Origin of the sequence: Staphylococcus sp. MI 10-1553 (assembly GCF_010365305.1) — a bacterium.
GTDB lineage: Bacteria > Bacillota > Bacilli > Staphylococcales > Staphylococcaceae > Staphylococcus.
Genome location: NZ_CP048279.1, coordinates 2,249,183 through 2,306,853 on the forward strand (window position 1 = coordinate 2,249,183; position 57,671 = coordinate 2,306,853).

At 36.2% G+C, this 57,671-nt stretch carries 59 protein-coding genes, 1 other RNA gene, 4 pseudogenes and 1 riboswitch (2 of these 65 running past the window's edge); of the genes and pseudogenes, 13 read left to right on the forward strand and 51 right to left on the reverse strand.

Going from position 1 to position 57,671, the window contains the following annotated elements; all coding sequences use genetic code 11:
- The 5 genes from GZH82_RS10585 to GZH82_RS10605 all read right to left on the reverse strand — a co-directional run.
- Nucleotides 1–833: the 5' portion of a Na+/H+ antiporter family protein gene (locus tag GZH82_RS10585; protein ID WP_162682450.1), read on the reverse strand. 481 nt of this gene lie to the left of the window's left edge; 833 of the gene's 1,314 nt are visible here — the first part of the coding sequence; the start codon lies at nucleotides 831–833; the stop codon falls past the left edge of the window.
- A gap of 138 nt (nucleotides 834–971) precedes the next feature.
- A complete protein-coding gene (locus GZH82_RS10590; RefSeq protein ID WP_162682451.1) occupies nucleotides 972–2,459 on the reverse strand; it encodes a leucyl aminopeptidase family protein in 1,488 nt (495 codons plus the stop codon).
- Nucleotides 2,460–2,724: 265 nt separating this feature from the next.
- Complete coding sequence (locus tag GZH82_RS10595) at nucleotides 2,725–3,927, reverse strand: NAD(P)/FAD-dependent oxidoreductase (RefSeq protein WP_162682452.1); 1,203 nt, start codon at nucleotides 3,925–3,927, stop codon at nucleotides 2,725–2,727.
- Between the two features lie 444 nt (nucleotides 3,928–4,371).
- On the reverse strand, nucleotides 4,372–4,731 hold the full coding sequence (locus GZH82_RS10600; protein WP_014614425.1) for a HesB/IscA family protein: 360 nt from the start codon (nucleotides 4,729–4,731) through the stop codon (nucleotides 4,372–4,374).
- A 12-nt stretch (nucleotides 4,732–4,743) separates the two neighbouring features.
- The gene (locus tag GZH82_RS10605) at nucleotides 4,744–4,980 is read right to left on the reverse strand and encodes a YuzB family protein (protein ID WP_019166985.1); all 237 of its coding nucleotides are present in this window, start codon (nucleotides 4,978–4,980) and stop codon (nucleotides 4,744–4,746) included.
- Between the two features lie 290 nt (nucleotides 4,981–5,270).
- Here GZH82_RS10605 and GZH82_RS10610 point away from each other — a divergent pair, with 290 nt between their 5' ends.
- Nucleotides 5,271–6,335 carry an NAD(P)/FAD-dependent oxidoreductase gene (locus GZH82_RS10610; RefSeq protein WP_162682453.1) on the forward strand — a complete coding sequence of 355 codons (1,065 nt, stop codon included), beginning with the start codon at nucleotides 5,271–5,273 and terminating at the stop codon, nucleotides 6,333–6,335.
- 373 nt (nucleotides 6,336–6,708) lie between these two features.
- On the opposite strand, the gene GZH82_RS10615 is transcribed toward GZH82_RS10610, so the two are convergent.
- Nucleotides 6,709–7,038: a YuzD family protein gene (locus GZH82_RS10615; protein ID WP_162682454.1), complete on the reverse strand. Its 330-nt coding sequence runs from the start codon at nucleotides 7,036–7,038 to the stop codon at nucleotides 6,709–6,711.
- Nucleotides 7,039–7,141: 103 nt separating this feature from the next.
- On the opposite strand from GZH82_RS10615, the gene GZH82_RS10620 reads away from it, so the two are divergent.
- Nucleotides 7,142–7,384, forward strand: a complete 243-nt coding sequence (locus tag GZH82_RS10620; RefSeq protein WP_014614429.1) for a NifU family protein — start codon at nucleotides 7,142–7,144, stop codon at nucleotides 7,382–7,384.
- A gap of 89 nt (nucleotides 7,385–7,473) precedes the next feature.
- Here GZH82_RS10620 and GZH82_RS10625 read toward each other — a convergent pair whose 3' ends face one another.
- Genes GZH82_RS10625 through GZH82_RS10635 form a run of 3 tightly spaced genes read right to left on the reverse strand, consistent with a single transcriptional unit; the run spans nucleotide 7,474 to nucleotide 9,666 of the window.
- Nucleotides 7,474–8,439, reverse strand: coding sequence for a 2-hydroxyacid dehydrogenase (locus GZH82_RS10625; RefSeq protein ID WP_162682455.1), 966 nt, complete (start codon nucleotides 8,437–8,439; stop codon nucleotides 7,474–7,476).
- A 6-nt stretch (nucleotides 8,440–8,445) separates the two neighbouring features.
- Nucleotides 8,446–9,231 carry a TIGR01457 family HAD-type hydrolase gene (locus GZH82_RS10630; RefSeq protein WP_162682456.1) on the reverse strand — a complete coding sequence of 262 codons (786 nt, stop codon included), beginning with the start codon at nucleotides 9,229–9,231 and terminating at the stop codon, nucleotides 8,446–8,448.
- 3 nt (nucleotides 9,232–9,234) lie between these two features.
- A complete protein-coding gene (locus tag GZH82_RS10635; RefSeq protein WP_203232807.1) occupies nucleotides 9,235–9,666 on the reverse strand; it encodes a DUF86 domain-containing protein in 432 nt (143 codons plus the stop codon).
- 100 nt (nucleotides 9,667–9,766) lie between these two features.
- On the opposite strand from GZH82_RS10635, the gene GZH82_RS10640 reads away from it, so the two are divergent.
- Nucleotides 9,767–10,033, forward strand: coding sequence for a DUF3055 domain-containing protein (locus GZH82_RS10640; RefSeq protein WP_162682458.1), 267 nt, complete (start codon nucleotides 9,767–9,769; stop codon nucleotides 10,031–10,033).
- Between the two features lie 607 nt (nucleotides 10,034–10,640).
- Here the strand turns inward: GZH82_RS10640 and GZH82_RS10645 are convergent.
- From GZH82_RS10645 to GZH82_RS10665, 5 genes are all read right to left on the reverse strand, one after another.
- Nucleotides 10,641–11,006, reverse strand: coding sequence for a YutD family protein (locus GZH82_RS10645; protein WP_014614434.1), 366 nt, complete (start codon nucleotides 11,004–11,006; stop codon nucleotides 10,641–10,643).
- Between the two features lie 18 nt (nucleotides 11,007–11,024).
- Nucleotides 11,025–11,942, reverse strand: a complete 918-nt coding sequence (gene lipA / locus GZH82_RS10650) for a lipoyl synthase (protein WP_014614435.1) — start codon at nucleotides 11,940–11,942, stop codon at nucleotides 11,025–11,027.
- A gap of 76 nt (nucleotides 11,943–12,018) precedes the next feature.
- A complete protein-coding gene (locus tag GZH82_RS10655; protein ID WP_162682459.1) occupies nucleotides 12,019–13,347 on the reverse strand; it encodes a bifunctional metallophosphatase/5'-nucleotidase in 1,329 nt (442 codons plus the stop codon).
- Nucleotides 13,348–13,363: 16 nt separating this feature from the next.
- Nucleotides 13,364–14,182: a sulfite exporter TauE/SafE family protein gene (locus GZH82_RS10660; RefSeq protein ID WP_203232885.1), complete on the reverse strand. Its 819-nt coding sequence runs from the start codon at nucleotides 14,180–14,182 to the stop codon at nucleotides 13,364–13,366.
- Between the two features lie 20 nt (nucleotides 14,183–14,202).
- Nucleotides 14,203–15,051 carry a DUF72 domain-containing protein gene (locus GZH82_RS10665; RefSeq protein WP_162683049.1) on the reverse strand — a complete coding sequence of 283 codons (849 nt, stop codon included), beginning with the start codon at nucleotides 15,049–15,051 and terminating at the stop codon, nucleotides 14,203–14,205.
- A 180-nt stretch (nucleotides 15,052–15,231) separates the two neighbouring features.
- Here GZH82_RS10665 and GZH82_RS10670 point away from each other — a divergent pair, with 180 nt between their 5' ends.
- Nucleotides 15,232–15,927: an alpha/beta hydrolase family protein gene (locus GZH82_RS10670; RefSeq protein ID WP_162682461.1), complete on the forward strand. Its 696-nt coding sequence runs from the start codon at nucleotides 15,232–15,234 to the stop codon at nucleotides 15,925–15,927.
- A 17-nt stretch (nucleotides 15,928–15,944) separates the two neighbouring features.
- Here the strand turns inward: GZH82_RS10670 and GZH82_RS10675 are convergent.
- The 3 genes and pseudogenes from GZH82_RS10675 to GZH82_RS10685 form a co-directional block, all read right to left on the reverse strand.
- Nucleotides 15,945–17,016: pseudogene (locus GZH82_RS10675) on the reverse strand (NAD(P)H-dependent flavin oxidoreductase).
- A 49-nt stretch (nucleotides 17,017–17,065) separates the two neighbouring features.
- The gene (locus GZH82_RS10680) at nucleotides 17,066–18,064 is read right to left on the reverse strand and encodes a CNNM domain-containing protein (protein ID WP_162682462.1); all 999 of its coding nucleotides are present in this window, start codon (nucleotides 18,062–18,064) and stop codon (nucleotides 17,066–17,068) included.
- Nucleotides 18,065–18,564: 500 nt separating this feature from the next.
- On the reverse strand, nucleotides 18,565–19,251 hold the full coding sequence (locus tag GZH82_RS10685; protein WP_162682463.1) for a CPBP family intramembrane glutamic endopeptidase: 687 nt from the start codon (nucleotides 19,249–19,251) through the stop codon (nucleotides 18,565–18,567).
- A gap of 514 nt (nucleotides 19,252–19,765) precedes the next feature.
- On the opposite strand from GZH82_RS10685, the gene GZH82_RS14690 reads away from it, so the two are divergent.
- The 3 genes from GZH82_RS14690 to GZH82_RS14455 all read left to right on the forward strand — a co-directional run bounded on the left by GZH82_RS14690 (nucleotide 19,766) and on the right by GZH82_RS14455 (nucleotide 20,446).
- A complete protein-coding gene (locus tag GZH82_RS14690) occupies nucleotides 19,766–19,900 on the forward strand; it encodes a transposase (RefSeq protein WP_473964384.1) in 135 nt (44 codons plus the stop codon).
- A gap of 271 nt (nucleotides 19,901–20,171) precedes the next feature.
- Nucleotides 20,172–20,243, forward strand: coding sequence for a hypothetical protein (locus GZH82_RS14450; protein ID WP_275401882.1), 72 nt, complete (start codon nucleotides 20,172–20,174; stop codon nucleotides 20,241–20,243).
- Between the two features lie 83 nt (nucleotides 20,244–20,326).
- Nucleotides 20,327–20,446, forward strand: a complete 120-nt coding sequence (locus GZH82_RS14455) for an ATP-binding protein (RefSeq protein ID WP_275401856.1) — start codon at nucleotides 20,327–20,329, stop codon at nucleotides 20,444–20,446.
- A 187-nt stretch (nucleotides 20,447–20,633) separates the two neighbouring features.
- Here the strand turns inward: GZH82_RS14455 and galU are convergent.
- The 7 genes and pseudogenes from galU to sufC form a co-directional block, all read right to left on the reverse strand.
- A pseudogene (galU, locus tag GZH82_RS10700) lies at nucleotides 20,634–21,463 on the reverse strand (UTP--glucose-1-phosphate uridylyltransferase GalU).
- 31 nt (nucleotides 21,464–21,494) lie between these two features.
- On the reverse strand, nucleotides 21,495–22,988 hold the full coding sequence (locus tag GZH82_RS10705) for a glycosyltransferase (RefSeq protein ID WP_162682464.1): 1,494 nt from the start codon (nucleotides 22,986–22,988) through the stop codon (nucleotides 21,495–21,497).
- A 450-nt stretch (nucleotides 22,989–23,438) separates the two neighbouring features.
- On the reverse strand, nucleotides 23,439–24,836 hold the full coding sequence (gene sufB / locus GZH82_RS10710) for a Fe-S cluster assembly protein SufB (protein ID WP_162682465.1): 1,398 nt from the start codon (nucleotides 24,834–24,836) through the stop codon (nucleotides 23,439–23,441).
- 96 nt (nucleotides 24,837–24,932) lie between these two features.
- On the reverse strand, nucleotides 24,933–25,382 hold the full coding sequence (gene sufU / locus GZH82_RS10715) for a Fe-S cluster assembly sulfur transfer protein SufU (RefSeq protein ID WP_019166867.1): 450 nt from the start codon (nucleotides 25,380–25,382) through the stop codon (nucleotides 24,933–24,935).
- Complete coding sequence (locus GZH82_RS10720) at nucleotides 25,372–26,613, reverse strand: cysteine desulfurase (RefSeq protein WP_162682466.1); 1,242 nt, start codon at nucleotides 26,611–26,613, stop codon at nucleotides 25,372–25,374. Before GZH82_RS10720 ends, sufU begins: the two co-directional genes overlap by 11 nt.
- Nucleotides 26,614–26,641: 28 nt before the next feature.
- Nucleotides 26,642–27,949, reverse strand: coding sequence for a Fe-S cluster assembly protein SufD (gene sufD, locus GZH82_RS10725; protein WP_162682467.1), 1,308 nt, complete (start codon nucleotides 27,947–27,949; stop codon nucleotides 26,642–26,644).
- A gap of 21 nt (nucleotides 27,950–27,970) precedes the next feature.
- Entirely contained in the window at nucleotides 27,971–28,741 is a 771-nt protein-coding gene (gene sufC, locus GZH82_RS10730) for a Fe-S cluster assembly ATPase SufC (RefSeq protein ID WP_162682468.1), read from the reverse strand.
- A gap of 297 nt (nucleotides 28,742–29,038) precedes the next feature.
- Here sufC and popT point away from each other — a divergent pair, with 297 nt between their 5' ends.
- Entirely contained in the window at nucleotides 29,039–29,899 is an 861-nt protein-coding gene (gene popT, locus GZH82_RS10735) for a polyprenyl-phosphate transporter PopT (protein WP_162682469.1), read from the forward strand.
- Nucleotides 29,900–30,126: 227 nt separating this feature from the next.
- On the opposite strand, the gene GZH82_RS10740 is transcribed toward popT, so the two are convergent.
- The 9 genes from GZH82_RS10740 to GZH82_RS10780 form a co-directional block, all read right to left on the reverse strand.
- On the reverse strand, nucleotides 30,127–30,339 hold the full coding sequence (locus GZH82_RS10740; protein WP_162682470.1) for a hypothetical protein: 213 nt from the start codon (nucleotides 30,337–30,339) through the stop codon (nucleotides 30,127–30,129).
- A gap of 654 nt (nucleotides 30,340–30,993) precedes the next feature.
- Nucleotides 30,994–31,812: a MetQ/NlpA family ABC transporter substrate-binding protein gene (locus tag GZH82_RS10745; RefSeq protein ID WP_162683051.1), complete on the reverse strand. Its 819-nt coding sequence runs from the start codon at nucleotides 31,810–31,812 to the stop codon at nucleotides 30,994–30,996.
- Nucleotides 31,813–31,952: 140 nt separating this feature from the next.
- Complete coding sequence (locus GZH82_RS10750) at nucleotides 31,953–32,774, reverse strand: MetQ/NlpA family ABC transporter substrate-binding protein (RefSeq protein ID WP_162682471.1); 822 nt, start codon at nucleotides 32,772–32,774, stop codon at nucleotides 31,953–31,955.
- Between the two features lie 25 nt (nucleotides 32,775–32,799).
- Nucleotides 32,800–33,495, reverse strand: a complete 696-nt coding sequence (locus tag GZH82_RS10755) for a methionine ABC transporter permease (protein WP_162682472.1) — start codon at nucleotides 33,493–33,495, stop codon at nucleotides 32,800–32,802.
- Nucleotides 33,488–34,516, reverse strand: a complete 1,029-nt coding sequence (locus GZH82_RS10760) for a methionine ABC transporter ATP-binding protein (protein ID WP_162682473.1) — start codon at nucleotides 34,514–34,516, stop codon at nucleotides 33,488–33,490. Before GZH82_RS10760 ends, GZH82_RS10755 begins: the two co-directional genes overlap by 8 nt.
- 98 nt (nucleotides 34,517–34,614) lie before the next feature.
- Nucleotides 34,615–34,722, reverse strand: a riboswitch (SAM riboswitch).
- 37 nt (nucleotides 34,723–34,759) lie between these two features.
- Nucleotides 34,760–35,080 (reverse strand): thioredoxin family protein, encoded by a 321-nt coding sequence (locus GZH82_RS10765; RefSeq protein WP_162682474.1) that lies wholly within the window; start codon nucleotides 35,078–35,080, stop codon nucleotides 34,760–34,762.
- Entirely contained in the window at nucleotides 35,043–35,438 is a 396-nt protein-coding gene (locus GZH82_RS10770; RefSeq protein WP_162682475.1) for a toprim domain-containing protein, read from the reverse strand. The genes GZH82_RS10765 and GZH82_RS10770 overlap by 38 nt, the downstream gene beginning before the upstream one ends.
- Before the next feature lie 78 nt (nucleotides 35,439–35,516).
- The gene (gene gcvH / locus GZH82_RS10775) at nucleotides 35,517–35,897 is read right to left on the reverse strand and encodes a glycine cleavage system protein GcvH (protein WP_162682476.1); all 381 of its coding nucleotides are present in this window, start codon (nucleotides 35,895–35,897) and stop codon (nucleotides 35,517–35,519) included.
- A 73-nt stretch (nucleotides 35,898–35,970) separates the two neighbouring features.
- Nucleotides 35,971–36,327 carry an arsenate reductase family protein gene (locus GZH82_RS10780; protein ID WP_203232886.1) on the reverse strand — a complete coding sequence of 119 codons (357 nt, stop codon included), beginning with the start codon at nucleotides 36,325–36,327 and terminating at the stop codon, nucleotides 35,971–35,973.
- Between the two features lie 284 nt (nucleotides 36,328–36,611).
- Here GZH82_RS10780 and GZH82_RS10785 point away from each other — a divergent pair, with 284 nt between their 5' ends.
- Nucleotides 36,612–36,932, forward strand: a complete 321-nt coding sequence (locus GZH82_RS10785; RefSeq protein ID WP_162682478.1) for a thioredoxin family protein — start codon at nucleotides 36,612–36,614, stop codon at nucleotides 36,930–36,932.
- Nucleotides 36,933–37,063: 131 nt separating this feature from the next.
- On the opposite strand, the gene GZH82_RS10790 is transcribed toward GZH82_RS10785, so the two are convergent.
- The 3 genes from GZH82_RS10790 to GZH82_RS10800 are packed head-to-tail and all read right to left on the reverse strand — an operon-like array spanning nucleotide 37,064 to nucleotide 39,415.
- A complete protein-coding gene (locus GZH82_RS10790; protein ID WP_162682479.1) occupies nucleotides 37,064–37,609 on the reverse strand; it encodes a nitroreductase family protein in 546 nt (181 codons plus the stop codon).
- Nucleotides 37,610–37,663: 54 nt separating this feature from the next.
- On the reverse strand, nucleotides 37,664–38,389 hold the full coding sequence (gene aroD / locus GZH82_RS10795) for a type I 3-dehydroquinate dehydratase (RefSeq protein WP_162682480.1): 726 nt from the start codon (nucleotides 38,387–38,389) through the stop codon (nucleotides 37,664–37,666).
- A 21-nt stretch (nucleotides 38,390–38,410) separates the two neighbouring features.
- Entirely contained in the window at nucleotides 38,411–39,415 is a 1,005-nt protein-coding gene (locus GZH82_RS10800; protein ID WP_162682481.1) for a D-2-hydroxyacid dehydrogenase, read from the reverse strand.
- A 147-nt stretch (nucleotides 39,416–39,562) separates the two neighbouring features.
- Between GZH82_RS10800 and GZH82_RS10805 the strand changes: the two genes are divergently transcribed.
- The 3 genes from GZH82_RS10805 (at nucleotide 39,563) to GZH82_RS10815 (ending at nucleotide 41,283) form a co-directional block, all read left to right on the forward strand.
- Nucleotides 39,563–39,982: an Ohr family peroxiredoxin gene (locus tag GZH82_RS10805; RefSeq protein ID WP_162682482.1), complete on the forward strand. Its 420-nt coding sequence runs from the start codon at nucleotides 39,563–39,565 to the stop codon at nucleotides 39,980–39,982.
- 430 nt (nucleotides 39,983–40,412) lie between these two features.
- Nucleotides 40,413–40,901 carry a GNAT family N-acetyltransferase gene (locus tag GZH82_RS10810; RefSeq protein ID WP_162682483.1) on the forward strand — a complete coding sequence of 163 codons (489 nt, stop codon included), beginning with the start codon at nucleotides 40,413–40,415 and terminating at the stop codon, nucleotides 40,899–40,901.
- A gap of 10 nt (nucleotides 40,902–40,911) precedes the next feature.
- Nucleotides 40,912–41,283 carry a DUF1722 domain-containing protein gene (locus GZH82_RS10815; RefSeq protein WP_162682484.1) on the forward strand — a complete coding sequence of 124 codons (372 nt, stop codon included), beginning with the start codon at nucleotides 40,912–40,914 and terminating at the stop codon, nucleotides 41,281–41,283.
- Nucleotides 41,284–41,339: 56 nt separating this feature from the next.
- Here the strand turns inward: GZH82_RS10815 and GZH82_RS10820 are convergent, their stop codons facing one another.
- On the reverse strand, nucleotides 41,340–42,563 hold the full coding sequence (locus GZH82_RS10820; protein WP_162682485.1) for a serine hydrolase domain-containing protein: 1,224 nt from the start codon (nucleotides 42,561–42,563) through the stop codon (nucleotides 41,340–41,342).
- 825 nt (nucleotides 42,564–43,388) lie between these two features.
- On the opposite strand from GZH82_RS10820, the pseudogene GZH82_RS10825 reads away from it, so the two are divergent.
- A pseudogene (locus tag GZH82_RS10825) lies at nucleotides 43,389–44,164 on the forward strand (DUF1828 domain-containing protein).
- A 149-nt stretch (nucleotides 44,165–44,313) separates the two neighbouring features.
- Here GZH82_RS10825 and GZH82_RS10830 read toward each other — a convergent pair.
- The 14 genes and pseudogenes from GZH82_RS10830 to GZH82_RS10895 form a co-directional block, all read right to left on the reverse strand.
- On the reverse strand, nucleotides 44,314–44,643 hold the full coding sequence (locus GZH82_RS10830; protein ID WP_203232808.1) for a nuclear transport factor 2 family protein: 330 nt from the start codon (nucleotides 44,641–44,643) through the stop codon (nucleotides 44,314–44,316).
- 67 nt (nucleotides 44,644–44,710) lie between these two features.
- A pseudogene (fosB, locus tag GZH82_RS10835) lies at nucleotides 44,711–45,135 on the reverse strand (metallothiol transferase FosB).
- Nucleotides 45,136–45,479: 344 nt separating this feature from the next.
- A complete protein-coding gene (locus GZH82_RS10840; protein ID WP_162682486.1) occupies nucleotides 45,480–46,277 on the reverse strand; it encodes an exotoxin in 798 nt (265 codons plus the stop codon).
- A 528-nt stretch (nucleotides 46,278–46,805) separates the two neighbouring features.
- Nucleotides 46,806–47,165, reverse strand: a transfer-messenger RNA (tmRNA) gene (gene ssrA / locus GZH82_RS10845).
- A 73-nt stretch (nucleotides 47,166–47,238) separates the two neighbouring features.
- Nucleotides 47,239–47,703, reverse strand: a complete 465-nt coding sequence (gene smpB, locus GZH82_RS10850; protein WP_162682487.1) for an SsrA-binding protein SmpB — start codon at nucleotides 47,701–47,703, stop codon at nucleotides 47,239–47,241.
- A gap of 10 nt (nucleotides 47,704–47,713) precedes the next feature.
- Nucleotides 47,714–50,077, reverse strand: a complete 2,364-nt coding sequence (gene rnr / locus GZH82_RS10855; RefSeq protein ID WP_162682488.1) for a ribonuclease R — start codon at nucleotides 50,075–50,077, stop codon at nucleotides 47,714–47,716.
- A gap of 54 nt (nucleotides 50,078–50,131) precedes the next feature.
- Nucleotides 50,132–50,872: an alpha/beta hydrolase gene (locus GZH82_RS10860; protein ID WP_162682489.1), complete on the reverse strand. Its 741-nt coding sequence runs from the start codon at nucleotides 50,870–50,872 to the stop codon at nucleotides 50,132–50,134.
- 98 nt (nucleotides 50,873–50,970) lie between these two features.
- Complete coding sequence (gene secG / locus GZH82_RS10865; RefSeq protein WP_014614477.1) at nucleotides 50,971–51,204, reverse strand: preprotein translocase subunit SecG; 234 nt, start codon at nucleotides 51,202–51,204, stop codon at nucleotides 50,971–50,973.
- Between the two features lie 68 nt (nucleotides 51,205–51,272).
- Complete coding sequence (locus GZH82_RS10870; protein ID WP_162682490.1) at nucleotides 51,273–51,740, reverse strand: hypothetical protein; 468 nt, start codon at nucleotides 51,738–51,740, stop codon at nucleotides 51,273–51,275.
- A gap of 307 nt (nucleotides 51,741–52,047) precedes the next feature.
- Nucleotides 52,048–53,250, reverse strand: coding sequence for an MFS transporter (locus GZH82_RS10875; protein WP_162682491.1), 1,203 nt, complete (start codon nucleotides 53,248–53,250; stop codon nucleotides 52,048–52,050).
- A gap of 227 nt (nucleotides 53,251–53,477) precedes the next feature.
- Complete coding sequence (gene eno / locus GZH82_RS10880; RefSeq protein WP_162682492.1) at nucleotides 53,478–54,782, reverse strand: surface-displayed alpha-enolase; 1,305 nt, start codon at nucleotides 54,780–54,782, stop codon at nucleotides 53,478–53,480.
- A gap of 127 nt (nucleotides 54,783–54,909) precedes the next feature.
- Nucleotides 54,910–56,427 carry a 2,3-bisphosphoglycerate-independent phosphoglycerate mutase gene (gene gpmI, locus GZH82_RS10885; RefSeq protein ID WP_162682493.1) on the reverse strand — a complete coding sequence of 506 codons (1,518 nt, stop codon included), beginning with the start codon at nucleotides 56,425–56,427 and terminating at the stop codon, nucleotides 54,910–54,912.
- Between the two features lie 2 nt (nucleotides 56,428–56,429).
- Complete coding sequence (gene tpiA, locus GZH82_RS10890) at nucleotides 56,430–57,191, reverse strand: triose-phosphate isomerase (protein WP_162682494.1); 762 nt, start codon at nucleotides 57,189–57,191, stop codon at nucleotides 56,430–56,432.
- Nucleotides 57,192–57,235: 44 nt separating this feature from the next.
- Nucleotides 57,236–57,671: the final stretch of a phosphoglycerate kinase gene (locus GZH82_RS10895; protein WP_162682495.1), read on the reverse strand. 755 nt of this gene lie beyond the right edge of the window; only the last 436 of its 1,191 coding nucleotides appear in the window; the start codon falls outside the window, past its right edge; it ends in the stop codon at nucleotides 57,236–57,238.

Consider the following 57,671-nt stretch of genomic DNA (forward strand, 5'->3'; position numbering starts at 1 on the left):
TTGCGCCAAGAATAAATACCAGAAATGAAAAAGACGAGCACCCCTGCCAATGCACCGAAAATCATTGAATCTGAGAACATTTGAACGAGAAATGTAGCCAAAATCGCGACAATCGTAACAATAATGACAGAAGGTTTTAAGTCCACAGCTACTTCTTCTTCTTGAGCTGCTGTTTCCCGATACATTCTCGGTTTACGATAATAAAACATTGCGATAATGAGTCCGATGATATAACCCGATGCTGGAATGAGCATTGCTTTCCAAATCATATTAAATGCAATCGGATGATGTGCCTTTTCAAATCCTTTTTGAATAATCTCATGGAAAATGTGACCGAAGCCAAATGGTAATAAGACATACGGAAAACATAGACCGAAACCAATAATCATCGCAATCAAGCGGCGATCAATTTTCAATTCATTAAATAAACTTAATAAAGGTGGAATCACTATTGGAATAAAAGCGATATGCACTGGAATCACGTTTTGACTCATGATGCTCAGTAATAGTAAGCTCACAATAATGAGTACTTTCACTTTAATTCTTGAAACTTTTGTCTCTTCTGCACGAATAGATAAAATCACTTTACGTACGAGATAATCTGTAATCCCACTGTATGAAATGAGTGCAGCAAAGCCACCTAGTAAAGCATAACTGAGCGCAACTTCTGCCCCATCAACAATATTTTCTGTAAAAGTTGTAATCGTTTTATCAAATGGCAGACCTGCAATCCATCCGCCGATCAGTGCACTAATAAATAAACTAATGACAACGTTGAGCCGACATAAACAGAGCACTATCATGATGACGACCGCTATTAACACAGCATTCATTTTCTCTATCTCCTTTAATTCATTATCGAGCTAAAGCATATGGGTATAATAGTAACAGTTGTCACGCCATTCGTCAATGATGACCACGTCAAAAATGAAGCGGGAGTGGCACAAATTCATGGCGCACTCCCAATTCTTTTACTGATTTATACCATATTGATTTTTCAACCATGTCACAATTGTAGAAATCATAAAGCCTGTTGGACCTTTTGGACCTTTATGTGTCGCTTTATTGATTGTCGCTGGTCCTGCAATATCGAAATGAAGATGCGGTGTTTGGCCACTGAAATGCGTAATAAATGCCGCCGCAAATAAAGCCTTACCGTGCGCATTGACATGGTTCGTTAAATCCGCCACATCAGATGCTTTAATATTTTTACGTTCTGTATCTGTAATCGGTAGTTCAAAGACAGGTTCTTCATAAATTTGAGAAGTTTGAAAGATTTGATTCAACACTTCTGGCTGTACACGATGTTGGAATACAGCTGCTTTATCTTCACCTAATGCAACAACTGCTGCTCCTGTCAGTGTTGCGAAGTCCATGATCACCTCAGGCTTGTATTGGTTCGCGTAAAACGTCGCATCAGCCAACACTAAACGTCCTTCTGCATCGGTATTCGGCACTTCTACTGTTTCACCACTGAGCGCTGTAAATACATCATCCGGCTTCATCGCATTATTCGCAATCATATTTTCTGCTGCCGCAATGACCGCTACAATATTAACTTTAAGTTTCAATGCTCGGATCGCTTCAACCATACCAATGACGTTGGCCGCACCACTCATATCAAATTTCATTGACGGCATGCCATTTTTAGATTTGATTGAATAACCACCTGAATCATACGTAATTCCTTTACCGACTAATGCAATCACTTGGTCTTCATGCTCTGAATCCCCTTGATATTCTAATGTAATCATGCGCGGAGGATGCACAGACCCTTTACCGACAGCTTGGACTAATCCGAATCCTTCTTGTTCAATCGCATATTCGTCTTTAATATGGACTTTAACTGATGTATCTTTAAAATACTGTTCAACCGTTTCAGCCAAATAAGCAGGCGTCATAATATTTGGCGGTGTATTACTTAAATCACGCGCACGGTTAATTGCTCGACCTAACTTTTGTCCCGCTTCAATTGACGCTGTATAGTCTGACACTTGGTCACAATCCAATACCATTTTAAGATGGAACGGTGCTTTTTTGTCAAATTTATAATCATCAAATTGATAAATCGCTTGTTCACTTTGAAGACCCATCAAATTAAATATCGTTTCTGATTCAAGTGATTTGGCTAAAAACGTATTCACTTTTAAATTAATTTTAGCAATCGCACCTTGTTGTAAATATTGGAATAATTTGCCCCATATTTTCAAATAATCTTGTGCTTTCAATTGATTTAGATTACCGAGACCTACCGTAATTAAACGATGCATTTGGCCTTCTATTGTAACTGCAGTGGACGCGATATCACCTACTTTTGAACTGATGATATCATGTGCTTTTAATTCCGTTAAGGCTTCTATAAACGCCGTATCCTGTTTCACGACATCGAAATATTGATTTAAATGTTTTGGAACACCCGCAATGATCGCAGCTGCTGTTTCTGTTTGCTGTGAAGACATAGCTTTCACTCCTTTTCAATATGTAAAAAAGGAGTGGAAGAGCAACCTAAATATGACATTTAGATCCCTTTTTCCACTCCCTGCAGTTATCATATACATTTTGTTGCACTGTATATGTGTACCGTATGCTTAAAATCTTTTTCTCTAATCAAGCATTGGACAGATGAAAATCATGTCGTTTCATCGTCAATGCATTATTTCAAAACCTTACTGAGTGAGACTACGGATTTTAATATTGTCGAATCAAAGCAGGGTCGATTGATGCTTAAAATTTACCTTTTTTGTAAGCTAAACCTAAACCACCAATTTTAAAGATGGCACGTGTATCAATCACACGTTTCATGAATGCTGCTTTTTTACCAATAATTTCACGGCCATAAACGATACCGACACCGTCATGACGACCTAATGAACATACTGTACCACGATCGATATATTTGAAGTTTTCTGTTGGTGCACCTTTTAAGATGTTCACAATGTTAGAAGCTGTTTTTTCACCTTGTTGCATTGCGATTTGTGCTGTTGTTGGTAATGGACGGTCGCCACCTTCAGGAATGAATGCAGATACGTCACCAATTACGAAGATGTCATCGTAACCCTCGATTGTTAAATCTTGTTTCGTTACAATACGTCCACGTTTAACACCTTCGAATGATTTTTCCATTAATTGGCTACCACGAACACCTGCAGCCCAAATCACTGTGTTCGCTTCTAATTGTTGCGCTTCGTCATTAATTTTAACAACGAAACCTTTTTCATTTGCTGCAACGATAGGTGTGCCGACTTTGAACTCTACACCACGTTGTTCTAAATAGCTAACTGCATGGCTGACAAGCTCATCAGAGAACATTGGTAACATTTTTGGCGCAGCTTCTACACAAGTCACTTTTACTTTGCTTTGTTCTACACCATATTTGTTAGCAAGTTCAGGAATACGGTCTGTTAATTCACCTAAAAATTCAATTCCAGTGAATCCTGCTCCGCCTACAAGAATCGCTAAGTCTTTGTCGTCTTTTGTTTTTGATGCAGCATAATTTGCAAATTTATCTTCAAGATGGCGAGAAATTTGACGCGCAGTATTGACATTTTCGATTTGGAAAGCATGTTCTTTCATACCTTCAATACCAAATGTTTCTGACTCAAAGCCTAAAGCAACAACTAAAATGTCATATTCGAAAATACCACGTGTTGTTTCAACTTTTTTCGCATTGCGGTCGATTTTTGTCACTTCCGCACGAACGAAATCAACATGTTTTTTCAACACGTTTTCGATTGGATATAAAACATCCTCATAACTCAATGTACCTGCTGAAGCTTCATGTAACCAAGTTGCTTCATAGTGATAGTCATTTTTGTTGATTAAAGTAATCTGTGCGTCTTGTTCTGATAATTTTTTTTGAAGTTTTGTAACAGTTTGTAAGCCCGCATAACCAGCACCTAAAACAAGTACTTTTTTACGTTCTGCCATTTGCATTCACCTATTCTTTCGTAAATATAATCAATTTCCAATAATACTGTATACCCTCTCAATTTTCACAGTACACAAAATTGTAAAATGTTGTCATTAATAAGTGTATAGTTTTTTATTATTGAATTCAAGTTAATACCCTATAAGTTTTCAACAGATTTTCATTATTTTTGTCGCTCGCTTTTTCAATCCTTCTTACTTTTCTATTTTTTAATGGATTGTGACGAGTCAAATTATCATAAGTGCGCTTGACTCATGCTATGACACCTACTTGACCTCGTTTGAATGCATCCCTGTCATACGAAGAAAACCGAGACGATTCGACATGACGAAAAGTCTCGGATATTCAATATAACTGTGTGGTTGATCTCATATGTTACATTTCAGTCTTTTTAAGCGTGACAAAAACCGTATTAAAAAGGATATCGTCCTCCATTCACCCCATTAACAACTTTCTGGTGAACCTGCTGCCTGCGCTGTTCTGAATGAGCTACCACAACCACATGAGGCAATCGCGTTCGGATTATCGATTTGGAAACCGCCACCCATAAGAGATTGTTTGAAGTCAATTGTTGTGCCATTTAAAATCGGCGCGTCTTCTTTATCTACAAGTACTTTTAAACCGAAAAATTCAAGTACTTCATCGTTTTCACCTGGTTCAGCTTCAGCAGTCATGCCGTACGTTAAACCTGTACAACCCCCACCGTTTACTTTCACTTTTAAATAACCATCTGCCATATCATTTTGTTTCAACATATCTTTCACTTCATATGCTGCTGCTTCTGTCAAATTGACTACCGCCATGTTTTAGCCTCCTTAAAAAATCCACGTTTCTTCTATATGCTTATAAATATTTTGCAATAAATCGTCTGGCGTATCACCTTCGACTATATCTCCATTCACAAGTGCGTAAAGCCCCGACGAACAAATTCCACAGTTTTGAAGGCAACCATAATCTAGAACGTCCACTCCCGGATCATTTTCTAAAGTTTGGTAAACAACTTCTGAACCTCTCGCCATATTAGAAATACAAAACTCGACAATCGGATTCATTTTACACCCTCTTCTATGTTTTAATGTTATCAGTATAACAAATTTTAGAACGGACATCTATGTGACGGCTCATGTTAACGCTTTATCATGCGCGTGGGTTTGATTGAAAAAATTGGTTTATGAAAAATTTTGAAAGCATGTGTTTTCCTTTGTTTGTGTGGCTTTCGAAAAAGGGATATAATTAAGTTCAGAGCTATTATCAATAACATGAACGGTACCTATTTCGTTTTGTGGGGAGTCCATTGCTGAAATAGATATCGGAATATACATCACTAAAGAGGGGTATCAAAATGAAGAATTTAGTATTGCTGGGCGGCGGTTATGGTAACATGCGCATTATGTCTAAAATTTTACCAGACGCGCTTCCAAATGATTATAATATAACGTTAATCGATCGGATGCCTTACCATGGGCTTAAAACAGAATTTTATGCATTAGCTGCTGGCTCTAAATCTGATAAAGAGGTACGTGTTAATTTCCCACAACATGACAGAACCCACACAGTATACGGAGAAATTACAGATATCGATTTAGACAATCAAATCATTTCTGTAGGTCAAACAAAAGTCGATTACGATGAATTAGTGATCGGTCTAGGCTGCGAAGATAAATACCACAATGTCCCGGGTGCTAAAGAACATACGTACAGCATTCAAACTTTACATGACGCTCGTAAAACTTACCACGATATTTCTGATCTTCCTACTCATGCAACAGTCGGTATTGTCGGTGCTGGTTTAAGCGGTATCGAACTTGCGAGTGCATTACGTGAAAGCCGCAGCGATTTGAAAATCTACTTATACGATCGCGGTGAGCGTATTTTAAATCAATTCCCTGAAAAATTAAGTAATTATGTTAAAAAATGGTTCGATCAACACGATGTCACAGTCGTGCCTAATTCTGATATCGTCAAAGTTGAACCAGGTATACTTTATAATAAAGAAACAAAAAATGAACACGACCTCATCGTCTGGACTGCAGGTATTCAACCTGTCGAAATCGTGCGTAATCTTCCAGTCGACTTAAGTCGTAGTCATCGCGTCATGGTGAACCAATATCACCAAATCCCAACGTATCCTAATGTATATGTTGTCGGGGACTGTGCGAACTTGCCACATGCACCGAGCGCACAACTCGCTGAAGAACAAGCAGACCAAATCGCGATGGTGTTAACTACATTGTGGAAAGGTAAAAGTTTACCTGAAAAAATGCCTGAAATTAAAATTCAAGGCTTCTTAGGTTCTCTAGGTGAAAAGAAAGGTTTCGCTTATTTGATGGACACAACAGTCACAGGACGTTTGGCTTCCATCTTGAAATCAGGCGTGCTTTGGTTGTATAAACATCACAACGGATAGAATTTGAGTTATCACTTTTCATTTATACTATATTTTTATAAATGCCAATATGAGCTTGCGTTCCCAGAGGTTGACCCTCGGGAGCCTCGCCCATTTTGGCATTTTTATATTGAGGATACTAAAGTCATATATCCAATGTTTTGAAAATAAAAAAACAAAAATGCTTATTTTTTACTCTAAATTAAGTTGCGTTTATTCATTATTTAAATAGCTCTGATTCTCATAAAACGATTTGGTGTTGGGACGACTTGAAAATCTAATCTTAACTATTTTTCGGTCACTCTATACATATGAATAAAGTCACAAAAAGTTTAATTTACATTAAAAACGGTAAGTGCTGATTCACACTCACCGCAATTGATCTAGACTTCCCCTATTCTGCTGATACTTCAAAGTTGTGCTCAATAAAACGTTTAATCGGCTTCAATTGAACATAACCATCTGCCACATATTCATCATTCATCGTCACAAGCGGATAAAACAATTCATCCTCTTGTATTTGTCCAATAAACTGCATATCATGGTCCGACAAATTATCTTGTGACCCCATAATATCAATATACGTATATTCAAAATCGATGTTTGGATATTTTCGTGGTAATAATGTTTTCAACCAATCATACGTGTTTTCCGAACTGGGCGCATTCACGCAACTTGCACAAACGACTTCTGCACCATAAACAACTACGCTTACCTTTTCCATAGCCATCCCCCTAACTGATTCGATAGATTTTTTGTACTGATTCTATTATAATAAAAAGATAAGGATAAAATGAACCATTTAAATTTGAAAGGAGGCATTACACATGCCAACTGAAAATGCTACAATGTACGATCAAGTTGCAGAAGTCATTGAGAAATTACGCCCGTTCTTATTACGTGACGGCGGTGACTGTGAACTTGTCGACGTGGAAGATGGTATTGTAAAACTTCAATTACTCGGTGCTTGTGGGACATGTCCAAGTAGTACAATTACTTTAAAAGCTGGTATTGAGCGTGCATTAGTAGAAGAAGTACCAGGTGTTGTCGAGGTCGAACAAGTATTCTAACAACATGTTGAATTCAATGTTGTATTTCATATGAGATGATAAAAGAGCTGGGATATTCGGTTTCCCGGCTCTTTTTTTATGTTGAAATGCTAATCTGCTTTAACTTGATTGCGTGGCTTTTGACCTTCTAAAACATCTTTAATATTTAATAAACACGTTTGAATCATTTGGTCGCGTGTAAGTACAGTCGCACTACCGATATGTGGTGTGACAATCACATTCGGATATTGAAGTAACGGATGATCTGTACGAATCGGTTCATCGCGTACGACATCTAAGCCACAGCCTGCAATTTCTCCTGTTTCAATCGCTTCAACGAGATCTTCTTCCACAACTAAATCACCACGACCGATATTAATGAAAATCGCGTCATTGCGCATGTTTTGGAATACTTCTTTATTGAATTTATTTTGCGTCTCAGGTGTAGACGGTGCTGTACAAATGACAAAATCACTTTCTTTAATCAATTTATCAAAAGATGTGTAAAACGCACCTAATTCTTGTTCAGCTTGAATATTTCGCGAACGGTTGTGGTATAAAATATCAGCGTGGAATCCTTTTAAACGACGCACAAAGGCACGACCAATCTCACCCATTCCAAAAATACCGACTTTCGAATGGTAAATATCTTTGCCGGCTAACAAATAAGGGCCCCAACTTTCCCATTTACCGTCTTGTACATATTTTTCTGCTTCTACGATACGTCGAGACGTTGCCATCATAAGCGCAAAGCCTAATTCAGCTGTTGTCTCAGTAAGCACATGTGGTGTGTTTGAAATTTCGACTTCATGTTGCGCTGCTGCATGTAAATCAATATTGTCGTAACCTACAGCCATATTGGCGACGACTTTCAAATTCGGTGCCGCTTCAAACAAAGTGGCATCGATTTTTTCACTCAACGTTACAAGTATCGCTGTTTTATCTTGGACTGCTGCTAAAAATTTCTCGCGTGGCATAGGTGTTAGTTCATGATCCCACATTTCAACTTCGCCTAAAGTTTCAAGACGTTCTACAAATTTTTGTGGAATACGTCGTGTTACTAAAATTTTTTCCATCTCTCATCACTCGCCTTTGATTAATTGTTCACGTAACTCATTCAAATCTTTCACACTATAAGTTGGTGGTACATCACGTTGCATTACTTCTTCTTTCGACGTCACACCTGTTTGAACATGAATCGTATCGATGCCAAAGTTAATACCTGCCATAATATCCGTATCATACAAATCACCAATCATCGCCACTTCATCCTTATTCAATTGCAACACTTCTAACGACTTTTCCATAATTGGTGTTTCAGGTTTACCAATAAAAATCGGCTGTTGCTTCGATGACACAGTGACGACGCTTGTTAAAGAACCGTTGCCTGGTAAAAAGCCTTGTTCTTTAGGAATCGATGGGTCCGGATTTGTAGAAATAAATGTGGCACCGTTTTGAACTGCTAACGTTGCTGTCGTTAATTTTTCATAAGTAATCGCTTCGTCCAATCCTACAACGACGTAATCGACATCGATATCATTTTTAAGTTGTAAGCCCGCCTCTTCTAATGCTGTCGCCAATCCAGAGCCCCCAATCATAAATACTGTGGCACCTGGCTTTTCGCTATCAATATAATCTGCTGTTGCCATAGCTGACGTAATGACTTCTTGTGGTTTTGCGTCAATGGCCATCGTCGTTAATTTTTCCACTACATCGACGGGTGCTTTCGTCGAATTATTCGTGACGTATAAATGTGGAATTTGATTTTCATTTAAGTAATCAATAAATTCAGATGCACCCTCAATTTTTTGATTACCTTTATACATCGTTCCATCCAAGTCGATTAAATAGCCTTTATATGCTTTCATTGCTTATTGCGCTCCTTTTCCAAATGCTGTTACAGGGACATTTTCATTTTCTAAAAACTGTAAAACTTCTTCAATAAACTGCTCATAAAATGGGACTGTTTGATCAAATAATGGGATTAACTGCGCTGGGTCTAATGTATCGTAATAGTGCACGAACTGACGACGCACATCAATCGTGTTGTGTAAAGCGTGCTGGGTCTCTTTAGAAATAGCACCCTCGAGTTCTAAAATATCAATCACATCTTTATAATTGCCTGGGTCTCTCAAAATAAAGGCATCGATAATCATGTTGCCGATATCGACTGAGGACTCAATCAACATTTGCGCGACACGTTCAAATGCGTAATGATTCGATTTTACCGCCTCATAATCTTCAGTAAGTTGTTTTAAATATTTTAATTTCGTTTCTAATTGCGTTTTATCAACAAAATACACTTTATGGTCACCCCTATTCCTCTCTATCATATCATAATTTTGCAAGCAACTTCATTTATCGCTATACTTGCCTTAACATGATTTTAAAGGAGTTACACACATGATAGATATGTTTTTATATGATGATATCGAACCTTCTCAAATTCGTTTTGTTGGCTTTGTTGGTGAACATAGCCGTTATGATTTAGTGTTGATTCAAACGGATCGTCATTATGGTAAGACGTTAGTGTTGAATACGCAGACGAATAAGTTTGGGATTATTGGGACGGATGATTTAGAGGAAGAAGGTTATATTGCTTATATTTTAGGTGTGAGTGAAACAGAAGGCGATGAGATTACGGCTTATTTGCATGAAGTGATTCAGTAGAGGGTTGATAAGCATTACGAATACTTACTTTTCCTTGGTTCATCCGATTGCCGAACCGTACTGTGCTTTCCCAGGGACTGCCCTCGCAAGGCTGACTAGACTTCTCAAAAGCACAAGCATTGAGAAGTCAGACAGCTACTGCGCTAAGCAGTAGCCACTATCAAAATTAAAAGATATTATTTGGTTTTCAACTTTATCCCTCGGGAGTCTTGCACGGTGTTGGGCAATCTTGGAACAGGAAAGATAATGGCACACCACAAAAGGTGATTATATTTGTGATGATAGTACGAAATATAATCAAACCTTAGATGATATCAACCATTTCTATCAATTTTTCGACCAACTAAAATAAGGAAAAACGAAAAAATCATGCTTCTGTAACGCTATTTGTCGGTTTTCCAGAGCATAAATTAATGACGCCCTACTTGTTATGTTTAAAAATATATCATTCCTTATGACTTCAACACTTCTCTCTTATGCCATACTTTCTTGCTTCAGAATTCACTTTAACACTCAATGATTAAAATCCCAATTAAAAACAGCATGCACACAATGAAGTTATCTAAACTTTACTATGCACACGCTGCTCATTTATCATTCAATTGATTTAATCTTGTATTGTCGGTTGTATTTTGACATCCTTCAATTTATCTGTTGCATCAATAGGCGCATCATGTCCTAATTGTTGTTCGACTTCTGCTTTTGAAAGTCGACGTACGACAAAGTAGGCACATCCAAAATTACAATATTCATAGAGATAATCTTGTATCGTTGAAAAGCGTTTGTTAAAATCTGCTTTTTTATAGGAATCATGATAAAAGCCCTTTAATCTCAATTGATCGTAACCATAATCCCCAACGACAAAGTCATATTTATCTAGAATTTCAGAATATCTCGCAATAAAATCATCTTCATTGAATCCATCTTTATATGACGTTAATAATTCAAAATAATGGTTTCCTACTTTAATCATACGTTCATCACCTGGTTCTTATAATTTAAGTTGTTCTTCACCAAGTCGATGTTTCGCTTTTGCTGCTTCATTTACTTGTTCATCTGCATGGTAAGAACTACGCACTAATGGACCCGCTTGACAATGTTTGAAGCCTTTTTCCATCGCAACTTTACGCAATTTACCAAATTCTAATGGTGTGTAGTATTTTTGAACTTTTAAATGTTTACGAGAAGGTTGTAAATATTGACCGATTGTTAAAATATCTACACCGTTCGCACGTAAATCATCCATCGTTTCGTGAAGTTCTTCAATTGTTTCGCCTAATCCCACCATAATACTTGATTTTGTCGGGATGTCTGGTTGCAATTCTTTAGAACGACGTAAAAATTCTAATGTACGATCGTAAGTGGCACGCGCACGCACTCTTGGTGTTAAGCGACGTACTGTTTCGATGTTGTGGTTTAAAATGTCTGGACGTGCAGCCATTAATGTTTCTAACGCTTCATAGTCGCCACCCATGTCAGAAGGTAAAATTTCAATTGTTGTGAATGGGTTCAGCTCACGAACTTTACGTACTGTTTCAGCGTAAACATTTGAACCCGCATCTTTCAAGTCATCACGCGCTACTGCAGTGATGACGACGTGTTTCAAGTTCATTTGTTTGACTGAATCAGCGACACGTTCTGGCTCACCTAAGTCCAACTCATTTGGTAAACCTGTTTTAACTGCGCAGAAACGACATGCACGTGTACAAACATCACCCAAAATCATAAATGTAGCCGTACGACGCTCACCCCAGCACTCGTGGATGTTTGGACATTTTGCTTCCTCACATACAGTATGTAGCCCCTTTTCGCGCATCATTTTCTTTAACCCTGTGTAGTTCTCGTTTGTGTTTAACTTTATTTTAAGCCAATCTGGTTTGCGTAAAATTTCTTCATTTTTTGTAGCCATAACAGCGGAAAACCTCCCATAATTTATAGGTCTTACTATATTATAACGAACTTTACAAGAAATTAAAATCTCCTGTTCATGCAAAAGAAATCGTTAACAACTTTTCTTTAAATATGTCCCTCAAAAATTCGGGCATTAAATATTGAATGTGACCGCCTTTTAATGTTGGAAAATAGCGTCCAAACGTGTACATATCTACCGTTCCTAAAATATAAGTCACCTCATCATCAATCTCTTTGCCATTCACAAAGTAACGTTCACTTGATTCAATGTAGCCCGCATGATATAAAATATAACCACCAAATATATCCCCACGAAAACCTAGACCTTGTGCGTAATCGTACATATATTCTTGAGCACGGGCTTTCAATAAGACTTCTTTTAATTCAGCCCCTGTTAATCGAATGCGTACGACATTAATCGGATGTGGCAACATTTGATGGATATCATACTCGGTTAATCGTTGTGCCGTGTAACCTTTTACAATCAGTCCCGCATTGATAATTGTACAGTCTGCTTCGGTAAATTCGTGTACACTTTCAGCTAACAAATAACTCGTTTCTGTAATATGATTCATCGCACGTTGCAAAGTAATCGGTGTATCCACGACTGGTGCGTTGAGGAGCGCTTTCCCTTCCGCTTCAAAATTCGTCTCAACTTCAGGTAATTGTTCGAGTGGATGTAACATCGCAGTTTTCTCAATGACTTTGCCGTTTTCTATCTCTAACGTCACTTCTCCTAAATATTGACCATACTTTCCTGCTGCCGCCATTAATACACCATTTTCGATCTCGCCGTCTTCAAAATAATGATGCGTATGGGCACCAAAGATGACGTCAATTTCTGGTATCGTTTCACAAAGTTTCTCATCAAAAAAGATACCGACATGGCTCAATACAATCAAAACATCATATTCACCTTCATGCGCGGCGATTTCTTGTCGTATCGCATCAAGCGGATCAGTCACCACCCAATCTAGCGCACGATAAAATGGCGTGAACGGCGCTGTTGCTGCGACATACATCACACGCACGCCTTCGATTCGTTCAATATAAGAAGTTAAAAAGTTGTGTGGTAATTGGCCTGATTCATCTAATACATTAGTACATGTCACTTTAAACTGTGCCTCATCGTACAATGCATTCAGCGCTTCATGTGAAATCGTCATGCCTTCATTGTTCCCAATTGTCGCTACATCACATCCCGCTTCATTCAGGAGTTCTATATTGCGCTTACCTAACGTTCCTTCTGTTACAGGTAAGGATAAATCGACATGATCGCCTATATCGACATAACGAGAAGGGTGCGTTAATTGTGCACGTGCCTTTGTTAAATATGCTGTGATACGTGAATAAGCATGTAAATGACTGTGAATATCATTTGTATGATAAATTGTTAAACGCATAATCTCGCCTCACTTTTTAGTTAAAGAATGATTGTAAAATGAGATAAATCCCTAATCCTAACATGACTAATCGTAAAATTAAGACTACGGTGTCGGATTTAATTGTTTTATTTAATCTCACACCTAATTGTGCACCGACCCAACTTGAAATAATCAAAATTAAACTGTAGCCCCATAACACATGACCTAACATAATATGGCCGATTGAACCCGTCACACTTGAGAAGAAAATCATCATCATGCTTGTCCCTACTGCGACGTGGGGTGGGAAACGAAACACAAGCAACATTAATGGGGTCATCAGTGCACCGCCGCCGATGCCAAATAAGCCTGCTGTTAAACCAATGACAAATGACGCGATAATCGCAATAGATGGAACCACACCATAGCGATAATGTTCACCGTGTGCATCTGTAAATGACTTCATATAACGTTCTTGTTGGAATGCTTTAATCGGTGGGATACGATGACGCACCATTAATAATACAGAGACGATGATCAAAAACATCCCAAAATATAAATTAAAAGAATGCAGCGTTAAATACTGGCTTAAGTAAGCACCAATCAACGCCCCTGGAATGATACCAATCGTGAATATAATCCCATTTTTCACATCCACTTGCTTTTGTTTTAAATAGCCTACCGTTGAGGACAACCCTGTCGCAATTAAAATAATGGACGATGTACCAATTGCCGTTTGAGGTGTAATGCCCCCTAAAATATTTAACGTGACACCAAAATAAATTAATGTCGGTACAATGATAATGCCGCCACCGATGCCAACGAGTGAGCCGATAATAGCAGAGAGAAAACCAACTAATATGAGAATAATCATACTCAAAATATAACCTCCCTTTAAAATAATTTAAGCTGTTGCGGGGCAAGCCCTTCGTAGTCTATCCCTAATAATTTCTGAAAGTATTTTGCATTATTTGCGGCGTGTCCACCTGAATTATTATTAAAAACAACATAGACTTGCTCTGCTTTATGATCTAATAACTTGATTTTGTCAGCTAATTGTTGAAGTTCCGCTTCAGAATAATCATAAAGATAGCGTACATTTCGCCATTCTTGGTCAGACATATCTTTTTTAGTCCATCCGTATTGATTCCGCCCATGAAATCGAACTAATCCCGTTTGATGCGTCATTCGATTCACAAAAGGAATACTGCCCTCACCCACTTGAGGCTCATCACACACCGAATGGATAAATTGATGTTCTGTTAAAAAGGCAAGCGTATGCTCTTTCATGTCGCCTTTAAACCAAGACTGATGTCGAAATTCTATACATACAGGCAACTGCTTCAACTGCTCGCGTACATAACGAATATATTGAATGTTCTTCGTAGAGCAATCAAACCACGGTGGAAATTGGACTAACACCATCGCGAGTTTTTGTGCTTCAACAAACGGTTCAATCATTAATCGAAAATCGTTGAACAATTGCGCAATCGAATCCGCAAAATCATGATAATCAGCATGAAGTGTTAATGCTTGATGGATTTTCACAACAAACTTAAACCGTTCAGGCGTCTCTCTAATCCATTTTAAAATATTATGTTCAGGCTGAATGGCATAATATGAAGCATCTAATTCAACAACTGGAAAATGACTTGCATACGTTTTTAATTTATCTGATTTTCTTTGTAAATCTTCGTACAGGGTGTCATGATCGCCCCACCCTGTTAGACCAATTTCTATCATTTTTATCACCGTATTTATTTTATCATATCAACATTGGGACTTGCCTTTTAATCACTTGCGTCCTCATATCTTCTTCTAAAACTGAGTTATTAACGTGCCTCATAGCTACCTTTACGGTTGACTAATATTAAAGCAGGGTATAAGTGAAGAAAATAATCTCACAATAAAGGAGCTTCAATCATGGTTGAACAAATCAAATATGGCACACATGAAGATCAACACTATGATGTCTACGAAAACCAACAGGCTCAATTCAATGCATGGATTGTGCTTATTCACGGGGGATATTGGCGCCAAAAATATAGCAAATCAATGATGGATCCTTATATCGACTTTTTTATTGATGCAGGCTATTCAGTCGTCAATATCGAATACCGTCGTGGCTCAGAGCACCCTTGGCCTTATCCAACTGAAGATGTTGCACAAGCTGTCTCACATTTTAAAGATTCAAACTACGTACCAACCCAAGTCATTGGTATAGGCCATTCTGTTGGCGGACAACTTGCGCTCCTTCAAGCTGATTTATTCAATCAAATCGTCGCACTTGCCCCTGTCACCGATATCCTTTACACCTTGCATCAACATTTAGGTCAAGATGCTGTAGCTGAATATTTTAATACTTCTGACACACATACACTACGAGAAGCCTCACCGCTGACTCAAATGCCGATTGATGTGGAAACATTAATCATTCACGGATTTAATGATACTTCTGTGCATATAGACACGACATTATCTTATGTACAAGAAAATTATAAAAACGGGCATTACATGACACTTTATGCATTGCCTTATTTAGATCATCTAGACTGTATTAATCCAACAGCGACACATCAAAATATGTTATTAGAATGGCTCTCTCATCGTGCCTCATAGATAAAGAAACAAGCCCATTACAAGTTGAACTTGTCAATTTGTTGTTGGGCTTGTTTTAATAATTGTTTGAAAAGTGTATTCACATCGACATCTTTTGCTAAGCGAACACCTTGACCACTCCAGACATGCATCCACTCTGATTGGCCACTTTTCGCCGCAGTGGCTCGAATTTGTTTTGTTAAATCATTTTGTATCGGATAAGGTAATACGTCTACTTCACCTTGTTCCAAATCCTCTATAATTTTATTTTTAATTCCTCTTGCAGCCTTACCACTTAAAACTTTTGTGACAGTGGTATTTGTTTCGTCGCTCTCAAAAATCATGCGCTTATGAATTGACTTGGCATGGCTCTCTTTTATTGTTAAGAAAGCTGTCCCCATTTGAACAGCATCTGCACCTAACGCGAGACTCGCTATCCAACCTCGTCCATCCATAATACCACCTGCTGCAATGACCGGAATAGAAACATAATCAACAACTTGAGGAACTAACGCCATTGTACCAATCATTGACTGTATGGCTTCTTTTTTAAAGGTACCGCGATGACCACCTGCTTCGCTTCCTTGTGCTACTACAAAATCAAGTCCCGCTTCTTCCACAGCAATGGCCTCTTCAACTGTCGTTGCACTGCCAATTAAAATGATATTTGCCTTTTTCAGTCGCTGTATCATCGCTTTTGATGGCATACCAAAAGTAAAGCTACATACAGGAACTTGCAACGCTATAATGATATCAATCATTACTTCAAATTCCGCTTCACTATGTTCGCCAATTATGGCAGGTGGTAAATTTAAACTTTGTTGATAGGGCTTTAAAAAAGTATTCATACGTTCAACAGCTTCTTCGGTTGTATGAAAAGGTTTCAGGAACAAATAGATTAACTGCGAATGTTTTTGACGTCAGCGCTTTAACTTGTTTAATAGAAGCGGCTAAATCATCATGAGACAAATAACCTGCGCCTATCGTACCCAATCCCCCATTTCGTGAGACTTCTGCCACAAGCTCTGGTGTCGTTGAACCCGCCATTCCCGCTTGTATGATTGGATATTTTAAACGAAGTCGCCGTGTAAATTCTGTTTGATACCACATTAAAATCTCCCCCTTGATTTGAGAATAGTGATGGTAATCGTTTATCGTACTAGCGAACTTGATTCAACTTATCGTTCTCTTCACGATCCATTTCGTCTTCAATTTCCATACCTAACATTTCTTCAATCAAATCTTCATGCGTGACAATTGCATCTGTGCCTCCATATTCATCCAACACAATCGCCAAATGTTTTCTCGTAATGGTCATTTTTCTGAGTACCCATTCTGCACGATTATGCTCATAAACAAAAAGTGGCTCTGAACAGAAATCTAAAACTGATTTTTCAGGCGTTTTACTCCATACAAGTAAATATTTTGAATGAAATACACCAACTACATGGTCAATGTCGCCTTCATAAACCGGATAACGCGTATATGGATGATTAGTGACAATATCATATACTTCATCATAATCATTTTCTACAGATAATGATGTTACATTCACACGTGGCGTATTGTTAATATCGTTCACTTTCAAACGGTCAAAGTTCATCACACCTTGGATACGATTACGCTCCATCTCATTAAAGGCACCCTCAGTTCCCGCAATAGAAACCATTGTACGCACTTCTTCTTTAGACACACCTTGATTCTCTTGACCGCGAGATAATAAACGATTAATCCCATCTGTTATTGCATTTAAAATCATGGTAATTGGCTTTAATATAATGACAAAAAAGCGAATAACTGGAAAGACAAGTCGCGCAATCGGATCTGGAAATGTTGCAGCTACAGATTTTGGAATCACTTCCGCAAAAACAATAATCACTACAGTTAAGATCGCCGAAGCAATCCCAACGTTTAACCCTAGATCAACCGCCAATATCGTCACCAACGTCGGTAATAAAATATTCGCGATATTATTACCAATCAATATGGTCGTAATAAACGCACTCGGTTTATCTAAAAGCTTCAATAAGTTTGCAGATTTTTTATTGTTATGGTCCGCTTCAGATTTGAGTTTGACCCTGTTTGCTGCAGTGAGCGCAGTTTCACTTCCTGAAAAGAAGCAAGATACAAAAATTAATAGAATGATCGCAATGATCATTAATCAGTTCCCCCTCTAATTTTCAGTAAAAGCCAACAAGCCACTAACCCAGTTATTTAAGCATTCATCAAAAAATGATGATAGCTTCGGCATACAGTGTTTTATAGTTGAACTTCCTACCTTTAAAATCATCTTAAAATCGAAAAATTTTTAAATCATATTAACTTTATTGTCTATGATGCACATTTAAATTGCAAGTTAACTCCCAACAAAAAGTAACAGATTATTAATTGTATACCCATAATACCTTTGCGTATGTTATCACATCTTATTCACTTTTAAAAACAACGGATAATCTATTCGCCACTAACATTACAAAAACATGTATTTAAAGAGTTTATCGTGCTTTCACGCCATCAATTATGATTAATGCGAAGTCTCCAATGACATCTTCGAAACAAGACAAAAAGTAATATAATTTTTCAGTTTGCATCAGTAAAATAATTTTTAAAACATGTCTCCGATCTCTACATATTTTTTACTTTATGTCTAGACCCTTGTTAAATTGAATTTAAAATGTGTGATACTGCATTAATGAGAATGTGTAGTGTGATTGAAACTAAAAGATTGCGATTTGATGTTAAATATACATAAGTGAGTGTAATACCTCCTAAAATAAAAGGTAAGAATGTCCAGATAGATTGAAAATGTAAAAAATGTGCAATGCCAAATAAAAAGACAGATACAATTGACATTGTTAGGTAACCCCATTTTTTTCCTAATTCGCCAATAAGCAAATGACGAAAGAGTATTTCTTCGACAATGGGTGTGAATACGCCAATCGTTAATAAGCTCAATATGAAATTATAGTTTTGAATATCTAATATTGCGAGTGGTACAGCTTTTTGATATATCCAAATAAAGCTACTCCAAAGTATGTAGACAATAATGATTTTCTTTATGTAATGGCGCAATTCTATCCATCTATATTGGAAATGATTAAAAATAAAGTCTCTTGTTAAAAAAATGAAAAGAAGAACGATAACAAGTTGGGATATCAACATAACAGTATTAAAGAGTAGTGTTTGTACCTCAGGTGTTACATGATACTTTAATACCTTTTTCAATATAAAAGGTAAGTATTGTTCAGCAAATAAAGGAGAAAAATATTGAAGCAAAACAAAAAGTGGAAATAATATAAAATCTTGATACCTTATTTGTTGTCGCCTTATTGAGAAATTTGACATATGTACCTCCTGTAGTGCATATTTTCACAAGTTTACCACTTTAAACAATAAAATACAATATTAAAAATGATAAATTTTAAAAACGATTAATATATGACTAATAGAAAGTCGTTTTTTCGATAAATTTCCACTGTGTCGCAATAAGTCATAGCCTCTTCTTGAAGCTTTAAAATAGGGCTCTATATTAAATAAACTGAACCCCTCATTTTGGACACATAAAAGACAAATTAATTCATTGATTATTTAACTATATTAATGCGCTATCGTTTACTTTCGGGGCTGGGACATAAATCCCGGCTCAAATAAAGAATCGACTAAGTAAGAAATCATTTACTTAATCGATTCTTTTTTATATATTATTTCAAAAAAAATAAAGTCCTCGCGTATAATATTGAATAACCACAAACATAAATACGGAGGAACTTTATATGTATAAAAATTATTACATGTTTCAACTCACACTTCCAATAGAAACTGAGATGTCGTATTCATTATCAACAAGCTGGTAGAATCTATTCCCCAAGAAGCTTTTAATCCATATTATAGCCAAAGAGGTCCTTCATCATACCATTCAAAAATGATGTTAAAAATCATACTGTATAGTGATGCCCATTCTGTTTTTCAGGACGAAGAATCGAGCATCTGTTAAAAGATAGTTGTCGAATGATGTGGCTTGCGCAAGGTCAAACGCCAACTTATAGAACCATCAATCGCTTTAGAGTGAATCCCCACATGATGGAATTTCCACATATTTTATTTTTCGGTTTAAGAGCACAATGATTAGAATTAGAAGATAAACTCATTACAGAGGACGTCATTTATATTGATGGCACAAAAATAGAAGCAAATGCGAATCAGTACACATTACCACATCAGAGAAGAAAGGAATAATCAATAAAACTTTAAAACAATTAAGCAGAATCGAACTGCTTATCATTGATGAGATAGGCTATACCCCCATCTCAAAAGAACAGGCAGATCTCTTCTATTAATTGATGTCACTCAGATATGAAATCCACAATCATAACGACGAATATCCCCTTTTCTAGTTGGGGGGGCATTTAGTAACAAGATAGTGTCAGCAGCTATTATTGATAGACTCATTCATCATTCAAAAATATTTAAAATTACAGGGGATTCCTACCGACTTAAAGACTATAAAAGTGAAAAAAGTTTAAACATACGTCATTCTTAAACCGCTAAAAAACAACATTTTCAAACCGCTATTGACAAATGAGCAGTTTAATATATAAATAAAGCGATAAATGGCTAAATTGTAACAATTGAAAAAATAAAAAGAGAACGTGAACAACGGTATCAATTCGATAACATCGTTCACATCCTCTCATTTATTGTATCATTTACACTGTAATATAGATGTTCTACTTCAAAGTTTGGATAAACTGACGAATTTCTTCTGACATTTCCGCATCTTTCAAAGCGTACTGAATCGTCGTTTTGACAAAGCCAATTTTTTCACCGACATCAAAACGTTCCCCTTCAAAATCATAAGCAAAAACTTGTTCGGATCGATTCAAACGCTCAATCGCATCTGTTAATTGAATCTCTCCGCCCGCACCTGTTTCTTGATTTTCAAGATAATCAAAAATGTCAGGTGTTAGCACATACCTTCCCATAATCGCTAAATTTGATGGTGCTGGTTTTTCCACAAATTTTGTCACTTCATATAAACGATTGTCTTTTGATTTTGGATCAACAATCCCATAGCGGTGCGTGTCTTGTTCAGGTACCTCTTGAACGCCAATGACAGATTTACCCGTGCGGTCGTATTCTTCAATCAATTGCTGAATAGCAGGTGTATCAGACTCAACAATGTCGTCACCTAATAACACGGCAAAAGGCTCATTCCCAATAAATTGTCTTGCCGTTCAAATTGCATGACCTATACCTTTTTGCTCTTTTTGACGTACATAAAACATGTTCGCTAAATTTGTAGAATGACGCACTTTTTCCAATAACGCATCTTTACCTTTTTCAGCTAAGTTATTTTCTAATTCCACTTGGTGAGCAAAATGATCTTCAATCGCACGTTTATGTTTCCCTGTCACGATAATAATATCTTCAATGCCAGCACGTACTGCTTCTTCAACAATATATTGAATGTTGGCTTATCTAATATCGGTAACATTTCTTTCGGCATCGCTTTAGTTGCAGGTAAAAAACGTGTCCCTAAACCTGCTGCGGGAATAATCGCTTTTTTACAGTCATACTAAACTTCCTTTCTACACTAAGATATTCCCATTAAAAAGTTTACCCCATTTTTCCATTATTTTATCAGATTGATATAGTTCAATAATTGTTTTTCTACCTTTTTTTCCATATCGCTTAGCTAAAGCTTTATCATTAATGACTTTTAAAATTTTATCAGCCATTTCAGAAATATTTTGGTTTTCGATTAAATAACCATTTTCTTCGTATTTAATGAAGTCTGAAGGGCCATATTTAATATCAAATGCAATCACAGGCTTTTCTAGTAACATCGCTTCAATAATGCTAAGACCTTGACCTTCAACTTGAGATGTAGAAACGACACAACCAAAGTCTTTAATTTTATCAGTTGCATTATTGGTATAGCCTAATAATTTAACATTTTTCTCAAGCTCATTTTCTCTTATTAAACGCTCCAATTTATTTTTCTCTTCTCCATCACCATAGATATGAAATTCTATCTCATTATCCTTTTCAACAACTTCTTTTGCTACTTCTATTAAGTATGGCAAACCTTTTTGTGGTACTAATCTAGAAATATGTCCAACCACTTTTCGATGTGTAGTTTCAGGGATTTGGTCTGTGATGTTAATAAAATTACTAATGACAGAAACGTTATCAATTTGGTATTCATTGATAACATCTCTTTTTTGCGCTTCAGTGAGACAAATAATTCCATCTATTTTTTTGGCATTTTTTAATATAAAGTCTTCTCTTTCTTTAATTGCTCCACTATTATCAAAATTTTTATAATGATTAGTATGAATCACAGCAAACTTTTTTGCAATTTTATGTTGAGTCGCTAGCATTTTTGGAAAACTACCTGGGCCATCACATATCATGATATTCTTCTTATCATCTTTAATTAGTTCATCTAAAAAATATGTACAAAATCCTACATTATTTTTAAATTGTTTTTTCTCATTAATCAAATATGTTTGTCCGACACTACCATTTTTGGCATTGATTTGTCTATATAAATAGAGGTAGCACTTACTATCAAAAAATTGCTCAGCTGTTAATTTATTTTCATGATTAAACACATCAATTTTTTGAATCTTCTCTTCACGATAATAAATTCTTTTAATCCTTTTATTGTTTTCAAATATATCTAAAAAGCTTGTATTCTCAAAAGATTTTTTATAGGCTACGTATGCACCAGTTTTTTGATTGAAATATCTAGAGACAGATTGACTTTCTTTTATCTCAACTGTTCCTTTTAATAACTGGTCTATAGCCTTATATAACGTTGGATTCCTTTTAATTTTTGATCGCTCTGCTTTAGCTTTATAGAAGTCAAAAGGATTCAACATTTCAGTTCTCCTATCCATCTTTTTGGATTCTTTTAATGCCTGAATAATTTCTGGATAGTCCAATTTGTAATCAAATGTAACAATGTTACCCGCAATTTTGTTGTCATAAAAAACTTTACTCCTTGTCAACATGGCAGTCGTCATGCCGCCTTTATTAACATCCAACTCATGTACAATCATAAAAACTTTTTTCATTTAGTACCCCCCCTGATTTTCAAAATAATATCTTTAGCACTAGTTTTTATTATTTTTTTGAATTTTCAATTAATTTTAGTTTTATTGAAATACGCATTATCTACTTATTCTTTAAAATCGTGAACAGGAAGCAATTTAATACATCCGAGTATTTTAAGTTGAATTGGACTCTAATAATAAATATGAGTAGTGTGCGTCTCTATGTGCTACTTTTAATTATAGCATCACTTACATTTTGATTGATATACAATTTTATTAACAATCACACACCTAAATACTAAAGGTATACAAGAAAACATATAGTTTTAAATTCTGCAATTAAAAATCAAAGTATTCCATTCTTATATGAGTAATAACGAAAATACCCCTTTATTTTGAATATAATCAAAATAAAGAGGTATCAAACTGTCTTAGCTATTCACTAAATCCGCTCAACCATGCTTATTCAGCTTAGCCGATACTACCTTCCATCTCGAACTTGATGAGACGGTTCATTTCAACGGCATATTCCATTGGTAATTCTTTTGTGAATGGCTCGATGAATCCCATAACGATCATTTCTGTCGCTTCTTCTTCAGAAATACCACGTGACATGAGATAGAATAATTGTTCTTCAGATACTTTAGACACTTTTGCTTCATGCTCTAATGAAATATTGTCGTTGAATATTTCATTGTATGGAATAGTATCAGATGTAGATTCATTATCAAGAATTAATGTATCACATTCAATGTTTGATCTTGCGCCTTTTGCTTTACGACCAAAATGAACGATACCACGATAAACCACTTTACCGCCATCTTTAGAAATCGATTTTGAAACGATCGTTGAAGATGTGTTTGGTGCTTTATGAATCATTTTAGCACCTGCATCTTGAACTTGACCTTTACCGGCAAATGCGATGGATAATGTGCTACCTTTTGCACCTTCACCTAATAAGACACACGCTGGATATTTCATTGTGAGTTTAGAACCTAAGTTCCCATCTACCCATTCCATGTTGCCATTTTCATGAACGAATGTACGTTTTGTCACAAGGTTATACACGTTGTTTGCCCAGTTTTGAATCGTTGTGTAACGTACGTGCGCATCTTTGTGTACAATGATTTCAACAACTGCTGAGTGTAATGAGTTAGTTGTGTACACTGGTGCTGTACAACCTTCAACATAGTTTACAGATGCCCCTTCGTCAGCAATGATTAATGTACGTTCGAATTGACCCATGTTTTCTGAGTTAATGCGGAAATACGCTTGTAAAGGTGTGTCCAATTTCACGTTTTTCGGTACGTAGATGAATGAACCACCTGACCATACTGCTGAGTTCAATGCTGCGAACTTGTTGTCAGCTGCTGGAATGACAGATGCAAAATATTCTTTGAAAAGTTCTTCGTTTTCTTTTAATGCTGTATCTGTGTCTTTGAAGATAATTCCTTTTTCTTCAAGTTCTTTTTCCATGTTATGATAAACCACTTCTGATTCATATTGTGCAGATACACCTGCTAAATATTTTTGCTCAGCTTCTGGAATACCTAATTTATCGAAAGTACGTTTAATTTCTTCAGGTACTTCATCCCAAGAACGCTCTGAACGCTCTGACGGTTTAACATAATACGTAATGTCGTCAAAGTCTAATTCAGATAAGTCGCCACCCCATTGTGGCATTGGCATTTTATAAAACTGTTTTAAAGATTTTAAACGGAAGTCCAACATCCATTCAGGTTCGTTTTTCATTCTTGAAATTTCACGTACAATATTTTCTGTTAAGCCACGTTCTGATCTAAAAATCGATACGTCTTCATCATGGAAGCCATATTTATAATCGCCTACATCAGGTGCTTTTTTAGCCATCAATTATCACTCCTATTTCTAATTCATTCATGAGTGCCTTATGACAACTCATTTCAACTCTATCGTTATCGCCGTGTAAAAAGTTCTCACGAGCGACTATTCTTCACTTTTACCTTCTTTTTCTACAGTACCCTTTTCAAGTGCTTTCCATGCAAGTGTGGCACATTTAATGCGGGCTGGGAATTGAGAAACACCTTGTAATGCTTCAATATCTCCCATTTCCTCAGTGATTTCATAATCTTCACCGAGCATCATTTTCGTAAATTCTTGACTCATTTGCATGGCTTCTTTTAAACTATGCCCTTTAATCGCTTCAGTCATCATCGACGCACTAGACATCGAAATCGAACAACCTTCACCTTCAAATTTCGCATCACGAATGACACCATCTTCAATATCAAATGTTAAACGGATACGGTCACCACAAGTGGGATTGTTCATATCAACAGTCATCGTTCCGTCTTCAATGACACCTTTGTTGCGAGGATTTTTATAATGATCCATAATCACCGAACGATATAATTGGTCTAGATTATTAAAGTTCATATGAGAAAAACTCCTTCGTTTGTTTCAATCCTTCGACAAGTTGATCGATATCTTCTTTTGTATTATAGATATAAAAACTTGCACGTGCTGTTGAAGAAACGTTTAACCATTTCATTAATGGTTGTGCACAATGGTGACCTGCACGGACTGCGACACCTTCAGTATCCAAAGCAGTCGCAACGTCATGTGGATGCACATCTTTAAGATTGAACGTAATGATACCTGCACGTTTGTCTTTAGATGGTCCGTAAATGTCGATACCTTCAATTTGTGACATTTGTTCATAGGCATACGTTGTTAAAGCTTGTTCATGTTCGTGAATCGCATCAAAACCAATGGACTCAATATATTCAATAGCTGCTTGTAAGCCAATCGCTTGAGCAATTAAAGGTGTGCCTGCTTCAAACTTAGTCGGTAAGTCTGCCCAAGTACTGTCATACAAGTCCACAAAATCAATCATATCGCCACCAAATTCAGTTGGCTCCATTTGATTTAAGTGTTCTCGCTTTCCATAAAGCACACCAATTCCTGTTGGTCCAAGCATTTTATGGCCACTAAAACTATAAAAATCAACATTCAAATCTTGAACATCTACTTTCATATGTGGAACAGATTGTGCACCATCAACTGAAATAATCGCACCATGTTCATGCGCAATTTCTGCAATAGCTTTAATATCATTAATTGTTCCTAATACGTTAGAAACGTGCGCGATCGCTAAAATTTTAGTACGTTCTGAAATTGTCTCACGCACAGCTTCTAATGTAATCGTACCATCTGCTGTCATCGGGATAAATTTTAATGTCGCACCTTTACGTTTCGCGAGTTGTTGCCAAGGGACAAGATTCGCGTGATGCTCCATTTGTGTGACAACAATTTCGTCACCTTCTCCTATATTGGCATCTCCATAGCTATGTGCAATCATATTAATCGCTGCTGTTGTACCACGAGTAAAAATAATTTCTTCAAAATATTTCGCATGGATAAAACGACGGACCGTTTCACGCGCCCCTTCGTAACCATCTGTTGCAAGTGAACCAAGTGTATGCACACCACGATGCACGTTGGAATTGTATCGCTCGTAGTAATCTGTCAATGCGTCAATCACTTGCTTCGGTTTTTGACTTGTTGCTGTTGAATCCAAATATGCAAGACGTTTCCCATTTACTTGTTGTTCTAAAATGGGAAAGTCTTTGATAATTGCTTCTACATTTAGTTTTGTATCGGCCACTACAATCACAGACCTTTCTTGAATTGTATTATTTGCCTACTTTCAGCTCAATCACTTCACGTAATTGACGTTGAACATCTTCAATTGGTAATTCACGTACAACTGGATCTAAGAATCCGTGAATGACAAGACGTTCTGCTTCTGATTGTGAAATACCACGACTCATAAGGTAGTAAAGTTGTTCTGGATCTACACGACCTACTGATGCTGCGTGTCCTGCTTCTACATCGTCTTCATCAATTAATAGAATTGGGTTCGCATCACCACGTGCATTTTCAGAAAGCATTAACACACGTGATTCTTGGTTTGCTGATGAACCTGAACCACCGTGCTTAATATGACCAATACCATTAAAGATAGAAGAAGCATTTTCTTTCATTACACCATGCTTCAAGATATAGCCATCTGTTTCTTTACCATATTGCACAATACGAGATGTTAAGTTAATCGTTTGATCGCCACGTCCAACCACAACTGATTTAAGCTCAGAAGATGAACGATCACCAATTAGGTTTGTTGTGTTATCAATAATTTGGTCGCCTTCATTCATTAAACCTAATGACCAACGAATAGAGGCATCTGCTGCAGTCACACCACGACGAATGATATGACCTGTAAATCCTTGATCTAAAAAGTCAACAGAACCATATGAAATGTTAGAGTTCGCGCCTGCGATGACTTCAGAAACAATATTTAATTGATTTCCTTCTCCACTTGCAGTTGATAAATAGTTTTCTACGTATGTTACTTCAGCGCTTTCTTCAGTCACTAATAAAACGTGGTTGAAGAAACTTGCATTGTCATCGTCATGAAGCACAACGTATTGAATGGGATGTTCAACGACTACATTTTTAGGTACGTAGACGAAAATACCACCGTTCATTAATGCAGTGTGTAAAGCAGTTAAGCGGTGTTCATCTACCGTAACAGCATCTTTCATAAAATACTTTTGAACTAAATCACTATGATGAATTAACGCTTCACTTATATGCTCAATAATCACACCGTCTTGTAGCGCTTTTTCATTTACTTTTGTATATGCAAGCGTGTTATTATGTTGAATTACCAAGTTTTCAGTGTTTTCTACGTTAATAATACGATCGATTTCTTTTGGTAATTCTTTTAAATCATTGTACACAGCACCTTGTGTTTCATGCTGTTTAAATGAATCAAAATCCCATTTTGTCAATTTTGTTTTATCTGGTTTAGGCATTTCTAAAGATTCGACTTGTTTAAGTGATTTTTTTCTTAATTCAGTCATCCACGAAGGTTCGTTATGGGCTTGTGAATAATCAACAAGTTGAGCTTCAGAAATATTTAATGTTTCAGTCGTCATAATTATTTCCTCCTGTGATGATTATTGGTTTGCCATTAATGATTCGTATTCTTCTTTAACCCATTCATAACCTTCTTCTTCAAGGCGTTTTGCTAATTCAGCACCGCCTGATTTCACTACGATACCGTTATACATAACGTGCACGTGATCTGGTGTGATATAGTTTAATAAACGTTGGTAGTGCGTGATAATTAATGAACCAAATTCTTCTCCGCGCATTTCATTGATTCCTTTTGATACAACTTTTAATGCGTCGATATCAAGACCAGAGTCAATTTCATCTAAAATAGCGAATTTAGGTTGTAACATCATTAATTGTAAAATTTCGTTACGTTTTTTCTCCCCGCCAGAGAAACCTTCATTTAAGTAACGTTGCGCCATGTCTTTATCCATATCTAAGAAATCCATTTGTTTGTCTAACTTTTTAATGAATTGCATTAAGTTAATTTCGTTACCTTCTTCACGTTGCGCATTGATTGCTGAACGCATAAAGTCCGCATTTGTCACACCCGTAATTTCTGATGGATATTGCATAGCTAAGAAAAGACCCGCTTTGGCACGTTCATCAACTTCTAATTCTAAAACATTTACTCCATCTAATAACACTTCACCTTGTGTCACTTCATAAGACGGGTGGCCCATAATTGCTGAAGATAATGTTGATTTACCTGTACCGTTTGGCCCCATGATGGCATGAATTTCCCCTGTGTTGATTGTCAAGTTAACACCTTTTAAGATCTCTTTATCGTCAATAGACACATGTAAGTCTTTAATTTCTAATGTTGATGGCATTAATATTCCCTCCAAAATAATGTTAGATTCCATAGTTTAGTTTATAATAATTTTAATGTAACGTCAAAAGGTTTTCAAATCTATCTAGTTGCTTATTATAACGGAAATAAAGGGATTGATAAACCGTTTAGCGTTATATATTCAGTTTGTAGAAGAATCATTCTCACAAACTTTTTTAGAAACGTTATTGATAATTAAAAGCACTCTGTTCTCATTCAAATCGAGATGATATTATCACTAATAGAAAATGGGTATAATATGTTATGATGTATGGATAAAAAAGAAAGGATTACAATTATGTCGAAATTTAAACTTTCTAATATTCCACGTGGTTTCGCAATGGGTGTCAGTGATTTAATTCCAGGCGTAAGTGGCGGTACAATTGCGTTATTACTCGGAATATATGATGATTTCATTCAATCAGTAAGTGGTGTTTTCTCAAAAAATTTTAAAAAGAGTATTTTATTTTTATTACCGATAGTGATTGGCATGGGCTTAGCAATCGGTATTTTAAGTAGTGTCATTAATTATTTATTAGCCGAACATCCCGTCCCGACTATGTTCTTTTTCTTTGGACTGATATTAGGGATTATTCCATTTTTATTACGCATCTCAAGATATAGACAGACATATCACATTCAGCATTGGCTCGTCATGCTTGTCTGCGTCATTATTTTAGCGACAATGGCATTTTTCAAAGGCGACAGTAGTCATGCTGTGCCTTCACACATCGATTTATCAGGACCGATGTTGATAAAATATTTAATTGCAGGGATTTGTGCATCAAGTGCGATGTTATTGCCCGGCATTTCAGGTTCATTCGTTTTATTATTATTCGGCGTTTACAGTACAGTGACATTTTCTATTTCAGAAGCTGTTCGTTTTAACTTTGAAGGGCTTCCTGTCATTTTATTAGTCGGTGTCGGTGTCGTCATCGGTTTTGTCATCGCAAGTAAAATCATTACGTTTTTACTCGAACATTATACGTATTTAACTTATGCTGCAATATTAGGGCTAGTGATCGGTTCACTCTTCTCAGTGTTCCCAGGACTGCCGACATCAGGACTAACATGGGTCGTCTCTATCGTAACACTCATTATCGGTTTTGCTATAAGTTACATCTTAGGTCAATTTACAGCCGAAGCTGAAACAAAATAAACTGAAAGCACACATGACCATTTCGATTGTGTGTGCTTTTTGACATTATTATTAGGAAGAAATACAGAATAGTTCATTTTTTATTATTTGATAGCAATCATCAAAGACTTTTACATATTTCTGAATTAACTTAATTTCATCCACTGTGACTTTTTCACTTTGATAATCAGCTTTAACTCTTGATTGCTTAAGTTTCAAATAAACAGATTTAATATTTTTTGCCCTAACTAATTACATTCTTTTTTCTCATCTCTCATAGCTTTATTGATTTCTTCTTCAACACAAAAAATAAGAGATGTATGTGAAGATTTATCATTATCCTTTTTAGAATTTTGAAATTCAGTTTGAGCTAAGTGTAATAATTTTTGAAAGCATGAAAAATAATATCTATTTGCTACTACATCATTATCATCGCCTTCATTTGCTAATTTATGAGCCAATTCCCTGTTTTTTTACTTTTGTCTTGCAAACTCATTTTAATCACCTAGCCACTTCTAACCGTATAAACAACATAATTTTCCTCTTATTGATATAATCTTGTCAATAACTATTTCTAGCTTAACTATACATTATGCTGTCTTTATTGAGACTGTCTACAAATATACTAAATACTATGATAATTCAACATCAATATACTTTATTTGCGCTTCTATCATTTTCACATGTGTATTGTTTATGAGTTTCATTCGTCTAAAACATATGAATTAAAACTAAAATTTCACACTTTATCCTCATCAATTCACAGACTTTAAATTCAAAGTGATCAAACAGGCGAGGCCCCGATTGTTACAATATGGATTGAGCTTAACCCCTTTTAATTTAACAGTGGCTACTATTTAACGCAGTAGCTGTCTGACTTCTCAACGCTTTCACTTTTGAGAAGTCTAGTCAGCCTTGCGGAGGCAGTACGACGAAATCTTTGTGTCACATAAGATTTCTGTACTACTCCCGAAAGCCCAATTTGCCTTCTATAAAAATAATGACGACATATTGAAAAATGGTATTGAGACTTCAGCTATTCTCGGAAGTACCGCCCGTTTTAAGCAGTAGGTACATTTCTCAAACTCATTGTATATGAAATGTGAATCAGAACATTACTTCGCAGGAATAACAGCACCATCAAACTCTTTATTAATATAATCGCGCACTTCATCCGACTGTAACACCTTCAATAACTCTTGATACTTTTCATCATTTTTATGTCCTTTTTGAACAGCTAAAATATTCGCAAATGGGGATGACTCATCTTCAACCGCAATCGAATCTTTCAATGGCTTCAAACCATTATCAATCGCATAGTTAGAGTTCATAATGACCGCATCACCTTCATTATTGTTGTACGTTTTTGGTAAGAATTCTGCCCCTTGTTGGTTATCGAACTCAAGATGCTTTTTATTTTCCACAATGTCATCTAACTTCGCATCTTCAATTTTCACACCATCTTTAATCTTAATTAATCCCGCTTTAACGAAAAATGATAAGAAACGTCCTTCTTCAGCTGGATTATTTGAAATATAAATTTTAGCGCCATCTGGTAAGTCTTTTAAACTTTTATGTTTTTTACTATATACAGCCATTGGTGTTGTTAAGACTTTACCTACTTCTTCAATTTGATAACCGTGTGACTTTTGTTCTGCTTTTAAATAAGGGACGTGTTGGAACATGTTCGCATCGACATCACCTTTGTCTAACAATTTGTTCGGAATTTTATAGTCATTGACTTCACGAACTTCAACGTCATACCCTTTTTTCTTCATAATCTCAGCAGCCTTTTTCACAACTTGTCCATGTGGTGTAGGTGTTGCTGCAACAACGATTTTTTTACTATTACTTTCATTGCTTCCTTTACCACACGCTGCCAAAACAAGCACTAGTGCAGCAATTGCAGTGAACAATACTGATAATTTTTTCATATGTATCATACGCTCCCCTCATACCTATGTTCATCATTGTTATAATGAATGTGGTGTGATAGTAAAGTCTTTTAACTGACTTCCACCTAATCACACCGCATTGTATTTTTATTTCACATCATATGCTAGTACGATTCACCTTATTCTGCAGGTAATACAGCACCATCATATTTTTTCTTAATGAAGTCTTTAATGTCTTTAGAATGTAAAACTTCCATTAAAACTTTGATTTTTTCATCGTCTTTATGGCCCTCTTTAACAGCGATTAAGTTTGCATAAGGGTTGTCTTCACCTTTTTCAACAGCAATTGAATCTTTTTGAGGGTTTAATTTTTGTTCGATAGCAAAGTTAGAGTTGATGATCACGGCATCACCTTCATCATTTTGGAACGTTTTTGGTAAAAATTCTGCAGATTGTTTACTGTTAAATTTAAGGTCTTTCTTATTTTCAGTAATATCATCAAATGTTGCGTCTTGGATTTTTACACCCTTTTTAATCTTAATTAAACCTTCATCAACGAAGAATTTTAAGAAACGTCCCTGTTCAGATGGGTTGTTAGAAACGAAAATTTCTGCCCCTTTTGGTAAATCTTTTAAGCTTTTATATTTTTTTGAATAAACAGCCATAGGTTCTAAATGAACATTACCAGCAGATTCAATTTTATAACCTTTGTCTTTTTTCTCAGTGTCTAAATAAGGTGTATGTTGGAAAAAGTTAGCATCTAATTCCCCAGCATCTAATAATTTGTTTGGTGTTGTGTAATCATTAATTGTTTTAATTTCTAAATCGTAACCTTTATCTTTCAATAATGGTTTTGCTTGTTCTAAGATTTCAGCGTGTGGCGCAGGGGATGCCCCAACAACAATCTTTTTGTCTTCTTTTTTACTATCAGAACCATTTCCACAAGCGGCTAAAGCAACTGCAACAACAAGAACAACAATAATCGATAAAAATCTTTTCATTAATACAATCTCCTCTTCACTATTATTAGCGTTTATCTATTTTATTCGTTATCCAATCACCTAAGAATTGAATAATAAATACCAAAATTAATATTAAAATCGTTGAAACTAAAATGACGTCATTTTGGTTACGCGTGAAACCTGTTAAGTATGCCAAGTTCCCTAAACCACCTGCACCGATAACACCTGCCACTGCTGTAGATCCTACTAACGCAATTGCTGTCACAGTAATCCCTGAAATGAGCGCTGGCAATGATTCTGGAATTAACACTTTAAGTATAATATTCCAAGTTGTTGCCCCCATTGAACGTGCCGCTTCGATGACACCTTTGTCAATTTCTTTCAAAGCAATCTCAACTAAACGTCCGTAGAATGGTGAAGCACCGATAATTAATGCAGGTAACGCACCTGTCGGACCACTAATTGTACCGAGTACTAAACTTGTGAACGGAATTAAGAGTAAGATTAAAATGATAAATGGAATCGCTCTGAATAAGTTCACAACAAACGATACAATGCTATAAAATACACGACCGATTTTGGATTCGCTTTTCGATGTTAAAAACAAAATCACGCCTAGGATAAGCCCTAACACGAACGAAAATGCTGTCGAGATAATGGTCATATACAATGTTTCGTACGTCGCTTCCCATACATCAGGCCAACGTATATTTGGCATTGTAATCATTTCTTGCAAGATTTCGCTAAAACTTTTACCCATGACTGACCACCTCTATCTCAACGTTTTGTGCTTTTAACTCTGCCTGAATTTGGTCAAAGTTAATGCTCGAAAACTGTTCAATGTGCACTAATAAATAACCTAATGTACCCGTTTTAGAATGCTTAATATTGCCCTCTAAAATATTCACTGAAATCCCATGTGTCTGTGTTAAGTGTGACACAACTGGATGCGTCGTATTCTCACCAGAAAAAATGAGTTTAGCCAATACTTCATCTTTGCCTAATTTAAAAGTTTGCGCTAAATCTTCACTATCATCACTCGGTTTCAAATCATCTTGAACGAATCGGCGTGTCACTTGATGTTGTGGGTGCTCGAAAATGTGTGATACTTTGCCTTCTTCAATCACACGACCATTTTCCATGACTGCAACTTCATCACAAATACGACGAATGACGTGCATTTCATGTGTAATCATAATAATCGTTAAGTTTTTCTCGTTTTTGAGTTGTAACAACAAATCTAAAATTTCGTCGGTTGTTTGTGGGTCCAATGCACTTGTGGCCTCATCACATAACAAGACTTCTGGATCATTAGCCAATGCACGCGCGATACCAACACGTTGCTTTTGTCCTCCTGATAATTCTGATGGATACGCATGTTCTCTCCCTTGTAGCCCAACGCGTGTGACTAATTCTTGTGCACGTGCGTTCGCTTCATTTTTCGGCACGCCAGCAATTTCAAGTGGAAAAATAATGTTGTCTAGTACAGTTCTTGACCACAATAAATTGAAATGTTGGAAAATCATACTCACTTTTTGACGCTTTTGACGTAACTCAGCTGGACTTAATTGCCCGATATTGTCACCACCAATAACCACTTCCCCTGATGTCGGTTTTTCTAAATGATTAAATAAACGGACTAAAGTACTTTTACCTGCACCCGAAAATCCAATAATGCCGTAAATCTTACCTTTTCCAATTTCGAGATTGACGCCATCTACAGCAGTAACAGATTTCGTTTTGCTTTCGTACTTTTTCACTATATTTTTAAGTGTGATCATACTGTTCCTCCCCGTGTTGCTACTTTAAAAAATTTGAAAATAAAAAATGCTTCCCCTTTTTAAAGATAAAAGAGAAAGCATGAATGTAGATTGCTTTTCTCTCATCTTCAAAAGTAAAAATACTTTATGTGAATTGGCACCATTTCTATAACTTAGACGGTTGCCGGGCTTCATAGGGCACATCCCTCCGCCACTCTGGATAAGAGTTTTCTGACTATTCGATTGATTATTATATTATCATCGTCATTCACTGTCGTCAATGACTTTTTTTAATTTTTCTAACAAGTAAGGCACAGAATGAAATGCATAGAGTCGCTCTGCTTCTTGATTATAGCGCATAATCATTAAAATAGGGACCGATTGAATTTCTTTTTCTTGACTCCATTCAGGGTGATAATTCAAATCCAACTTCACAATCGGAAGCTGTGTCATTTCATTTGCGATATCAAGCATGCGTTCTGATATTTTGCATGTGCCACACATCGGTGTATACCCAAAAATCAGATGAACACTTTGATTAAAATGCTCAGATATATTGTTCGATTGCTTTGAAACACTCTTCATATGAATACTTCCCTTTTACATAAAAGTCTTGCTTCACTTTAAAATCAAAATGCTGCAATACGTTTGAGAGGTAATCGCGTGGACAACGGGCAACTTCACTATATTTCGTATCAATATAGATGTCTGTACTTTCACTCAAATATGTCGTAAACCATTTGCGAATGCGACGACCTTCTGCATCTGCATCTACTAAAATGTAGACTTGTTTATCATACAGATATTCAATCATATTGTCTAACTTTTCGATTCCCATCGTCCCATGTGTACAAACGATTTCGACAGGTTCCAACAACACCTCTTGAACACGTTTTTTATCAGATTTCCCTTCAACAACAATAACCTTATGGATCATCGTCATGGTCTTCACCTTCTAAAAAATATTTGAGTATAAAAAACTCCTTGATAATAAAATTACCTAGGAGTTCTCATTTTGATATTATTCGCCAATCATTTTTTCGTAACCAGCTGCATCTAATAATGCGTCTAGTTCACTTTCATCTTTTAATTCAACTTTAACCATCCAAGCTTCCTCATATGGTGATTCGTTAACTGCTTCTGGTGAATCCTCTAAGTTTTCATTCACTGCAACGACTTTACCAGAAACTGGAGAATATAATTCAGATACTGTTTTAACAGATTCTACACTACCAAAAGTTTCGCCTTCTGATACTTCATCATCCACTTCTGGAAGCTCAACGAAAACGATATCACCAAGTTCGCTTTGCGCAAAGTCAGTAATACCAATGATTGCAGTATTTCCTTCAACTTTTACCCATTCATGTTCTTTTGAATATTTTAATCCACTTGGCACTGCCACTTGAATCCCCTCCTATTTAATGATTACGGTTACAAGTTAATCATGACACATTGCAACGGTTCAATCAACTATTTTATGACACCCAAATGTCACGATAGTCAGCTTCTTTAAAACCAACAGTTACCGTATCACCCGAAACCGCAAGTGGTCTTTTCACTAACATGCCATCAGATGCGAGTAATTCTAATTTTTCTTCATCACTCATATCACCTAATCGATCTTTTAAATTCAGTTCCTTATATTTTGCACCGTGCGTGTTGAAAAATTTTTTAATATCTAAATCTGATTTCTCAATGATTTGACGAAATTCTTCTTTTGTCGGTGTATGTTGTGTAATATCAATAGGTTCAAAGCTCACGCCATTATCTGATAAAAACTTGGCTGCTTTTTTACACGTTGTGCAGTTTAGATATTGATAAAATTTGATCATCATTAAACCTCCTCGTTCAAATTAATTCAAATATAACAAATTATTATTTAAAATGCTTGTATTTTTAGCATGCAAGTTTCAACATAAACAACTTTTGCGCTATAACAAATAAATAGCAACAAATTGATTCCCATCACTGCAATTACTTTTTCAAGTTAACTTCCGACCACTTTTTCGAGCACTTTCCATACATCGCAAAGACTGCTCCTCGATTTGTACGGGTGACTTCTCTTATAAAATTCGTTATAATATCGTTACTTATCAGTTAAAAGGAGAGGTCTAACATGCAAAGTATTACAACTATGGATGCATTCAATCAAGTGATTCAAAGTAATGAACCTGTCATTATTAAATTCGAAGCAGGTTGGTGCCCTGACTGTAGAGCGATGGATATGTGGATTGACCCTATCGTTGAAAAATATAACCAATATGAATGGTATGCAGTAAATCGCGACGAATTAGAAGAAGCAGCAACGCAATATGAAGTGATGGGAATTCCGAGCCTTTTAATTTTCCAAAATGGCAAAAAGCTACATCACTTACATTCTGCCAATGCTAAGTCACCTGAACAAGTCGAAAGCTATTTGGCTGAAAGTTTAGGCTAGTTTTCAATTTTCATAGGAAGAGGCCAGGAATACTTCATTGTGTCCTAGCCTCTTCCTTTATTTTTTAATATCCAAGTCCTTCACATCGATTGAAGATGCAGCCTCAACAATGTAAAGCGATACAGTCCCTTTTAAAACTCTGTAATCATCGCTTTATTTTTACGCGGTACTTTACGAAAATTGTCTTCTTCTTCTAAATCTGTTAAGTATAAAAATCCGATTAACTTTTCGTCTGGACCCACACCAAACGCCGCACGTACTTTAGGTTTAAAAATATATTCCGGCGTTTTCCAACATGTCCCGATACCTTTTTCATACAGTAATAAGAGCAGGTTTTGCGCAAAAGCACCGACTGCAAGATAGTTTTCATTTTCTTCACGTTGTCTTGCATCACATTTCATCACAATCGCAAGAAAGCTACCTAAGTTCGTTACTGCATCGTAATGACTTTGTTGTTTTTCTTGATCTCTTGGAAAGGCATAACGTGACACTTCACGACTCATTTCGCCAAGCTTATGTTTTGGTACATACACAACACGCCAAGGTTCTCGCATACCATGATTGGGTGCGTCTGCCGCTTCATAGATCGCCTCTTTTAAAGCTGACTCATCTATATGCATATCTCTTTTGAACTTCTTTATACTTCTTCTTGATTTAATCGCTTCTTGAAGTTCCATTACTATCTACCCCTCTATTATTGATAATCATTATCAATTATAAACGACAGTATTTTAACTTTCAAATATACTGTATAGCGGCAATACTTGTGCTAACGTTTGTACATGAAGTTGACCTGGTGCGATACTGTCAGACAATGCACCATAAGACAACGCGCCACCGAACGTGTTTTGTGCCGTTCTAGAAATAAGTCCGAGTTGCCCCATCGAAATCCCAGTCACCCATTGTTGTAATGCTTCATTTGCCTCACTCAATGCTTGTAACAATGTTAATACATCTTGTTGTGTCTTAGGCATCACCGCAATTTTTAAATGGTTGGCACCCAGTTTCGACATATGATAATACGTCTTCTTAAGCACCTCTATCGTAGGTGTCTTTTCAAAATTATGATAAGAAGCAATCGACACTTTCCCTCCTTGATGAATGGCTTCAACCACTTGACCACGGTCATCTTGATTGGGCTCCCATTCAATATCAATGAAATCGATCTTGTCTAATGTGGCTAACTGACGCAATAACTGCAAATACGCATCCGTTGATAATGTGCCCTTGCCTCCTTGTTGAGACGTTCGATACGTCACAAGCAATTCAAATGTAACCGGAAGTGCGACAATTTGTTGAATCATCTCTTTAATGATTGCTATTTCACAATTGGATATCCCGTCGATGCGCAACTCAAGAATATCGAAGTCATTCGCGTAACTTTCGATATGGTGCAATTCTTCAGTCGTCAACGTAGGGTTTAAAGGCATTAAGCTCGCAACAATTTGTGTTTTCAACTCTGTTTCACCTTTTTCTCTTTATGGATTAACAATATTTTCTGCTTGTCGAGTACGAATAAATGATAAAACATCATCTAATGGAATATCGACTAAGTTTTTCACAGCCTCATCAGTATAAAATGCGACATGCGGTGAGAGCAATACTTTTTCATGATTCAATAGTGCCTTTAAAGTCTCATCCTCTAATTCACGGCCACCCCAGTCATGTCTGAAGTAAGCCCCTTCATTTTCATACGTATCAATGGCAACCCCTGCGACATGACCCGCTTCTAAACTGCGGATTAACGCTTTCGTGTCCACTACACTACCACGTGCGGCATTAATGAGTAATAATCCCGGTTTCGCTTGTTTTAAAACCGCTTCATTAATTAAATAATGATTTCCTTTAGAACCAGGAATATGAAGCGTCAATACGTCTACTTGTGAAATAAGTGTTTCGAGACTGTCTACATATGTAACGATATCCTTTAGCGCTTCATCCGGTGCAATATCATAGGCTAAAACTTCTGAACCAAACCCTTTAAATATTTTGGCTGCACGACTTCCAATACGTCCGGTGCCTAACACACCAATTTTTAATGATTCCACCGTACGACCTTGTAGATTTAAATTCCACGTAAAATCATTTTGAGCCATGTTGCGGTCAATTTGTGCCGTATGTCTCACTAACTCTAACGTACGTGTCACAGCGAATTCAGCAATCGATTGTGGCGAATAACTTGGTACATTACTAATTTTAACATTTTCAAGATTTGCCGCCTCTAAATCAAACTGATCGTATCCTGCCGAACGTTGAGCGATATGAAAAATCCCATTTTCTGCAATCTCTTTATAAAATCGACTGTCAAATGGCGTCGTTTGTGAAATGGAAATACCATCTACATCCGCCAATTGTGTTAAATATGACTCATCTAGTTGCGCTTCAATCAATGTCACCTCAACTTCATCTTGATGAGCTGCTTTCCATTGTTCTAACGCTGGTAACTCGTCTTCCCTTACATCAAATACTAAAATTTTTGTCATTGTTCATTCCTCCCACTGCAAATGTCAGTTAATTCTGAATAAAATAACTATATCCTATTCTATTTGTCTTGAAAAGGTGTGATGATTAAAAACTATTTCATCGGGTAAATAATAGCATGAAGTATTACAAACAAGGAGGCATTCATAATGGGTATTATTTATCAAACAACTGCAACAAACACTGGCGGACGTAAAGGTCACGTCCAAACAGATGACAATAAATTAGAATTTAGATTAGCACCACCAGATAACGCAAAAGAGGACGAAACAAATCCTGAGCAATTATTTGCGACTGGTTATGCGTCGTGCTTTAATGGAGCTTTTGATTTAATTTTAAAACGTAATGGTTTCCGTAAAGCTGAACCAGTTGTTGATTTAACAGTGAAATTAATGGACGATCCTAATTCTGAAAGTCCAATGTTAGGTGTAAACATTCAAGCAAGAGTTAAAAATATGTCACAAGAAGATGCAGAGAAATGCTTAGAGGAAGCACATGCATTCTGTCCATATTCAAAAGCAACAAATGGCAATATTGAATTTAATATGAATGTGACAGTTGAAGATTAAATCGTTTTCTTAATATATCAATAAAGGATTGCTAGGTAGAATCTCAATTCCCGAGGCATTGTCGTCTCACAAATCGAGACTCAGCCAGCAATCACCAAGAGCAATGCTACTTTCATAGTGGGATTGCTCTTTTCATTACGATAAATGGTGCATCAAGTCATTCACATACGTCATTGTTGTTGATGTTATATCGAATTCTATTTACTCATTTATGTCATATTTTTAACTTGCCCTGCTTATTAACACTATTTTTAAACACGACACGATATGGATATAGATTTAAAGCTATATTTTAATAATGATAAACGGCATTCTTTTTATAAATGTATTTTTTAAATTCAGAAGATTCTTAAATAACGTTGAATTTACAATTTTATTTGTTTATGATTAATAGTGAGATATCGGATTGAAGTAAACTGGAGGTGGCACAATGATAAAAATATTGACACGCAACGATTTGAGTCAATTTAAGCAACTCATCAACGACGTGCAACTCATCGAAACAAATCCCAATCATTATGAAATTGAACTGACACTTGAAGACATCGATGCTTTATTTCACCCGGATAATCAAGCACGCGCAGTTCTACTAGGTGCATTTGATGGTAACACATTAGTAGGTTTCATTCAGCTCAACTACAATTTACAGCTTACGAAACGCCATAAAGCAGTGATTGAGCATTTATATGTTGTACCTCAATATCGAAATGAAGGGATTGCCCAACAATTATTAGAAGTCCTCATTCCCCACGCCAAAGAGAATGGCATTGAAAACATCTTCATCTCTGTAGCATCGAACAACATTGCCGCAAAAATTTTTTATGATAACTTTGGATTCGAATTTCTAGCTTTAGAAGAAAATGCACGTAAGATTAATGGTCATTACATCGAGGATCATTGGCTCATATATAATACATAAGAGGTGCAAAATGAAAGAAACGACGAGAATTCATCATATTTGGCGTTATCAAAAATATAACGTGATGATGCGCAACTATAAAGACTATCAAACGATTCAAACATTGATTAAACAAGGTACCTCTTTTAAAACGATTGAAGTAACTATTCAAGAAATTTTAACAAACCCTATTGAACATTCCGCATTTATGAATACATTTCAACATTTGTGGGGCTATTTCAAAAAAATCGCTACACCATCAGAAAAAGAAAGGTATATCACTTTACTCAAGCAACTTGACATGCAAGCAGCGACATATGACACGTGTATCCAATTTATCCAGCACCTTACCCTGAAATATGAACAACCTTATTTGCTTCAAAGTGCTATCATGAAAATATAATAAGAAACGCAACGAACCTTATATAATGAGATTCATTGCGTTTTTATTGAGTTGATTTATGGCGATTTCGGTACTGGCACTGTGACACCAGGCTGATTGATAATCGCCCCTTGATTTAAAATATTAAAATAAATATGTTTGATACATTCTTCATTGTTGTTCGGTTTTGGTTGTTCGTTATTCGTCGCTAACACAATAATGTACTTATCATTAAAGTAGGTCGTAAAAATTTGACCAAAGAAAATACCATTAATGCGATTAAAATTATTGTATACATAAAATCCATAACGATATTTTTCGGGGTAACGTTGCGTCAACAATTCATGTAAATATGGGAAAGTGACTTTTTCAGGCAGTACGCGATTCGTTTGTAACTTTCTGACTAAAACGCCCATATCATGCGCTGACATATATAAATTTCCTGCACCATAATATTGATCTAAATAGTGAGGCTTTTGGTAAACTAAACTTTGTGTCTTTTTGTCGAATCGATAACCTTTTGCCATATCCGCTTCATAACGTGGATCATTAAAGAAAGCAGAGTGCATCAGTTTAAAAGGATTCCCAATATAACGATAATAATTTTGAACATAGGATTGCCCTGTTACATTTTCGATGACCTTCGCAAGCACCAGATAATTGGCATCATTGTATAAATGCTTATGATAAAAATTAGAGTCAATGCCTCGCGCTTCAATGGCTTTAATTGCACCATCTAAATCAGAAATATCATCTGAACCTTGGTATTTGTACAAACCACTTTGATGTCGCAATAAATCTTGAATCGTAATATCTTGCGGTAATTGAAAATCAGGGATGTACTTAGTTACAGAATCTTCAACATGGATTTTATTTTCAATTTCCAACTTTTTAACAATCATTCCCGTTAAAAACTTTTGGGCAGATCCAATCAAATAAATCGTATTCGGACTATTTCTCTTTTGGCTTTCAAAATCTTGATAGCCGTATCCCTTATCCATTTTTAACTTGCCATCTTCAAACACGGCTATCGTTCCGTTGAATTGTACACTTTGTAAATATTGATCAATCGTTTTGTATACAGGATTTTGTTGATCAGCGACCGTCTTAAGGGGTTGAATTTCCTCTGTTTTCTCAGGCGTATGTTGCTTTTGATGTTGCGCCCTATCCTCTAACGTGAATTGGTCCTCTTCATTCAAAAGTTTAAACTGATGATATAAATAAAAACCACTTGCGAATATGACAATAATAGTGACACTTATGATGAAATAAGTGAGTCGAGATATTTTTCTTTTGTTCACATTTGTTCTACTCCTCTATCATTCTCCACCTTTCCCTATTCATTAACTGAAGCGTTAATCACTAAAGGTATCATCAAATTAGGAGAATTGAAGTGTTGATGTAATACTTCGCTGTTTAATGATATGTCCCTATATTGACACATTTGAGCAATTGTATTGTATAGAGTGTACCATGAAATATATCTATTTTAAAAATGATTATATATTTTTATCGTACAACGCTATTGTGAAATCATAAACTTGTGATGACTTTACATAAACCCTACATCTTTCAAGCAATAGATGTCGTTATTTAGGTCATAATACGCCTTTAATTTTGAGTGACTTAAATCATTTCAAGCGCACTTCAATCCCTCATATTGTGACTTGCAAATATAAGAAGCGCAATATATTATTGTTGTAAATATTCCAGTCGCCTTAAGCCCCCATTCAATCAACCTACATTTATCTCAAGCCTTTTATTGACTACATTTTAAACTCATTTTTCCAAATCATACGACAAGTTGCAGCTACTATTTTTCAAGCCAATACGCCCCGCATAAGCAAATCACAACGAAACATTAATAAAGGAGAATGACTATGGAAAAAGAAATATACGAACAATTAATGCGTAATATAAAGGTCTTCAAAAAAATATTATAAACTTACTCAGTGTTGGAGAGCAAATTCAGCACCATTTGATTCATATACACGAAATACAAAATATTGAACTGATGAACGAGATGATAGATGCTCTAGATTTTTTTATGGATTATACTAAAAGAAAAAATGACAATATCATCATCAAGCCAAAATCACTTTAAAGCAGAAAGGAGTGAATTATATATGGAAATGATTGAACAAAAAATGAATGAATATTTTAAATGGTTGAAACAAAATTACAAATACAAAGAATTAGAAGATTCAACAGAAATATCGACACCGTTTATCAACCATTTAAATGATTATATTAGAATATATCTTGAGGTATTGCCTAATAACGACATTCGATTATCTGACGACAGTTTAACGATGAATGAAATCGAGCTCGCAGGCATTGATGTACATACAAAAGCCAGAAGTAGACTCATCCCAAATGTGTTAAACCAATTTAACCTCGTTTTAGTTGGAGAAGAAATTGTCGCTCTTGTCAAAAATGATAGTTTCGCTCAATCAAAACACAACTTGATACAAGGGATTATAATAATATGTGATTTAACATTCACGACAAAGTCAAATGTGTCGCGTCTCTTTTATGAAGAGGTATTTGATTTTTTATACAGCGAAGAGATTCTAGGTTCAGCAAAAGTTTCAGTTTCAGGAGAATCAGGAATCAAATATTTCGTTGATTTCATTTTGCCAGGAACAAAATCTCAGCCTGAAAAACTAATTAATTTTGCGAATCGTCTCGATTTCAATAAAGTTACGAATGATGCATTCATGTTTAGAGATGTTAAACATCATAGACTTCATAGAAACGGACTAACCCTCAAATGTTCATCGTCGCAAATGACGTTGAGTATCCAATTCCAGCTAAAGCTCGCCAAACAGCAGAACATGAACATCTCTCAATATTAAACTGGTCAGATAAAGATAGGATAAAAGCCATTTTGACACAGTAAGGCTATTTCATAGTTGTCTACATATTAAAAAAACAACTTAAACCAGCAAATTCAAAGTTGAAATAAGTCCAATTCAATACTATATTTTCAGCTAAAAATAAATAAAAGCGCATCTAACTTTTCTCAAAGTCTTAGCTGCTTTTTCCATGTTAAGAAGGCGCTCGTTTCTCTGTTCCTTGATGAAACAATAACTTCCAATCACCTTCATAAATTTTCCATATTGATGCTCTATTTGTCTTAATGTGCTGCGTTTGATCTACTAAAGTATATGTACATAATCTACAATCTTCTGCTAAATGATAAACTAGAAAATCACTTATTTCATATTCAGCCACATGTAATTCAATACCTTCAAAATCGTTCTTATCATACACTTTTCCCGACATGTCAAACTCTTTAAAATCTGGATGTAAAACCTCAAAAAAACGTCCACTTTCCCGATTTTCACTTTTCAAATGTTTCCATTCGTATTCAATCATTCAATGCCTCCTTCAAATAATTGCGTATTAACAGTACCTTCACTTCCTTATTAAATGTGATTCGTAGTTAATGCTTAAAAAATTTCATATGTTGCTTTTCTTGTTGATAATAATCTAAACGCTCTTGTAAAGTACCGGTATGTAGTTCTATTTTATGACCGTCAGGATCTGTAAAATAAATCGATTGCTTGTCTTTAATATTTCTTTCTCTACCCTTTAGTATATTCACTTGATTATTCTTTAGCCAGTAGTACCAACTGTCAAAGTCACTTTCACTTATCGAAAAAGCAATATGTGTGTACGATGATTGACTTATCTCTTTTCTAGGTATATTCTTTTCCTCATTTAGCGCTAACCAAACACCTGCTAGGTAAAATAGGCTGTGTGCTCCCCTTCAACTAATAATGGCGCTTTTAAGATATCTTTATAGAACTTAATAGAATTTCTTAAATCCGAAACAGAATATGTGATATGATTGATAGCATTAATCATGAAATGCGCCTTTCATACTTATCGATTTCATTTATTTCAACGATATTTTACACTATATTTTGCTCAAACAAAATAATAGTTATAAATTCCACTATTTAATGAGTATGATTTTTTAGTATGTACTTCTAAAAATATGAGATAAAGTGGATTTCGATATGATTCCTAAAGAAAACATTATAGTCTTGGCAAATATAGACCTTGAAAAAGACGCTGAACATAAACTAACAATTTAATAAAAAAATTCCTCTCGTCATTAAAAAAACAAGTCCTTCTCCATTCCTTGTTCAATCAAAAAGCAAGCACCGAAATGCCTGCTTTCAAAACTCAACCATCAACAATGGCCTTTATTTCTTTGTTAAATGAACTTCAATTTTTACACTTTTAGAGTCAACAGTCTTATTATCAGCATATATCATTAAATACTTAGATTGATCAAAAGAATTGCCAGGTGGGGGCATCATATCATACCAAAAGGAATCGCCGTTATATTCAATAAACTTGATATACCCTGTTTCGTATGGTGAACTTCGATCGTCATATAATTTTAATTTCTTAACCAAAAAATTTCTAGCTTTCACATCAAGTTCTTGCGCCGTTACAAGTTTCTTGTCGGTTTGTATGTCAAAAGATAAAGTATGCCGATTGTCTTCATAAACTTGTATCACAACCGATTGTGATTCATTATTATCAAAATGATTGCCTTTATAGTCAGTCAAACCTCCATACATACAAGTTTTGTTCTTAGTTTCATTATTATCTTTTTCTTGTGCAGAGTAATAACATCTCGCATAATAATTTGTGCCAAAAATATCTACATGTTGATTTCTATATTTTCCAGCTAACTCTTTACTCAAGAATTCGGTCTTAACTAGTTGATTACTTTGCGACTTAGGATTTTTTATATTGAAGATTAAATCATGTGCTAAAAAACTATCGATAGATTTAACATTTTGGTCTGATATAAAATCATCTTCATACAAATATCTCATGTTCCCCATTACTCCTGCAAATTCGCTTGATTTGTGCAATTGATCTGGTGTGGGGTCTGGTGAACGCTCTGCTAAAGCAACAGACCCACTTGCCATCATGAGTATGAATGTAACGCTACAAAATATACTTATAACAAATCGTTTCTTGTTCATAGTGTTCTCCCCTATTCTACATTCTCAAGTATACCTATACAACTTATAATAATTTAAATATATAAAAATATCAACTTGTTAAAAACAAAAATTAATAACAATACGAAAACCTTTACCCAGTCATCCTCTATTTCATCATGCTTCCCTCGATTTTTGGGATGAACATTCATTTTATAACATTGGTCATTTTCATAAAATGATAGCTTTCACAACAAATTACCACTTTCTTTCCACACAAAAAAGCAAGGTCGATGTGTTAGCGTCATACACTCTTGACACTTTATCGACACTTGCTTTTCAAAAACCCTGTTATTACAAGGTGCTAGCTTTATATGTAGTGATTGAAGAAGAGCCAAAGTAAGCACAATCATGAAAAATTATTGATGGTCAGTTTCTTTGGTCAACGTATATATTTTGACCATTAAATCACCAAAATATCAAAAATAATGAAAAACACCTTACAAACGTTAATACATCAATGTTTGTAAGGTGTTTTTAAAATCTAAATATTAGCAATCACTTTATATGTAGTGGAGACGGCGGGATTTGAACCCGCGTCCAGAGGTCCTGATACAAATGTTTCTACGTGTGTAGTCTATCGTTCAATTTCACATCACGCAAGGCGATAGACAGCCAACATGATGCTAGTTTGATTCATCTCTTCTCGCCAGACTTCAAACGGCAGTGACGAGCGTATCCTACTCAAGTTGAATCACGTTAACAGCACATAGGCGATGCTGTTAGGTGATGCAGAGTGCGCTTAGGCAGCTGCTGCGAAGTTATTGTTAGTTTTGCCAGTTATTATAAACTGATGTGTTGGTAACGAAGACAACCCTCCGACACGCTTCATGAGCTCGGGGGACCCCTGTCGAATCCATAAACGTCCCCATAGTATTCAATGTGCTTCCGTTATATGAAAGCACATTATATCATATCAAAAATTGACATACTTCGCAAATTCTTAATATTTTTGTTTCATCGCACGGTCCATATCACGTTGAACCGCTTTTTCTTTTAATGATTGACGCTTATCATATTTTTTCTTACCACGTGCAACACCTAATAATACTTTGCAATTTCCATGTTTTAGATAGAGTTTGAGCGGAATGATTGAATAACCAATCTCACGTGTACGCTCGCCTAACTTCAAAATCTCACGTTTGTGTAGTAACAGTTTACGTACACGTAGCGGATCATGATTAAATCGGTTGCCCTCTTCATAAGGCGCAATATGCATATTATGCAAGAAGATTTCGCCATGTTTCACTTGTGCATAACTATCTTTTAAATTGGCACTCCCACGACGAATCGATTTAATTTCAGTCCCTTGTAACGCAATGCCCGCTTCAATCGTGTCCTCGATGTTATAGTCATGGCGCGCTTTACGATTTTCTGCTAATGTGCCTTTTCCTGATTTTTTTGGCATTGGTTTCACCTCAAATTATTTTTTTCTTTTTACGTGCCTTTTTCTTCACTTTTTTACCTTTATAAAACGGCTTATGTTGTGTATTACCTGATTTTTCACGTTGTCTGGCATTCTTACCTTTACGTGATTTACGCTTTTTCTTTTTATCATTTTTCTCAAATTGATTGCCTTTTGTCTTCGCTTGAATTGTTTTACCGCGTGGCTCTCTTTCACGTTTCGAGCCCACATCAATCGGCATCCCTACAATTTGGAAATCGATTTGACGTTCATCCACATCGACGTGAATGACTTTAACTTTCACGACATCACCAATGCGGTAAACTTTTGCTTTTCGTTCACCAATCAATGCCATTTGACGCTCATCAAAATGGTAATAGTCATCAGACATATTTTGCATGTTGACCATACCTTCAATCGTGTTTGGCAATTCTACAAACATACCAAAATTCGCGACAGAACTAATGACACCTTCAAATTCATCGCCAATATGTTGAATCATGAACTCTGCTTTTTTCAGTTCATCTGTATCACGTTCTGCATCAATGGCACGACGTTCACGATTTGATGTATGCTCAGCAATTTGTGGCAGCTTGTCTTCCCATTCATGCATTGCACGGCCATCCATTGACTTTTCGATCAAATATTTACGCACTAAACGATGAACAATCAAGTCTGGATAACGACGAATTGGTGACGTAAAATGCGTATAATAATCTGCTGCTAAGCCGAAATGTCCTAAGTTATCGGCATCATAACGTGCTTGTTGCATTGAACGTAACATCATCGTTGAAATGACCATGTCTTCCGGGCGTCCAGCAATTTCTTCATTAATGTTTTGAAGTGTGCTCGGATGAATATCTTCGCCTGTTCCTTTCACCATAATGCCAAAGTTCGTAATAAAATCAAAGAACTGACGGAGACGTTCTGACTTCGGCTGTTCGTGAATGCGGTAAATGAATGGCACTTCCATTTTATTGAAATGCTCTGCCACTGTTTCGTTCGCAATCAACATAAATGATTCGATTAAACGTTCACCTTCACCACGTTCACGCGTGACGACTTCTTTCGGAATACCTTCCTCATTCACGATGACTTTCGCTTCTTTAATATCAAAGTCGATCTCGCCACGCTTTTTACGCATAGCAATCAATTGTTGCGATAACGTTTGGGCTAAATCTAACATCGGCACGATTTCTGGATATTGTGCTCTTGTCGCTGCATCTTTGTCTGTCATGATCCGATTCACAGCGTCATAAGTCATACGTGCATTAGAATGAATCACACTTTCAAAAATCTCGTGTTTGACCACTTGGCCTTGTGCATCAATTTCCATTCGACAACTCATCGCTAAACGGTCCACCTCAGGATTTAACGAACAAATACCGTTACTCAATCGGTGTGGAATCATCGGAATCACACGATCGACTAAATAGACACTTGTTGCGCGGTCATACGCTTCACGGTCTAACGCCGAACCTTCTGTGACATAATAGCTCACGTCCGCAATGCTGACCGTCAATTCCGTGTTGCCATTGCCTAGCTTTTTCACAGCAATGGCATCATCTAAGTCTTTCGCATCTGCGCCATCGATCGTTATCGTCAGTTCATCTCTTAAGTCACGACGCCCTTTAAGTTCATCTGGTTGAATCGTTTCAGGTACATCTTCTGCTTCTTTCAATACATCATCAGGAAACTCAATTTCTATGCCATGTTGGTAAATGATCGATAAAATATCAACACCAGGATCATTTTTATGGCCTAAAATCGCTGAAATTTGACCCTCTGGACTGTTCGTACCATCAGAGTATTGCGTGATCTGCACTAACACTTTATGACCTTCTACCGCACCGAGTTCTTGACCTTTTGGCACGAAGATATCTTGCATAATACGTTTATCATCAGGCACAACGAAACCGAAGTGACGCGCTTCAGAAAATGTACCGACAACTTGTTTAATTGAGTGGGATTCGATTGCCTTCACTTCACCTTCGAACTTGCCTTTACGGAAATCACCACGCGACTTCTTCACTTCTACTAATACGACGTCGCCATCCATCGCACGGTTGATTTTTGTCGGTGGAATAAAGATGTCTTCCATTTCGTTGTCATCCGGACGTAAAAAGGCAAACCCCTTTTTATTTTGGCTTAACGTCCCTCTCACTAAACCTGAATTTGTCTTCTGTTGTTGTTTTTGATAACGGTCTTGTTTCGTACGCGTCACCATTCCTGTTTGTTCTAACTCTACCAAAATCTTAATAAGGGCACGAAATGAATCCGCACTACTTAGTCCTAATGCATCTTGGAAGTCAGATACAGACATGGGTTCATAGTCTGCACTTTTGATAATTGCTATAATCTCTTCTTTTAAATTCATTTTGCTCCTCCTTTCTTTTTATAAAATAGTTAAAATATATATGTTATCGCCTCTTTATTCAGACCAATCTAACGACTCTAAAAATTGATAAACATCTTCAAATACTGCTTCTTTTTCTTTATCAATAGTGATGACGTGACCTGATTCTTTGTACCAAGAAATTCGTTTTTCGTCCGACATCACTTCATCATAAATGACGTTGGCAGAATCTGGGTTAATCATCTCATCTTGTTCGGCTTGTATCACTAAAATAGGATCAATCACTTCATCCACACTGTCACGCACTTCTTGAATCGTCCCTTGTAACTCTCTCAATGTGTCAGTCGGATGAAACGCTGCCATTTCGCGCTCAATCGTCTCGTCATCTTTACCTTCATATTTTTTAAATTGGCGGGCATAGTCTAACACACCTTCATACATTGTCCCTTCAGTTTTAATGTACATCGGTGAGCACATCGTTACAATACCCTTTACAGTGCGATTTAAGCTTAGTTTTAATGCAAAAACGCCACCTAATGATAAACCAGCGACGGCGATTTCGTCATAACCTTGTTCCACTAAAAATTCATAACCATCGAGCACATCTTTATACCAAACGTGGGGACTCGATTGTAAAATTTCTTCAGGTGGTGCCGCATGCCCTTCATAATGAGGCGCATAAGACGTGTACCCTTTTTTCTGTAAAAAGCGCCCTAATTGTCTGACATCTGAACTGTTGCCAGTAAAACCGTGTAATAATAACACTGCACGTTTCCCTTCCTCAAAAAAGAAAGGTTTCGGTAATTGAATCTTCATCGGTAAACTCTCGTCCTTTCAATAACTCATACACTCTATTTTATCGGTTTGACACGGTGTACACAAACAAAAAAGTCCGACTTTTCAACGGCCGGACTCTACATATTGAAGTAACTGATACCTAACATTAATACAAAGAAAATAATCGAAAGTACAATTGTCAATCTATGCAAAAATAAATCTACACCACGTTGTTTTTGTTTACCAAATAATTGTTCAGCACCACCACTAATGGCACCTGATAAGCCATTGCTTTTACCTTCTTGTAATAAAACAACAGTGATGAGCGCGATACAGTCAATAATGAGTAATACTACGAAAAAACTATGCATCAGACTGTCCTCCATTCATCATATACGAAAGCTATTTTATCATATATTTAAACGATTCACAACAAGCTTTATCGATTAAACGTGGACTTGCGCTTGACACTTACCTTAACCATCATCACTGCAAGTACAAGTGATCCAATCATCACTACCGCATATGGGATTAAACCGAAGAAACCTTTCACATGAAAAATCGCTGTGTAAAGTATCGGTGGATTCAGTAACGCGTTGAAAATTTGCGAAACGAAGACCGCTAACATAAACCACCATAAATAAGGATGTTGATTTTTTAATGCGACCACGCCAGCTGCATTCGCGAGTATGTAAAGAATACCGATGTAACGCAGACTGTTGTTAATCGCATTAATACTATTTTCAGTCGCTTTATTACCCGAATGTTCAAGCATATACGTCACGACTTGACCATCCACGATCACGACTTGATGGATCACTAAACAAACAGCGAATAAAAACGACAGATAAGCCAGTAACTTTCCTGTATGTTGGGCACGTAACTCCGTGTCTTGTAATTGTGGCATTTCTTTGCTCCTTCTATATCATATAAGCCTATTATAACAGTTTGAAACAATGAAAGAAAACCTATGTTGAATACACTTGTTTCAATGTAATAAACGAATTAGCGACAAAACCAGTGCTTATTCGGCATGCGCCACAAAACCACGCTTAAAAGTGATAATAAATATCCAGAGTAATGCGATTCAGTCTATCATTGAAAATATCGCACTGATACTCTCTAATTGCATAATGCTCATGACTATTGAAATCAGAACTAATAATGTCAAAACATATTTTATGACATTGTAAAACAAAGAAAATACAGCTGATTTAGATTGATTGTTTAATATTTACGTTAAAACTTCTCATAATCACCGAAAAAGCAACAACGATGATGAGTATTGCTGATGAAGTAAGAATGCTATACCTTACACCTATCATATTCACTATTAATCCAGATAATGCTAAACCTATAGGGTAACCAGCTGTACTGAACGAATAGTACAAAGAAAATATCCTCCCTTGATTTTGCTCAGGTATATTTTCTTGAATATAAGTCTTGGAAAATATCATTGCTGGAACGGAAATAATGCCAAATAATAATGCTAACAAAAGAAAGAAAAGTACATTATGGGATACACCTATAATAAAAAATACGACTCCATGGGCGATAATGGAAAAATCTATAAATTTCCGACTACTTTTAACTTTCAATTTAGAAACGAGTATACTCCCTATCACTATACCTAAAGATAAAAGAGATGAAAATAAGGAAAATATGATTGGATTATCACTTATTTCGTTCTTAATCAATATAGGTATTACAACAGGATATACACCCCATATCAATAAATTCCAAAATGAGTTATTGATTAACAATGATAAAACATGACTCCCTTTAAAAATGTTTTTCAAGCTGTAATGGTTTGAAACATCTTTTTCTTTTATGTCTCTAGATTTTTCAATATCCAACTTATTGATGAGTTTTAAAAATAGCAATAGAGAAATTAAAAATGTCATTGCATTAATAATAAATCCGATACTATTGTAATGAAAACTCAAAAAAACGCCGGAAATCATTGGCCCTAAAATAAGCGCGATGTCAAATTGAATATAAAGTATGCTATTAGCTGATATTAACTCATTTTTCTTAACGACTTTAGGTAATAAAATATTAGATAATATATCATTAGCTGATGAAAATGCGCCGGAAACACATAATAAAAAGAATACCGTATATATATTGCCATAATATAATGATATCGGTATGATAAAAAACACAATTGCTCTTGATAAAAAGGACACATAGGTTATTAACTTGATATTTTTATCAATCATATACCCAATTAATGGAGCCAATATAATTGAAGGTATCTCTAAACAAAGTAACGCTATAGCAATATATACAGGTTGATTTGTCATAGCATATATGAGCCAAACTAAAAACAGATTAGCCATAGCATCTCCTAAGTTTGAAATAAAACTTCCGCTAAATAAGCTCAAGAAATCCCTTTGTTTTAACATTGAAATCATAATACTAACCTCACAAGTACTCTACATTTAATTTATATTCTGTTTTAACAGTTACTACTCGATATAATAGACCTCTTATTTTATATTTGATCATAGGTTTTGTTGCTATATATAATTCTGAAGCCTCTATTTTAATTATATACTGTAAATTCAGAAAATTAAATATTAAACAATTAAAAAAGAGGTTAGAACGTGATGTCCTAACCTCTCTTACTTGTGTTATCTAATTATTTGCTTAAGTTGTAGAATGATTGTAAACCTTCATATTTAGCTGTTTCGTAAAGGTCATCTTCAATACGTAACAATTGGTTGTATTTCGCAATACGGTCTGTACGTGATAATGAACCTGTTTTGATTTGTCCAGCATTTGTTGCAACAGCGATGTCAGCAATTGTTGTATCTTCTGTTTCACCTGAACGGTGTGATACAACTGCAGTGTAACCTGCTTTTTGTGCCATTTCGATTGCTTCAAATGTTTCAGTTAAAGTACCGATTTGGTTGACTTTGATTAAGATTGAGTTACCGATACCTTGCTCGATACCTTTAGATAAGATTTCAGTGTTTGTTACGAATAAGTCGTCACCTACTAATTGAACACGGTCACCGATACGTTCAGTTAATAACTTCCAACCTTCCCAGTCGTTTTCGTCCATACCATCTTCAATAGTAATGATTGGGTATTTGTTAACAAGTTGTTCTAAGTAGTCTACTTGTTCTTCAGCAGTCAGTTTCGCTGCATTTTCACCTTCAAATTTAGTGTAGTCATATATACCGTTTTCATAAAACTCAGATGATGCACAGTCAAAACCTAAGAATACGTCTTTACCTGGCTCTAAACCAGCTGCTTTGATTGCTTCAAGAATTGTTTCTACGCCATCTTCAGTCCCTTCGAATTTAGGCGCGAATCCACCTTCATCACCTACTGCAGTCACTAAACCGCGTTTTTTCAAGATTTTAGCTAATGCGTGGAATACTTCAGCGCCCCAACGTAAAGCTTCTTTGAACGACTCAGCACCCACTGGCAAAATCATGAACTCTTGGAATGCGATTGGTGCGTCTGAGTGAGAACCACCGTTAACAATGTTCATCATTGGTGTTGGTAATACTGTTGCATTGAATCCACCTAAATATTTGTATAAAGGTTGACCTAAGAAGTCTGCTGCTGCACGCGCAACTGCAATAGAAACACCTAAAATCGCATTGGCACCTAATTTACCTTTGTTTGCAGTACCATCTAATTGAATCATCATTTTATCGATTGAAACTTGTTCTAATACTGAGAACTCGCCTTCGATTAATTCTGGTGCAATTATTTCGTTTACGTTTTCAACTGCTTTTTCTACACCTTTACCTAAGTAACGATCCGCATCGCCGTCACGTAATTCTACGGCTTCGTGTTCACCAGTTGATGCACCTGATGGCACTAATGCGCGACCGAACGCACCACTTTCTGTTAATACTTCTACCTCAACTGTAGGGTTACCGCGTGAGTCTAATACTTCGCGAGCGTATACATCAGTAATAATTGGCATAATGATAAATCTCCTTTTTCAATCAATTTATAAATATACATTCAATAAAATTTGAACATACTTTATTCCATTTTGTATTTGACTACTTAATGCTATTATAGCGATTCATCTGTGTTTCTCAAATGATTTAATGTTGAATTAATGATTCACCCGTCATATCTTCAGGTTGTTTGATGTTTAATAAATCAAGTAATGTTGGTGCTAAATCACCGAGACGACCCGTTTCACGTAATGTGATGCCTTCTTTTGTTATAATGACAGGCACTGGGTTTGTTGTATGTGTTGTCATCGGTTGATCGTCATCTGTTAATACTTCATCTGAGTTACCATGGTCCGCTGTAATAATGGCTTGACCGTCCATGTCTAAGATTTTATCAACGACGTCACCTAAACATTCATCTACCGCCTCAATCGCTTTGATCGTTGGCTCTAACATCCCACTGTGACCTACCATGTCAGGGTTCGCAAAGTTAAGGATAATCAAGTCTAACTCGCCTTTATCCAACTCTTGAAGTAATGCATCACGCACTTCGTAAGCACTCATTTCAGGTTTTAAGTCATACGTTGCGACTTTAGGTGAATTAATCAAAATACGACGTTCACCTTCGAACTCTTCATTTTGTCCACCATTCATAAAGTAAGTCACGTGTGGATATTTTTCAGTTTCAGCAATACGTAATTGGACTAAACCATTGTCTTGTGCCACTTCACCAATTGTATTTTTCAAGTCTACTTTTTCAAATACAACTGCTGAATCTACTTGATCATTGTATTTTGTAAATGTCGCATAGAATAAATCATTTACGCGCTCAACTTCAAAACCGTCGAATGCTTTGCTTGTGAAGATTTCAGACATTTGGCCTGCGCGGTCTGGTCTGAAGTTGTAGAAAATCACTGCATCGCCATCGTTCACACCATTGTTTTGGTTTTCAACTATAAACGGTTCAACAAATTCGTCAGTCAAATTGTTGTCATAGTTTGTTTGAACACCTTCACGCGCTGATGCGTATGTCACATCACTGAATCCGCGAATCGCATCGTAGGCTTTTTGTTCACGATCCCAACGTTTATCACGGTCCATCGCGTAGTAACGTCCTGATACAGACGCAAATTGGCCCACACCTAATGCTTTAAATTTCTCTTCTGTTTCGTCGATATATTTTAAAGCAGATTTTTGATCAACGTCACGACCATCTAGAAATGCGTGTACATAAACTTTTGTTAAGTTTTTACGTTTCGCTAATTCTAACAACGCGAATAAATGTTTGTAATGACTGTGTACACCACCATCAGAAAGTAAACCAAAGATGTGTAATGCACTATTATTGTTTAATGCATGATCCATTGCTTTGTTTAAGACGTCATTATCGAAAAAGTCGCCATCTTCAATAGACTTATTGATACGTGTTAAGCTTTGGTACACAATACGTCCAGCACCAATGTTCATATGGCCCACTTCTGAATTCCCCATTTGTCCTTCAGGAAGTCCCACATCTAAACCACTTGCTTCAATTTGAGTCGTAGGATACTTCTCATAGTAGCGATCAAAGTTTGGTTTATGCGCTTGTTTTACAGCATTGCCGTGTACTTCTTCTCGATTTGCAAACCCATCAAGAATAATAAGCGCTGTAGGTTTTTTTGCCATAATTATTTTGCACCTTCTAACAATTGAGTATAATCTTCTACTTTAAGTGATGCGCCACCAACTAATGCGCCATCAATATCGGTTTCAGCCATATATTCTTTGATATTGCCTGGTTTTACACTACCACCATATTGAATACGTGTTGCTTGTGCCACTTCATCACTTGTTAATTTCGCGATTTTTTGACGAACAGCTGCACACATTTCGTTCGCATCCTTCGCTGTTGAAGATTTACCTGTACCAATAGCCCAAATGGGTTCGTATGCGATAACAACTTGTTTAATTTGTTCATCTGATAAACCTTTTAACGCTTGTTCTACTTGTACTTCAACGATTTCGTTCGCTTTACCACTTTCACGTTCTTCATCTGATTCACCTACACAGATGATTGGCGTCATGTTGTGGTTAAATACTGCATGGGCTTTTTTATTAATGTCTTCATCTGTTTCGTGGAATAAGTCACGACGTTCAGAGTGACCGATAACAACGTAGCTCACACCTAATGCTTCTAATGCGACTGGAGATGTTTCCCCTGTGAACGCACCACTGTCTTCAAAATAAGTGTTTTGCGCACCGATTTTAAGACCTGGCGCAACATTTTCTTTTGTTAATGAAATAAGTGCATCAAGTTGAATTGTAGGTGCACAAATCACTGCCTCAACTTCATTTGTATCTGGTAATGCTGGTAACGCTTGTACAAAATCTTTCGCTTCTTGTACAGTTTTGTTCATTTTCCAGTTACCTGCGATGATTGGTTTTCTCACTATAAACACTCCCTCTATTGTTCAATCAAATCTCATATCTAGACTTATAGATTTGCAATTGCTTTAATGCCTGGTAATTCTTTACCTTCTAAGTATTCTAATGACGCACCGCCACCTGTAGAAATGTGCGTGAAGTCATCTTCAAAGCCAAGTTGCATTGCCGCTGCTGCAGAATCGCCACCACCGATAATTGTTGTCGCATCTTGCAGTTCAGCAATCGCCTCACAAACACCAATCGTTCCTTGTGCAAAATTACTAAATTCGAACACACCCATTGGTCCATTCCATACCACTGTATGTGCACCTTTTAATTGTTCTCTAAAAAGTGCGACTGTCTCAAGGCCGATATCCATTGCTTCTTGGTCTTCAGGAATGTCGTCAATAGAAACTGTTGTAATTTGTGCATCGTTTGAGAATTCTTTCGCAACTTTCGCATCAACTGGTAATACGATTTGATCACTTGCACGTTCTAATAAATCT

Bases quoted from the DNA above. Each gene is read 5' to 3' on its own strand.
- eno (WP_162682492.1), bottom strand. From the start codon at position 54,782: ATGCCAATTATTACTGATGTATACGCTCGCGAAGTATTAGACTCACGC.
- GZH82_RS10805 (WP_162682482.1), top strand. From the start codon at position 39,563: ATGGGTATTATTTATCAAACAACTGCAACAAACACTGGCGGACGTAAA.
- gpmI (WP_162682493.1), bottom strand. From the start codon at position 56,427: ATGGCAAAAAAACCTACAGCGCTTATTATTCTTGATGGGTTTGCAAAT.
- GZH82_RS10860 (WP_162682489.1), bottom strand. From the start codon at position 50,872: ATGAAGATTCAATTACCGAAACCTTTCTTTTTTGAGGAAGGGAAACGT.
- GZH82_RS10625 (WP_162682455.1), bottom strand. From the start codon at position 8,439: ATGGAAAAAATTTTAGTAACACGACGTATTCCACAAAAATTTGTAGAA.
- rnr (WP_162682488.1), bottom strand. From the start codon at position 50,077: ATGAATTTAAAAGAAGAGATTATAGCAATTATCAAAAGTGCAGACTAT.
- GZH82_RS10800 (WP_162682481.1), bottom strand. From the start codon at position 39,415: ATGACAAAAATTTTAGTATTTGATGTAAGGGAAGACGAGTTACCAGCG.
- GZH82_RS10605 (WP_019166985.1), bottom strand. From the start codon at position 4,980: ATGAATCCGATTGTCGAGTTTTGTATTTCTAATATGGCGAGAGGTTCA.
- popT (WP_162682469.1), top strand. From the start codon at position 29,039: ATGTCGAAATTTAAACTTTCTAATATTCCACGTGGTTTCGCAATGGGT.
- GZH82_RS10765 (WP_162682474.1), bottom strand. From the start codon at position 35,080: ATGAAGAGTGTTTCAAAGCAATCGAACAATATATCTGAGCATTTTAAT.
- GZH82_RS10610 (WP_162682453.1), top strand. From the start codon at position 5,271: ATGAAGAATTTAGTATTGCTGGGCGGCGGTTATGGTAACATGCGCATT.
- smpB (WP_162682487.1), bottom strand. From the start codon at position 47,703: ATGCCAAAAAAATCAGGAAAAGGCACATTAGCAGAAAATCGTAAAGCG.
- GZH82_RS10595 (WP_162682452.1), bottom strand. From the start codon at position 3,927: ATGGCAGAACGTAAAAAAGTACTTGTTTTAGGTGCTGGTTATGCGGGC.
- sufD (WP_162682467.1), bottom strand. From the start codon at position 27,949: ATGACGACTGAAACATTAAATATTTCTGAAGCTCAACTTGTTGATTAT.
- sufC (WP_162682468.1), bottom strand. From the start codon at position 28,741: ATGCCATCAACATTAGAAATTAAAGACTTACATGTGTCTATTGACGAT.
- GZH82_RS10620 (WP_014614429.1), top strand. From the start codon at position 7,142: ATGCCAACTGAAAATGCTACAATGTACGATCAAGTTGCAGAAGTCATT.
- GZH82_RS10840 (WP_162682486.1), bottom strand. From the start codon at position 46,277: ATGAACAAGAAACGATTTGTTATAAGTATATTTTGTAGCGTTACATTC.
- GZH82_RS10630 (WP_162682456.1), bottom strand. From the start codon at position 9,231: ATGAAAGCATATAAAGGCTATTTAATCGACTTGGATGGAACGATGTAT.
- sufU (WP_019166867.1), bottom strand. From the start codon at position 25,382: ATGAACTTTAATAATCTAGACCAATTATATCGTTCGGTGATTATGGAT.
- GZH82_RS10640 (WP_162682458.1), top strand. From the start codon at position 9,767: ATGATAGATATGTTTTTATATGATGATATCGAACCTTCTCAAATTCGT.
- GZH82_RS10810 (WP_162682483.1), top strand. From the start codon at position 40,413: ATGATAAAAATATTGACACGCAACGATTTGAGTCAATTTAAGCAACTC.
- GZH82_RS10665 (WP_162683049.1), bottom strand. From the start codon at position 15,051: ATGATAGAAATTGGTCTAACAGGGTGGGGCGATCATGACACCCTGTAC.
- GZH82_RS10685 (WP_162682463.1), bottom strand. From the start codon at position 19,251: ATGTCAAATTTCTCAATAAGGCGACAACAAATAAGGTATCAAGATTTT.
- GZH82_RS10790 (WP_162682479.1), bottom strand. From the start codon at position 37,609: ATGGAACTTCAAGAAGCGATTAAATCAAGAAGAAGTATAAAGAAGTTC.
- GZH82_RS10590 (WP_162682451.1), bottom strand. From the start codon at position 2,459: ATGTCTTCACAGCAAACAGAAACAGCAGCTGCGATCATTGCGGGTGTT.
- GZH82_RS10875 (WP_162682491.1), bottom strand. From the start codon at position 53,250: ATGATTTCAATGTTAAAACAAAGGGATTTCTTGAGCTTATTTAGCGGA.
- GZH82_RS10670 (WP_162682461.1), top strand. From the start codon at position 15,232: ATGGTTGAACAAATCAAATATGGCACACATGAAGATCAACACTATGAT.
- lipA (WP_014614435.1), bottom strand. From the start codon at position 11,942: ATGGCTACAAAAAATGAAGAAATTTTACGCAAACCAGATTGGCTTAAA.
- GZH82_RS10830 (WP_203232808.1), bottom strand. From the start codon at position 44,643: ATGATTGAATACGAATGGAAACATTTGAAAAGTGAAAATCGGGAAAGT.
- GZH82_RS10770 (WP_162682475.1), bottom strand. From the start codon at position 35,438: ATGACGATGATCCATAAGGTTATTGTTGTTGAAGGGAAATCTGATAAA.
- GZH82_RS10655 (WP_162682459.1), bottom strand. From the start codon at position 13,347: ATGCGTTTAACAATTTATCATACAAATGATATTCACAGTCATTTACAT.
- GZH82_RS10870 (WP_162682490.1), bottom strand. From the start codon at position 51,740: ATGCCACAATTACAAGACACGGAGTTACGTGCCCAACATACAGGAAAG.
- GZH82_RS10660 (WP_203232885.1), bottom strand. From the start codon at position 14,182: ATGATTATTCTCATATTAGTTGGTTTTCTCTCTGCTATTATCGGCTCA.
- GZH82_RS10785 (WP_162682478.1), top strand. From the start codon at position 36,612: ATGCAAAGTATTACAACTATGGATGCATTCAATCAAGTGATTCAAAGT.
- GZH82_RS10615 (WP_162682454.1), bottom strand. From the start codon at position 7,038: ATGGAAAAGGTAAGCGTAGTTGTTTATGGTGCAGAAGTCGTTTGTGCA.
- GZH82_RS10645 (WP_014614434.1), bottom strand. From the start codon at position 11,006: ATGATTAAAGTAGGAAACCATTATTTTGAATTATTAACGTCATATAAA.
- GZH82_RS10815 (WP_162682484.1), top strand. From the start codon at position 40,912: ATGAAAGAAACGACGAGAATTCATCATATTTGGCGTTATCAAAAATAT.
- GZH82_RS10750 (WP_162682471.1), bottom strand. From the start codon at position 32,774: ATGAAAAGATTTTTATCGATTATTGTTGTTCTTGTTGTTGCAGTTGCT.
- GZH82_RS10600 (WP_014614425.1), bottom strand. From the start codon at position 4,731: ATGGCGGTAGTCAATTTGACAGAAGCAGCAGCATATGAAGTGAAAGAT.
- GZH82_RS10705 (WP_162682464.1), bottom strand. From the start codon at position 22,988: ATGAAAAAAGTTTTTATGATTGTACATGAGTTGGATGTTAATAAAGGC.
- GZH82_RS10680 (WP_162682462.1), bottom strand. From the start codon at position 18,064: ATGATCATTGCGATCATTCTATTAATTTTTGTATCTTGCTTCTTTTCA.
- GZH82_RS10755 (WP_162682472.1), bottom strand. From the start codon at position 33,495: ATGGGTAAAAGTTTTAGCGAAATCTTGCAAGAAATGATTACAATGCCA.
- GZH82_RS10745 (WP_162683051.1), bottom strand. From the start codon at position 31,812: ATGAAAAAATTATCAGTATTGTTCACTGCAATTGCTGCACTAGTGCTT.
- GZH82_RS10760 (WP_162682473.1), bottom strand. From the start codon at position 34,516: ATGATCACACTTAAAAATATAGTGAAAAAGTACGAAAGCAAAACGAAA.
- sufB (WP_162682465.1), bottom strand. From the start codon at position 24,836: ATGGCTAAAAAAGCACCTGATGTAGGCGATTATAAATATGGCTTCCAT.
- secG (WP_014614477.1), bottom strand. From the start codon at position 51,204: ATGCATAGTTTTTTCGTAGTATTACTCATTATTGACTGTATCGCGCTC.
- GZH82_RS10780 (WP_203232886.1), bottom strand. From the start codon at position 36,327: ATGATCAAATTTTATCAATATCTAAACTGCACAACGTGTAAAAAAGCA.